This window comes from Thalassospira sp. Z349TD_5 (assembly GCF_056173045.1).
The window spans coordinates 115343-173013 of record NZ_CM149654.1 but is presented as its reverse complement, the minus strand read 5'-3'; the positions used below and the strand labels follow the sequence as shown (position 1 = coordinate 173013).

Sequence of the window (57671 nt, the reverse complement as noted above, 5' to 3'; positions counted from 1 at the left end):
CTGACCCAAACCGGTAACCGGATGCTGCGTGTTATCGGCATGCCGTCCATGGCCCCGACTTTCGAAATCGAGATCCTCGTTCATGAAAAAACCCTGACTGAGGCAATGCGCGATTTTGGCTGGCGGGTCATGGGATTGTCTTTGATGATTTCGTTCTTTACCGCCGGGCTGGTTTATTTTGCGCTTAATCGCATGATGGTTCTGCCCATGCGAACATTAACCCGCGACATGATCCGGTTTCGTGAAACGCCACAGGACAAAAGTGCTGTCATCGATCCGGGCCATCGGGATGATGAAATCGGTGTCGCCCGTCAGGAACTGGCGAGCATGCAGCAAGACCTGCAAGCCATGCTTAATCAACGAAGAAGACTCGCGGCACTTGGTACGGCAGCCACAAAGATCAGCCATGATCTGCGTAACGCATTGGCCACATCCATGTTGATGACCGAACAGCTTGCCAAAAGTCAGGATGACGAAGTCCGCGCGGTTGTACCACGCTTGTTGTCATCGATGGAAAGGGCGGTCTACATCAGCGAACAGACATTGTCCTTTGCGCGTGAAACTCCGCCACCGCGTGATTTGGTGAAATTCACACTTGTCGAACTGATCGAAGAAATCCGCGATCAGATTTTGCTGCAAAAATCCGACCCACTTTTGGACGGCGCAACAGAGAGTGAAACGAAACTGTCGCTGCCGTGCACGGCACAGGTTGACATTGACCTGCCCGACGATGTCATGCTTGAAGCAGATTATGACATGCTGTTTCGCGCCTTTAGCAATCTGATGCGCAACCCGCTAGAAGCTGGTGCCGACACTGTATGGGTGTCGGTCCAAAAGGTACACGGTAACAGTCAATCCATCCAAGACGGCCATTTCATTGAGGTTTTGATCTCTGATAATGGGCCGGGATTGGCCGAGAAGGCGATCAAGAACCTGTTCATCCCGTTTGCCGCCAGCGGTCGCCAAGGGGGCACTGGACTTGGTCTTGCCATCGCACGGGAATTGATCGCTGTTCACAATGGCGATCTTCGTCTTGCGGCAACAGGACCAGATGGCGCGATATTCTGTGTGAAACTGCCGGTTTCTTCCTGATTTTGTGGTGCGGCCAATCGTACCACACAGAATTAATAGCTTTAAACTATCATAATTTAAATAATATTCGATTTTACCTTTTACGGGCGATTCGTCATCTTGGCCTTAAGGCGATACCGGGCCAAAATCCCGATCCCCGATCCGCTCCTGACCCGAGGTCCGGTATCGCCTGACTTACTTTCCCTCAGCCATACCACCCAACGAAATCATCCCGGCACGCCATCAGACCGGACGCACAAACGAACACCGAATATCGTCGATTTCGGGTCGTAAAAAACACCCATCGGCATGATCATTGATCAGTCCCATGGCCTGCATGAAAGCAAAGACAGTGGTTGGGCCAACAAATTTCCATCCCCGCTTTTTTAAATCCTTGGACAAGGCAATGGATGTTGGGGACGTCAACATCGTTTGTGGAATGGCAACCTCATCGGCATCAGGTTCAAATCGCCAGAAATAGGCTGCCAGCGATCCTTCGCGTTCGATTATTTCACAGGCGCGTTTGGCATTATTGATGGCCGCTTCGATCTTGCCGCGATGTCGAATGATACCTGCATCTTGCAACAATCGTTCGACATCTTTGTCGTCAAACGTCGCAAGCTTGTGAAAATCAAAACCCTCAAAAGCCGCGCGAAAGTTCTCACGTTTGGTCAGGATCGTACGCCAGCTTAATCCCGACTGAAACCCTTCCAGACAGATTTTCTCAAACAGCCGACAATCATCTGTTACTGGAAAACCCCATTCCGTATCGTGATAAGCGTCGAATTCCGGCGCAAAATCGCACCATGCACAACGGCACTTTCCGTCCTTACCGATTGTTGTTTTGCTCATGGCTCACCCCATCAGAAAGTTAAGGCGTTCATCTGCCCGCGCCGGTGTGATCTCAAGAATTTCCGCCGTTACAATCTCTTCAACAACAAACGGATCATTCTTTACGCGGGCTTCAAGCGCATCGCGCGCTATCGCATGTGCAAGGATCGCACCCCCCATATTGGGCTGCAAACTTCCCACCATAAGAAACACCCCGTCATCAAACCCCTGCTTGATCCAGGCCTTATGTCCATCCATGAATTCGGGCGCCCTTGCTCGGTGCTCCGCAAACCTCAAAAAGACAGTGAACATGGTTTTCTCCCTGTTTTGATCATTAATATCAACGGAATGGCGGTGTGGTGTACAGTTAGGTCAATACTTTCCAACCGACGCTATCTGTTCATCAAGCCAGAGACACATCAGCTCCACTTCGCTGCGCAAGAAAGCATCATCGTTAAAGGCATTGGCGAGGGTTGCCACCCCCTGACTGCGACCAAGAATGTGCATCGCAAGAAAATCTGACCTTCCAGCAAATCCCAGCCGCTCGAATTGCCGACTGAGCCAGCTTCGAAACAGGGTAAAGAGCGATGCGGCATCGCTTTGTGCCGCATGATTCAGTTTCGCCAGCTCTGATGACAGCGTTCCAACCGGACACCCGAATTTTCGGATTTTCTCACCGTTGACGATCAGGATGTGGATGAAACTACGGATGCGATCCGCCGGGTCATCACCCTCAATCTCCCAACGATCAAGCATCTGTTCGGTATTGGCCAAACGATGGTTGATAACACCATCAAGGATGTCGTCCTTGGTTTTAAAATGATGGTAAAAATTTCCCCGCGAGATACCGACAGCCAATGCAATATCGGCAAACGAAGTCGCCTCAAACCCCTGTTGATAAAACAGAATATCCGCTGTTTCGATGATCCGGTCCCGGGTCGCGATAGCCATTCGAAAATTCCTAACCAACTCATACCTGCAATGAATGCCTGATACCATTAACTCACAGTCACCAGCATTACCCACCTAGGACAATCGCCCTAAACGCAAAATTAGGTCAAATGTCCTATTTTGTCAATTCCGCATAATGAAAGCCTCGTCAGGTAAACTATCTGACGAGGCTTTGGATTAATAAAGACATGATGTTTTAAGCTGAAGCGGTCCTAATCCCGCCAGAAAGCCGGGAACAGCAGCACGAGAACGGTAAAGACTTCTAATCGCCCGATCAGCATCCCGATCGACATCAACCATTTTGCACCATCGGGCAATGTCGCGAAGTTCCCTGACGGCCCAACAATCGGACCAAGCCCCGGCCCCACATTGGCAATCGCGGTCCCGGCACTGGAAACAGCCGTGATGAAATCAAGCCCCATTGCACCAAGCCCCGCCGCCAACACGATAAAGCAGAAGACAAACAGGAAAAAGAAGCTCAGGACAGATTCAGTAACGTCTTCGGACAGCGGTTTACGGTTATAATAGGCAATGAAAACGCCGTGCGGACGTAGCATGTGTGACAGCTGGATTTTGGCGATTTCATACAAAACCTGCAGACGGAAAATCTTCACCCCGCATGTGGTCGATCCCGCACAGCCACCGATAAACATAACAAAGAAAAATACTGTAACTGCAAACGGGCCCCAAAGCCCGTAATCGGTCGTCGCATACCCCGTTCCGGTCATGACGGACACAATGTTGAACGACGTATAGCGCAACGCGGTCAGGAATGGCACGGCATTGGTTTCCGAATGCCAAAAGGCAAGACCGAGAATGATCGAAGACGCGATGGTCACGAACCAACGCACCTGACTGTCACGAAACAGCGCTCTGCCGCGCCCACGCAACATCTGAAGATACAAAATGAACGGCAACGCCCCCGTCGCCATGCCAAGGGTGATGATGACATCAATCGCGGCACTATCGAAATGTCCAACCGATGCATCCTTGGTCGAAAACCCGCCAGTGGCGATGGTTGTCATCGCATGGGCAATCGCATCAAATTGCGACATTCCCGCCCACCAAAGCATGATGGCCCAAAGCGCGGTAAAACTGAGATATAGAACCGCAATGCCCATGGCAATCTGGGTAGCACGTGGAAAGGCCTTGTCGGATTTGTCGGAGTTTTCCATGCGGAAAAGCTGCATACCACCAACACGCAGCATCGGCATAACAGCAATCGCCATCACAATGATCCCGATCCCGCCAAGCCATTGCAAAAGTGCACGCCACAACAAAATCCCCTGCGGGGCAGTATCAAGACCGACAATCACCGTCGATCCCGTGGTTGAAATGCCTGACATCGCTTCAAAAAATGCATCGGTGTAGGACATATCAAGATCAGAAAAGGCAAATGGCAGGGCCGATGCCGCCGTGAGAACCAACCAACTTAACGTCGTCAGGATAAAGGCCTGACGCGAGTTGATTTTAAGGTTCTCCATCCGGTTCATCATGATCAGCGCGCCGCCCACGAACAGCGACACAAAGGATGCCGCCGAAAACACGAGCCAGTCCGACTGACCATAATAAAGATCAACCAGTGCAGGAACGAACATACCCACTGCCAGCGTACAAAGCAGAATGCCAATGATGAAAAGAATGGGACGGAAATCGATCAATGAAACGCCTCTTGGCATGTTTGCCGCGCTGTTCTACCTCGTGGGCAGGACAGCCTGATGTCTTTGCTGTTGTATCTTGCCAGAGCACTGCATACCCGAAATTGCGGCTGTGATGTACCCTCTTCATCACATGCTGCGGAATTCTTGGCACATGCGGGAAGAAAGTCCAGACCTTTAGTCATGTCTTTTGGGTCTGGCAGCACAACCATGCGCAGAAAACAGCCGTTTCTGGGTTGGCTTCACGTCTGATCACCGTTGTACTGACGATTGCCCGATCAAACATCCGGCAGGCGAAGACTATTGATCGCATCATGAAAGCAAAGCCATTATCTTCCGATACTGATCGCAATTAACCGCATATCATTTAAAATCGCGAGGATCTGAGCCCAATTGACTGACCCGGTAGTTTTTCGCATCCACATGTTCCACCCCAACGACAATCGAGAAGCCGAACCAATTCGGACGATGCAATCGTGTTTGATTTGCCCTACATTACAAACGTCAAATTTGCCGCAGAAAACAAATTAACGGCGGCACAAGCCATTGCTTTCTTTGGGGGCTTTCCATTTTGGGAAAGAAATTATACTTCGCAATTGTCCTGTGTCTCCTGCTGGCGACCGGTTTTCTGACGACAAGTTTTGTCAGTTTCCATGTTGCACGCGAATCTGTTGAAGAACAGATTTCCGAAACCACATTGCCCCTTACCAGCGACAACATTTATTCCGAAATACAGCGCGATCTTCTGCAGCCGATTTTCATTTCATCGCTGATGGCGCATGACACATTTGTCCGCGACTGGGCGTTGGCTGGTGAACAGGATAGCGGCAAGATCATCAAGTATCTGGGCGAAATCCAAAACCGCTACGATACGATTACGTCGTATTTCATCTCGGAAAAAACCCGTAATTATTACCATCCGAGCGGGGTCATCAAAAAAATCAGCGAAGAAGACCCAGCCGACGTTTGGTATTTTCAGGCGCGCGACGACATCAAACCCTATGAAGTCAATATCGACAGCGATACCGTCAACCGGTCCCGCCTGACCATTTTCGTCAATTATCAGGTGCGTGATTACGATGGGAATGTCATTGGCGTCACAGGCGTCGGATTGTCGCTGACAGCGGTCACAAACCTGATTGAAACCTATCAAAAGCGATATGGGCGCACGATCTATTTCGTAGACCGCGAAGGCAAAGTGACCCTTAACGGAAGTGGTTTTGGAACTGCTAATTCGCTCCATGAACGTCGTGGCATGCGCTACCACGCGACCCAAATTTTGACCGCACCCGGGTCATCGATTTCATATGAAGAAGACGGCGCAACTTACTTCGTCAACAGCCGCCTGGTGCCTGAATTTGGCTGGCTTCTGATCGTTGAACAAAACGATTTTGTCGCGAATGAGCGTATCCAGAACACGCTACTGATCAATATTGCCATTTCACTTCTGATTACACTTATCGTCGGGCTCGCCGCCTATCTGACAATCCGAAATTATCAGAACCGCCTCGAAGAACTGGCATCCCGCGACAAACTGACAGGCAGCTATAACCGGCAAGTGTTTGACATGCTTTTTGACACCACCCGGAAAAACTGCAAACGCCAGACAAAACCGCTGTCGGTGATGACTTTCGATCTTGATGACTTCAAGGGCATCAATGATGCTTATGGCCATCCGGGCGGGGATGCGGTCCTGCGTGAGGTCCTGACCAACATCCGAACCGCCGTGCGGGAGTCTGATATTGTTTGTCGCTGGGGTGGTGACGAGTTTGTTATTTTGTTCCCGGAGATGGATCGACAGGACGCGCTGACTAAGGCGCGCGATCTGGCTGATCACGTCCGCAATTCACCCATACGGTTCGGTCGTGAAGAAATCACCATGACCATCAGTGCCGGTGTCACCGAATATCGCGACGGCGAAGACATCGATACTCTGATGATGCGGGTCGACAATGCGCTTTACACGGCCAAGGCGACCGGCCCGGATCATATTTCGCTGGCATGATTTGCCTAATCCACCAGACGATCTAAATCGAAAAAACGGCCCCGAAATATCGGGGCCGTTTTGCATTCTCGTCCAAACCAGTTGGCTTAGTCCGCGATCGATGCTTCTGCGATCTGGACAGCATTCAAAGCCGCACCTTTAAGCAGCTGATCACCGGCCACAAACAGTTCCAGACCATGATCACCAAAGATCAGGTTCGTACGGATACGACCCACCTCGACGTCATACTGTTCTGTCGCGGTCAACGGCATCGGGTATTTGTTGTTGGCCGGATCATCAACAAGCTTCACACCCTTGGCTTTCGCCAAAACTTCACGCGCCGCATCCGGGGTGACAACCTTTTCGGTTTCAATCACGATAGACTCGGAATGGGTACGCTCGGTCGGGATACGCACTGCCGTGCATGAAATTGGCAGATCAGGCGTATCAAAGATTTTCCGGGTTTCCCAGGTTACCTTCATTTCTTCGCGCGTGTAGCCATTTTCCTGGAAGGTATCAATGTGCGGAATGACGTTGAAAGCCAGCGGCGAGGAGAAAACCTCTGCCGGAATTGGCTTGCCTGCCAAACCGGCAGCAAGCCCTTCACGCAGCTCGTTCATACCCGGCTGCCCGGACCCCGAAGCGGCCTGATAGGTTGAAACGATGACTTTCTTCAAGCCAAACGCCTGATGCAGCGGCCAAAGTGCCACGGCAGCAATCGCCGTGGTGCAATTTGGGTTCGCAATCAGCTTTGCGGTCTTGGCAAGATGACCATTGATTTCCGGCACGATCAGCGGAACATCGTCATTCAAACGGAATGCCGAGGAGTTATCAATCACCAACGCACCTTCGGCAATTTTCGGCCCATATTCCTTGGCAAAATCACCCGAAACAGCAAGGAAGACAATGTCACACTGTTTGGCTTCTTCGACAGAAAACAGCGCGACGGTTTTAGTGCCGAACTTAGTCTCCACGGTCTTGCCTGCGGAACGCTCGGACGCGAACAGGGTGAGTTCACCTACAGGGAAGTTACGATCAAACATAACGTTGATCAGCTCGACGCCAACCGCACCGGTTGCGCCGATTACACCGACATGGAGATTTTCGGCACTCATAATAATTGTCTAACCTCGTATAAAAATTGCTGTCATATTCGACCACCGCGATCCATCGCGGGCCGCGCATTATAGGGATTTATCAAGCGAAGGCAAATCTACCTTGCCGCATCGCACATATGCTGCGGTAATGTCTGCTATAGAACGTGATACTGATCGGATTGTTCCACGACATATTTAAGGTCAGACGGCGAAAACCGCCGGTTAAAACCTAGTCGCGCCAGAAGGACGGCATCAAAAGCACCAGCAGGGTTTCAAACTCCAACCGACCCAGGATCATCGCAACATCCAGAATCCATTTGGCCGAATCGGGCAGTGACTGGAAGTTACCTGCCGGTCCGATAATATTGCCAAGTCCCGGACCAACGTTGGCAAGTGCTGTTGCCGCCGCACTCATCGACGTGATCAGATCAAGCCCGGTCAAACCAAGGGCGACCGTTACCACCATATAGCTCAACGCCAAAAGACATACATACACCGTTACGGCATTGAAAATGTCCGAAGTGATCTCATGGCGATCAATACGACTGACCACGACCGCTGACGGGCTGCGCAACCGCATGAAATGCGCCTGAAGCCCGGTGAAAATCACATACAGACGGAACATCTTAAACCCGCCCGCTGTCGATCCCGAACATCCGCCAATAAAAGTTGCAAAGAAAAACAGCATCACCGCTGCCGGCCCCCACAACAGATAATCCCCCGATGCAAACCCCGTCGTTGTAATCACCGACACAAGATTAAAGGCCGCCATGGTCAGTGACCGGAAAATGCTGTCATCTGAAATCTGGGCCAGTCGGAACGTCAAAAGCAGGGTAAAGACCGTGATGATCAGGCCGAACAGCTTGATCTGCTGATTGCCAATGATCGCACCAATTTTGCGTTTACGGATCAAAACCGCATAGGCGGTAAAGGGCAAGGCCCCCGCACACATGAAAACAACCCCGACCCAATGCAGGGCCAGGTTGGAATCGAACTTTGCAAAAGACATATCCGACGTCGAATAGCCCCCCGTCGCAAGGGTCGTCATGCCGTGGTTGATGGCATCGAACCATGTCATGCCAAAGAACCGGTAAAGCAACATGCAGATGACGCTCAGCGAGACATAAATCAGCACAATCTGCATGCACATGTCGCGTATGCGCGGGCTGAGTTTTTCTGAACGGTCCGAACTTTCCATCTGGAAAAGCTGCATCCCACCAACACGCATCATCGGCAAAAGTGCTAATGCGGTAACAATGATCCCGATCCCGCCAAGCCATTGCATGATCGAACGCCACACCAGCAAACCCGGCGGCATTTGATCAAGCCCAGACAGAACCGTCGATCCGGTTGTCGTCAAACCGGAAACCGTTTCAAACACCGCGTCACAAAAGCTGATATCAAGCGATGAATACCACAGCGGTAATGCCCCGGTCAGACTGACCGCAATCCATGACACGACGGTCAGGACATAGCCCTGACGCGAAGTCACGCGAGGCCCGATATCGGATCGACAGGCAAGGCACGCCATTCCGCCCAAGCCGATGGTGGTCATCGAGGCTTGCGCAAAAATTCTCCAGTCGGGATTTCCGTAATACAAATCCACGGCCGCCGGCACCAGCATCGAAACACCGATGATAATGACCATGACCCCGACGACGAAAAAGATAGGTTGCAGACGAAACAAAGCCGCTTCCCTGACAGCTGGACCAAAATCCGCTTGTAGCGCCAAACGTCCGTAAATGCATCCGGTTATTGGATAAGCCCTGACGGAATGACATCGCATCAGTCCATCAAGGTCATTATTTCGCCGTTGTTTTTAGATGTTCTGTCGGTCTGTCTGATGTGCCATCCTTGCGATACTTGGGGTCTGACCCAATTGCCAACATACCGAGGTTTGCTTGAAACGCTTTTCCCACCTGATTGTCTTGATTGCCGTACCCGCATTGTTTGCGCTTGCCGTTTACCTGCACGATAAACCGGTTAACGCCGCCGGGGACAAAATTGCAAAGACCGGCGAGATCGCACTAAAGGCCGAAGGCCGGGACATACAGGTAATTGATGGCGATACGATCATGATCAACGGCAAGGTTGCCGACATCGCAGGAATGGATGCTCCTGAACTCGGCCAACAGTGCCGTCATAATGGCACCTTCCAGGATTGTGGCATGTCTTCAGCCATGCAATTGCGCAAATATTTCGCCATGGCGCCCTTCACCGTCCAATGCTGGCCGGGTGACCCGGAACGTTCAGAAAAACAGGGTGATTTCCCGATTGTTGAATGTGGCATTGGGGAACGCGACGTGGCCGCAGCCATGATCACTGACGGTGAAGCCCTGCCGATACCCGGTTATTCACACCGCTATGACAGCCTGTCTACCGAAGCGGACAATGCCAAAATCGGCATCCATGGGGGTGATATGATGGCACCCGCAGATTGGCGTGCAGGCAAACGTCTTGACGACGAAGACGGACGCTGCCTGTTCGTTGCCGATGGCAAAGGAAATTACCTGAGCACCCTTGATCCGCGCTTTGCCGATATGGACACGTCCGAGAACAGCAAAATCTGCAGCGACGAGGAGGCCCGTCAGAAGGGATATTCTTACACCGCCCCGTGATCATGCCTCACAGGTTTGTCCAACTGCCTTGCGTTGCAACGAAAAAATGCCAATCACCCAAAGCAATTTGATGATCAAGGTTACAAAAACCCAACCGATAATGAAAACTGCAACACCATCTGGCAGTTCCGCCATATGATATTGTCCATCAATCTTTCCGCCCACGCGGTGTAAATAGATCCAGACAATCGGCAAAGCCGATATCGGAACAAGTAACGCAACACAGGCGGCAAGATCGGCTTTCGGCCATCTGCTTTGTTTTCTCTTGCTTTGCTTTTGCACATAAAGCCACGCCCCGGAAAGCGACAATCCCGCCAATAGTACACCGAAAACAAACCACACAATCTTGCTTACAAGACCGGCAAAAGTCCCGAAATGCAGGATGTCGGCGGTTTCGGACCAACGCCAGTATGCGTTCAGGTCATCTGCATGCTGATTGAATGTGACCACACCGGTAAACGGGTTGAGGAACAATTTGTTTGCTCTGTCACGAACCAGAACATCATCAGATTGCCCAATAACGTAAAAATATCCCCGCCGATCAGGTTGAATCGTTGATATTCGCAAATCGGGGCGCTGGGATTGCGCAATATCTATCAGATCCGATACGGTCAGACGCTCTTGGCCCAATTCGGTAACGTCACGCAACTGACGAACAGCCAAAGGATAGGCATCGACCAGGGCAAACTTTTCATCGCCAAGTTTATATCGCGTTTCTTCGAACAGGTACCAGGCCCCCGTGGTCGTCATTACGACGACAAACCACAAGCTCCAAAGTCCCGCCAGCTTGTGTAAACCGCTCCAAAAGCTGATCGTTGTTTTGCCAAGCCGCAGGTCAAAAAAGCGCTGCCACCATCGCTTAAAGAAATAGAACGCTGAAAGCATCGATAGAAAAAGCGGGATGGCAAATAGACAGACAAGAAATTTTCCGATGCCATAAAGCCCGAAAAACGCTTCATGATATTCGCGAAAGAACCGTTGGACAGTAAAAATGGACTGGCTGCCCGTGATCTTTAGCGTTGTTTGATCAACATAGACAAATCGCCGCCCAACATCCGGCATTTTGACTGTGAACCTGGCCGCAGAAACCCTATCTGCAGGGGCTTCTGCCAATTCGATCTTGGCATCGGGATAGCTGTTTTCCACAACCTCGAAGGCCGCAGAAAAGTCGAATGGGTTTTCATGGACATTCGTTCGGGCCCCGGAAAATAACAGCCAATCGATTTCCGATGACAAGGAAGCAAAAGCACCGCTCCAACAGATCGAAAACAGCATCAAACCAAGATACACACCGATCCAGCTGTGCCAGTCAAACCCGATGGGTTTGACTGGCAGCTTCAACCATCGAACCATCAGAACTCGACTCTGACGCTTCCGAATACGGTCCGTGGATTACCAACACTGACGCGATAGGTCCCTCCGGATGCCACATAATAATCCTCGTCGGTGACGTTTTTCACCCCAAGGTCGAAACGGACACGCGATTCATTTCTAAGCGGCAGGTAATACCAAACGCCAAGGTCGTAGACGGTATAGTCTTCCAGTTCGAACGTGTGGTTATTGTTGCCGTAACGATCACCGACATGTGTCAGGCCACCGCCAAAACCAAGGCCTTTGAAGTCGCTGGCGGCATCCTGGAACTCATAGCTGGCCCAAAGGCTTGCGGTCATATCCGGCGTATTGGCCGGGCGGTTGCCGTTATTGTCATTGTCGCTGACAATTTCTGCGCGGAGAAAACCAACACTGCCGCGCAGGTTAAGCCCCTTAACTGGCGTCGCGGTAACGGAACTTTCGAAACCACGCGAACGAATACCGCCGGTCAATTGCGGTGTACCGTTTACTGTTTCCACCACGTTTTCCTGTTCGATATCGAACAGGGAAGCAGTCAGCAACAACCGATCCTTCAACCCGGACCATTTTGCCCCGATTTCGTACTGCCGCCCTTCCTCTGGCGCAAATACCGTCGTTGTTTCATTGCCGGTATAAATGTTTTGCGACTGGAAAGTCTCGGCAAAGGACCCATAAAGCGACAATTGGTCGACCGGCTTCCACAACAGGCCGGCAGACTTCGTCAATTTGCCGTCGCGTTTCGGGTCCGCACCCGACAAGGCACCGGTCAGTTTATTTTCGGCGTTGTATTCATTGTCAAATATCTCATAGCGCGCTCCAAGTGTCAGCGTGACGTCATCGGTAAGATGAAGGTCGCCCTGTGCGTAGGGTCCATACGAGATTTGCTCGACTTCAGTATATTGCCGGGAACGCGGATTTGAAGACGTATTATCGATCAGCGTAAAGGATGACGGGTTCGAAATTGTACCCCCGACCTGATCTTGACCGGAAAAATTGGTCCAGGTTTCGTATTGGTGGCGCAGCTCGACCCCGGAAACCAGGTCCACAGGCCGCCAAAGGTCTGCCTCACCACGAAGCTGCATACGCCCGAACGCCGTGCTGAGTTCGCGATCATCATTGCCCTGTACGCGGCGTGTCAGAACCCCCGTGCCCGAGACATTCGTCACCTCGTTGCGAAGCTCGTTAACCTGCTCGTAGGCATAGAAAAGTTTACTCTCAAGATACCAGTCGTCATCAAAAACCGGCACGGAGTTATCAAGTTCCCAGATATGGGTCGTCACATCACGGTTATTCAGATTGGCCTGATCAAATCGCGTATCAAGCGACACATTGGCAATCTCGCGACTGGTGCCGCTTCCGGGAACCGTAACCACGCCACGGTCAACGGGCCGCTCGTCATGGGTGTATTCATAACTGAAATCAACCAGTGAACCACCATCGGTCATCCACGATATTGAGCTGTTTAAAAACTGCCGTTCGATGGTCGCATCCCGGAAATTCTCACTATCCTCGGCAGAGGTCGTGACACGATATGCCAACGCATCACTCTGCCCAATCGGCCCGGTTACATCGGCCAGCACCTGTTTCTGACCATGCTCGTTAAAATTCGTAACAGCATAGGCCTGCTGTTCATATTCCGGCTTCTTGGTAATGACATTGACCAGTCCGCCTGGGGTCATCTGACCAATTTCGGCCACTGGTCCCTTGACGATCTGCACATTATCCACCGTTGACGGGTTGATGCGACCGTTGGTCTTAAGGCGCACCCCGTTGCGATAAATATCGTCACGACGACGGAAACCGCGAATAAGGAAATCCTCGCGGCTGCCACCATAGCCATCCATATTCACCACATTTGGCGACAAACGATACACTTCCTCAAGCTCTTGCGCATGCTGATCAAGCAGCAATTGCTCGGGGATGACTTCGACCGTGCGCGGGATGTCTGTCACATCCTTGGGGATCATCGTGCCGGTTTCGGCACGTCGGCTGTCATATCGCGACTGACGCGTACCAATAATCATGATCGTGTCGAGCGTAACCTCGCCCGCATCTCCATTGGACGTCTTCGGGCGCAACGTAATCGAGTTTTCTGATGTATAGATGAAATCGACATTGCTGCCCCAAAGCAACGCATCAAGCGCTTCATCTACTGTATATTTACCGGTCAGTGCAGGTACATCATGTCCGTAAATCGATTGTTCGGTATAAAGAATCTGGATCCCGGTAACGTCGGAAAATGCGGTCAAAGCCTGTGGCAATGGCTGCGCTGAAATATCGAATTGGAACAGTATCTGAGTTTGTGCCTGCTGATTGGCGTTTTGCGCGAAGGTACCTTGTGCAAATGCCGTTTGAAAGGCCAGAACCGATACCCCAATCATCAGTTGCCGCCCAAGTTTCATGTTTTTTAAGCTGACCACGTCAGTCCCCCAAGTCTTCAAATACAAGAATGCGAATAGGTCGCATTGTCGCCATACATATAAAGACGCAAGAGATAGACAAGTCCCCTAACGAAGCGGGAACATTTTTTTAATCGCTAAAACAACCCAATCAGACAGGACTGGCCGTATCGGAAATTATATCATCAATATCATATAGTTACCAAGCCTCACGACCTGAATAGACAATGTTCCTTCAATCGCTTCAATGACCTGATCGATATCATCTGTGCGAAACACACCACTGACTGACATCTCACTCAGCTTGGGGTTCACAGCCATGATATGTCCCTCATGATAGGTATTGAGGACATCGATCACATCTGAAAGCGGGGTCTGATAGAAAACCATTTTGCCCTTGCGCCATGCCGTGGTTGCCACGCGATCAAAATGCGTGCGCTTTCCGACACCACGGGATGAAAGCGTCGTGGCTTCACCCGCAAGCAAGGTCACATGCTTCTTGTTATTGCTACCAACCTCATCGGGCCCACCGGTGGACCAATCCACGGCGACCTTGCCTTCTTCCAGACTGACCGTCACCTGATCCTTGTCTGATGAAATGTTGAATACAGTGCCCAGTGCCGTCACATCACCAAATTTGGTATGGACAACAAACGGGCGCTGCGTGTCATGGGCAACTTCGAACCAGGCTTCCCCCGACACCAGATCAATGCTCCGCGTATCTGCGTCGAAATCAATAGACACCGCACTTTCTGCATTCAACTTGATCACACTGCCATCTGGAAGTGCATTGGTCAAAACAGAGTGCTGCGCGTAAATGAAGGTGTCATCAAACATTCCCTTCACAGCTGGGTAAGTTCCCGTTCCAAGCCCGACAAACAACAACAAACAAGCCGCTATCGCCGAAACGATGACCGGGCGCATGTATCCGCGCCGTCTGGGAGTAATTTGGTTTTTCGGTTTCTTGCGATCATCATTTGATTGCGCTTGCCGTGCTTGTTGCTTCACCGGCTCTTCCACCTTACCCCAAAGCAGCTCGACTTCGGCATAGGCGTGCACGTTCTTTGGTGATTGCTCCAGCCAATGTTCAAACTGCGCAAACAACGCGTCCCACTGATCAGAAGCGGCGTTTTTATTGGCTTCACGCAATCGGCTGTGCCAAATCACCGCTTCGTCAAACAGGTCCTCTGAAATCGGTTCATGCGACATGTTCTGACGATCCCTCATTCAATCGCCTCCAGATCATCAGAAAGCCCGAACCGCACCGCACGGGGATATAACGGACCAGACATAGGTCCGTTGAAACCTGACAAACTGGCCCGTCTGGACAATCGAAAATACACTTTCACTTACCCGAGTGTGCTTTTTGAAGACTACGACGACATTCCAACATCGCCCTGCGAATATGGTTTTCAACCGTTTTCACAGATACATCAAGTTTTTCAGAAATCTCGCGCATTGAAAGTTCTTCACCGCGATACATCAAGAAAACCTGACGACATTTTGTCGGAAGGGTCTCAACCGTTTGCGAAATGATTCGCAGCTCCTGATGGGCCGCTGCAACGTCTTCTTGTGATGGGCCCTGGTCAATTTCAATAATGCCAGGCCCGTTTTCTTCATCCGATGACCATGCCGGATGATAGAACAACCGCCCCGTTGGTTCTGGAGCATTGTGGCTTCGGCGATAATGATCGGTCAGCAGATTACGTGCGATACGAAAAACATACGCACGCGGGTTTTCCGGAATTCGCACAGGCGCGCTTTTGGCCCGGACCCAAGTCTCTTGCACAATTTCTTCGGCCACAGCTTCGGAATAGCAGCGTTTTCCTATAAACGTTAGCAATTCGTCATAATATTCCTCAACGACGGCTTCCAAGCTTGCTGAAACCTGCCCGGCTGATTCTGACACGATGATTCCCCGTTTGAGGCTGCCGATGGAAATTTCGTTTGCCCAACAGCTTCAAGCGCTCTCATACACGACTTTGATAATCATTCGCAAATACTTTATAGATACATGCGCTGCCGACACATATATCGGTCATGGTCTATTATGATTTTTAAGGAAGGCTTGGAGCGGGTGAAGGGAATCGAACCCTCGTATGCAGCTTGGGAAGCTGCCGTTCTACCATTGAACTACACCCGCTTGAGCGGGGCGTTTTATAGCCGTCTTTGTCGGGCGATGCAAGAACATCGCATCCAGCCCAATCAATTAATTTACGGGGCGTGGCGCCATGATTACCCTTCAGGCATCATTCGCCAGATCGCACCTGTATGATCGTCCGAGATCAGGATCGATCCGTCCACATAATGCTTCACATCCACCGGACGGCCGACAACTTCACCGTTGCTGCGTAAGAACCCACTTAAAAACGGATTCTCGACGCTTGGTTTGCCATTGCGAAACTCAACCCGAACGACCTTATACCCATCTGGAATGGTCCGGTTCCAAGAACCATGCAGCGCCACAAGCGCATCACCATCGTCAAACGCAAAGCCAAGTGGCGCATTATGGGCGTTAAAGGTAAATGCCGGAAAGGTAACCTCGTGCGGCACCGCCTCATCGTCAAATTGCGGGCTTCTTGTGTCACTGCCCGCATACCACGGATACCCAAAAAACTCCCCCGGCCCCTTAGCACGATTAAGCTCTTCTCGCGGGATGTCGTCCCCTAGCCGATCCCCACCATTATCGGTGAACCAAAGGTCACCTGTATCGGGATGGAACGTCAAACCAACCGAATTTCGAATGCCGCTTGCATAGACTTGCGGCGCACCACCATTCACTGGAATGGAAATAATTGTGCCTTCAAGGCCACTGACCTTGCAGATATTACAAGGTGCGCCAACCGCGACAAACAAACGATCCCCATCAGGTGACAGTGCGGCATAACGCCAACCGTGATGGCTTTTATCCGGAAGATTGGTAAATAAAAGACGCGGACGACTAAGCTTTTTGCCATCAAACCCACTGAGATCATAAGACACAATTCGGTGCTGATCGGCTACAAACAGAGTACCTGGCCAATAGGCAATGCCGTTGGCCTGTTTGAAATCATCCGCAATCAGATTGACCTCTTCACCAATCCCATCCTCATCTGCATCGCGCACGAAATACAGGTTGGAACCACGGGTGCCGACAAAAACACCTCCCAGTTCCGGTGCCACGGCCATTGTGCGCGCGTTACGCACTTCGGCAAACACCGACAATCGATATCCGGCCTCACCGGACAAAAGTGACTGTGTCCGGGCAACCCGTTCCGATACCTGCTGTGCGAATGATCCGGTGGTTGCAAGTCCCGCGATACCGAAGACCAGAACGCCAAAACACAAACGCCCGGCCCACCGGGCCGCAAGACGGGCATGACGATGGAAGACCGGGCGTAATTCTGTGCGCATCCTGTATTCTCCTTGTCTGGGCCAACCAGCTACAAGGTAATACGGATACCTTTCAAAAGCCGATTAGCGGGCGCGTTCGGAAATCGGGGCGTTAACCGACAATTCCATATCCCACGGGAAGTAAATCCACGTATCCTGGGATACTTCCGTCACAAAGCTGTCGACGACTTCACGGCCAAGCGGCTTGGCATAAACAGTTGCGAAATGCGCTTTGGGCAGTTTTTCGCGAACAGCTTTGGCGGTTTTGCCGGTATCGACAAGATCATCAATGATCAGCATATCGGTACCGTCACCGTCGATGCCCTTAAGCCATTCCAGATCACCGCGGCTCTTGTCAGAGTAACTGCGAATACAAACGGTATCAATCAAGCGAATATCAAGTTCGCGTGCGATAATCGCGGCGGGTACCAGACCACCACGGGTAATCGCAATAATGCCCTTATACGGGCCCTGTTCCAAAAGACGCCACGCCAAGGCACGTGCGTCTCTATGCATCTGTTCCCAGGAAACCGGGAAACCTTTGTTATAAGCTTCGCTCACAAGAATTCTCCTGCGCCAGATCTGTTGGCCAAAACGGGTTTATTCAGATCGTAATCGATGACACACCATTAAGGTCTGCTATCTACAAAATTAAGGCGCTTACCTACGCTTTGTCTGCGATGTTGGCAAGGGGCGCGGCAACGCAATGCGATTTTCGCGTTACTCCACCAACATCATGCTTTCAGCGAACAATCAAACTATATCTTGCTTTTCAATACGTTGATCCGTCTTCTCTGTTTGGGGAACCTGGAGTTAGAAGCTAGGCTTCATCGGCAAACAATGAACGCACGAAAGGTATGTAACTCAACATCCCAAGACCAATGACGGCCATCCAGTTTACCGGCGCAATCGCAAGAACCCAAAACTCGATAACAATTGCACCAAAAGTGACAATCACAACGCTTACAATCAAGTCGAGCACGCAAATCCCAAACATGAACCAGTTTCGTGCCAGTTGTCTGCTTTCACGATCAAAGCCGGTTGAACTTGAATTATTACCGGTCCACCAAACACAAACAGCCCCCGGTATGCTGGGAAGAAACCGTACCATCCGTATCAGAGCCGCGAACTTGCTTGCGCACATGCCAACAACATACTCGCACAATCCGCATTCCTTCTCCGTCACCGGCTTTGCGTGGGGAATAGCAGGAAAACTCTTTCGCGCAATCCACCCCAAACCAAAGCGCAGCGTAAGAATGACAACCAAGGTGGCAATTTCAATTAGATCGGCGTTCAACCAGTTGCTGAACGTTGAACGGTCGGAAAGATAACCTTCCCCGTTACTCAAAAGGTTTTCCAGCGCCATGGCATGAATGAAGACACCGGGAATATCCACATCGATTGTCGGAGGCCTTACAATATCTTGAAATCCTTGCAGGTTCTGCCCATACATGACGATTTGATCTTTGAAATTATCAACCCATCGCCCTGCACTTGGCGTTTCGCGGAAAACCTGCTCCGCAGAAATTGTCTGAAACGGTGCGCACTTTACTTCGGGCTGCTGGGTTATCCCAAACAACGCCAACAGATTGCGTATGCTGCGCATAACAGCACTTTGCTCAGTATCCTGCGAACACTCATAAGGTCGAACAACATTGCCGTGCTGGTCATATGCCTTGGTCCAGCTTGTATAATCGGCCTGCTTGTCCGGCCATGACAGCCACATCGGCCGTCCCCTCACGTCCTGTTTCCAGGTTAGCCATTCCGCCTTGTCATCCTTGGAGGGCATAAGAAGGCTCTCATCGCATGTCCAACCGCGTTCAAGTGACCCGGCGCGCTCGGCCTTTGAACAGAGGTGTTGATAAATTGTTGGTGCGGCTGCGGTGATTTCGGCGACATCGCACCCGCGTAAATTCCCGTTACCGGTGCTGCGCATCCGTGCATCATCGCAAAGGGGTAAATTGGCAACATCGGATGCCCCATAAGAATCATCGGCATTACGCAATTCTGGAAACATCGGATATGTCAAAGCACGAATATCTGCACGCCCGCGTGCATCCCCCCACCCCGCCACCAGCGTTACATAAGGTGCCAGTTCGGACAAAACTGCGTGATGTTGATAAAAATTAAGGGCTCCGGCCTGAAGATATACCGGAATTCCCATCATCTGATACATCTGCAACGTATTGACCAGCATCATCAAGCTGTCATCACGCACGTAACGTTCCGGCAACCATTCACCTGGCTCACCGCCGGTTGGGGGTGCCTCTGTACGCCGGTCACGAAATGTAAAATCGATGAAGACCGCTTTTGGCGCCGCTGTCAGCAACTTGCGCAAAACTTCTGCGTGCAAGCCGTAAACTGCAGGCCAGCTTGATTTCAGCCCCGCCAGCGATTCATCATCCAGCAAGACAACACCGATATCATCTGTACTCTTGCCGCGATAAATCGGCCCGCCGACTGTCTTGCCAAATACCGCATAACTGTAATCGTCAACCGCATTGGCGATCGAGTCCGGTTCAACACACAGGACAGCAACGGCAATCAGGACGTTGATAACACCCCACCAGAATGGTCTCAGTCGTAAAACTTTTACCGCCCTCTCTTCGGCGGCACCGGGATCCGATTCCTCTACCATTTACATGCTGGACATTTGTATTGTGGATTCTTGTCCCGCACACAAGGCACGCTGCTGCGGATAGCGCGCAACACAGCCGATCAGAAGCTCGTTCTCACGCGTTTTATTGCCACTGGCTTTAACAATCGGATACAGGAAACGGTATGCCTCAAGTGGCCACTCATAGTAAGTAGCGACCTGTTCAACGCGCTGATACGCCGATTTCACATCGCCAAGCGATTTCATGATCTCTGCCCGTTTCATTTCAACCGGCAATGCCAGCACGTCATCTTCGCCATCAATCAAGTCGATATTCTGAAGAGCTTTTTTCAGATTCCCTTGGCGTTCCCTTACCTTGGCGAAGGCCCAGCGTGTATAGGGGTGATTTTCCGTATCTCCGCCAACCGCTTTCCTAGCCTCAGCCTCCAGTGCACGGAAATCAATCTCACGATCATCTTGCTGCAAAGTTTGAATGATCTCGCTCGCAATACGGTAATTGTCCAGCGCCGTTTTGTTTTGTTCAATAACACTATCAAATGGTTCCTTGTGAATCATCCGGCTGGTACGTTCGGGCATATATTCGCGCATTCCATAAGCAAAAATCTCTTCGGCCCTTTCTGAGGCGTCATCGTGTTTTGCTGACAGTTGCTGCTGAACTGTGCTTACGGCTTCGCCAAACTCTGACAAAAACTGGTTCAGAAGCACATTGTCCTGCCCCTTGGGCTGGAACTGTGCTTGAAGAAAAAGCTCAAGCTGGTTTCTTGTAAGCTGATAACGCGTGTCAAAGTTTTCTTCGGCTTCTTGCGCAACTTCGAAGTAACCCGAAGCACCTTTTGGCTGGTATCCAGCCCTTACCATCAGATCAAGCCCAAGATAATCCGCTTCACGTTCCTGGCTACGATCCCAGTTTGGCAGGAGCAAATCACGCAGGATCAAATCACTGCCATACATCTGACCTGCTTTGCGCAGGAGGTCACTCTGGCTACCTGAATTTCCCAGTGCAACATCCGCGGCCGTCAAAAGATAGGGGCGCAGCACCGAAAACAGGTTTTCCGGCGTATGCTGTAACAATACGTGGCTGTATTCATGCGCAACCAGAAAGGCGAGTTCATCTTCACTCCGCAAATAGTCAAATGCGGAGTGGTACAGGAACAAAACTCCCTCTCGTGCGGCACGCGCACCCGGCCCTGAATTGCCGATAAGCATGATTTCGGCTTTTGGCGAACCCGCCGGTGCAACTGCAACAATCCTGTCAAGAACCTCTTGGGCATAGTCCTGCAAGTCGGTAATCGGTGCCGTGCCGATTGATTGGCGCATCACTTCGGATTTTGCAGCATGAATTTCATCTGCCGTGTAAATACGTGTTTTGGCAAACTCTACCTGATCAATAAACTTCCCGTTCTCTGGTACCGAAGTTGTAACAAACGGTATGTCCTTGACACACCCCGCCAACATCAAGGCACCAACCAGCACGATAAAACCAAATTTTTTCACAATCAATTCCCCTTAGCCGCAATGCAGTCAGCGCCTGCACCACGTGTCCCCTTACCGCCAAGTGCGCCTATTTCTCCACCGCAAACAACCGGCCTGCGTGCAATTTCCTTACCCTCAACCACAATCATATCGTCAGGAATCCAGTACACGTCCTGCTCATCCAGAAAGCGGATTTGGTAGGCCCCGAAATTTTTATCATCATGGGAATAAAAAACGATCTGATCAGGGAAATCTTTCCCCATGACCATGCGCTCACACGTGCGACCTTCACCGCCGGAATCACACATTGCGACCGGGAAATCAGGATGCACAACCTTTACACCACGAATTTCCAAACCCTGCGCCGCAAGTTGTTCCCCCCCAAACACCGACAAGAACGCGACAAGAAGGCTTAGTTTGAATGCATTCCCCAACCCCGAAATTCCCTAATTAGCATTCCAAGATAGTTATACTACTTAAGGCATCATGCATTTTCGAAAACCATTATGTAACTACTCAATAGAGTAAACAACCTAACCTTTCAGGTAGTTACAGCATTCAAAGTAGTGGGAAATCGCCTGTGCCCGCACGGCAATCAGATAACATCAGTCTTGCTGATCAACCTTCGTGCTGCCAAGACGCGCCTGCAATAACGTGGAAAAATCAGCTGACAATTTTTCCACTGGCGTAGACCAATCTGCGGGCTTTTGTTGGCGATAAATGCGCATGGACGGGTACCAAGGGCTATCGGCACGATCAACCATCCACCGCCAATCCGTTGTGTAAAGTTGCAACATCCAGACCGGAATCCCCATCGCCCCCGCCAAATGGGCCGGTGAACTGTCGATACTGATGATCAGGTCCATCGCCTGCATCAAGGCAGCACTGTCGCCGAAATCATGGATGTGATCGCCAAGGTCAGTGACAAAGGCCGTGACGCCGATTTTTTCAATATCCGCGCGGCGATCATCGACTTGAAAACTGTAAAACGCGGCACCTTTGGCCGACAGGATAGGAAGCAGCGTATCAAGCGGGCAGGAACGGTCACGCGGATTAAGCTTGCCCGCCCAAATCAACCCGACCTTAAGCACCGTGCTCGTCGGGGGGGCCAAACGCACTTTCTTTCCTTTGGGCGGAGACAGATACGGATCAGCAGAAATCTTTTTCAGGTCGGCTTCGCCAATGCCCAAAACATGTGGGAGGCTCAGCAGTGGCACATGCAGATCAAATTCCGGTAATGCACGCCCCTTTTCAACCACGGCTCCAACCCCTGATACGGTGCGCATGATCGGCATCAGTTCCTTACGGCACTCGACAATGATATGCGCCGCCCGTTTGGCAACCAACGGAATGAACCGGGCAAACTGGATCATGTCACCAAACCCCTGCTCGGCACGCAGCAACAACCGCTTACCCCGCAAATCGCCTTTGCCATCCCATTCTGGCGCACTGTCGAGCGGACGGATAGGATTGTCGGCAAGTTGGCGGCGGGTTTCATACCCCGCCCATCCCTTGGCGTAATCCCCCAACGCCAGATGTGCGAGCGCACTGTCCCAATTGGCATCGACATACTCCGGGTCCATCGCCAATGCACGGTTGAAGTAGCCAAGTGCTTCTGAAAACTTGTTCAAATCACGATATACAAGACCAGTATTAAACGTATGCGACTTGATTGTATCATCAAGCTCAATCGCCTTTTTATGGGCGGCGAGTGCTTCGTCAAAGCGCATCATTTCACGCAGGCAGTTGCCCATATTCGACCATAGCCCGGCATTTTCCGGACGCAGGTCCGCCGCCCGGCGATAAGCAATCAGGGCCGCTGCAAACCGTTTGCTCCGTCGCAGGGCCACACCAAGGTTATTCCAAACGTCCGGCTGGTCGGGGTTCTGACGCAAGGCTGCGCTGTAAAGACGGATGGCATCATCAATTTGACCAGCCTGATGCGCCGCAAGCCCACGTTGGAACAGATCATTCACAACACGACGCTTTTGTACCAACGCCGTTTCAGGGTCGGTCTTCTTGCCGTCTTGCACCGCCTTTTGCACGGTCTGAACATCGGGGACCGGTGACAGCGTGGTCTGAACCAACGCGATTTCTTCTGATACTGTTTTTTTCGGTTGTGCCGGTTTCCGACTGGTCGGGCTTTTCGACGTTTTCTTAGTCGCCCGTTTCTTTGTGGTTGTACTGGTTTTAGCCATCTACGTTCCCCCGCCCCAGATCATGACCAATCTGGACCCATTGCTTTTGCACAAGCAAGCCTCGCTTAAGGTGCCGCCAATTCACATCAAACCGAGTTGACAGCCCCGTACATATGAGCACCCTAGTATATTTTACCAAAAAATACCGCCTGATTGAGTGGATTTATCCAATTGAATTCCCCCAAACCGAATTATCGCCAAAACCATCGATTATTGTTTCGATAATGTGATCCTTTGGAGTAGCTTTTTCATTAAGAACAACCGTTGCACGAGAACGTGTGACGCCTTCCTGCCCCGCGGCAGGCAACAAAAAAGTCGATTGGTTCAGTGGGTGCAAGCCTGAACAACAATTGGCCACAAAACCGATCAGCAAGAACAGTCGTCACCGGAAACGACACAGCTGACCGGGTATTTGGGGAAACTGGGTGTAAATGGCTTCAAAGGACGGGAGACCTTAAATGGCCGAACTAAAAAGATCCGGCACATCTGTCGGACGTAAAGTTATTCTCGTTATTGTTGCATTGCTGGTCGTCGGATTTGGCGCAATGATGACCATTCAGACCGTGTCACAGCGCAATGCCATGATTGAGATCATGTACAATGAATCGGTCGAAAAAACCGAAATGCTGTCGACCGCCGTTCAGCCCGGATTTATCGCGATGGATGGGGCATCCGTCGAAAAAGAATTTCGCAAGATCACCGATAAGGAAGGTTCACAGCTGGCAACACTGTCTGCGATCAATCCCAATGGCGATGCAATCGGTAGCTACCAGTCCGAAACCCTTCCCAAACATGACCTGACTGCTTTGATCGAACCTTATCTTGAGCAAATCGAGAACAAGGAAGTCATCAGCTTTATTTCTGACGACGCTGTCATCGTCGCATCCCCGATCACAAAATATTCCAAACGTCGCGACGCTGACATGTATCGTGGCATGCTGGTCACGGCCTGGAACCTTGATCGCGTCAATGCCGAGGTCAAACAGGCCGTCATTGTCCAACTGGCCCTTGCCACCGCCATCCTGATTGTCCTTCTGGGCGTCACATGGTTCGTTTTGCGCCAACAGATTTTGATCCCGATGGTGAAGATCAATGGCGCGATGGCGGCCCTTGCCGACGGCAACCTTGATATCAATGTTCCGGGCAGTCGCCGAAACGATGAAATCGGTCAGATGGCCTCATCTGTCGAAATCTTTAAGGAAAATGCCAAACGCGTTGCCCAACTTGATCATGAGCGCGAAGAAGAACGTGCCAAATCAGAAGCCAACCGTCGGGACGCCATGGCGGGCCTTGCCGGACGGTTCGAACAAACCGTCATGGGGGTTGTTGACGGTGTTTCGGGTGCTTCGGGTGAAATGCAACAAGTTGCTCAAACCATGGTTGCGGCCGTTCAACAAAACGAAGCCGGATCACAGGCCGTTGTTGCCGCGGTTGAACAAGCCAATCACAGCGTTGAAACTGTGGCCAGTGCGGCCGAACAACTTGCGATGTCCATTCGCGACATCAGCGCACGGGTGAATGAAACATCCAACATCACGGCAAACGCCAGCACCGAAGCCAACCGCGTGAACCAAATGGTGCAGGGACTTGATGTTTCGGCACAGAAAGTCGGTGAAGTCGTCCAAATCATTCAGGCCATCGCCGAACAAACCAACCTTCTGGCCCTGAATGCAACGATTGAAGCCGCACGTGCCGGTGATGCTGGCAAGGGCTTTGCTGTGGTCGCCAACGAAGTCAAAAACCTTGCCAACCAGACTGCGCGCGCGACCGAGGATATCTCGGCACAGATTTCCGGCATTCAGGGATCAACACAGGACGCCGTCGGTGCCATTGATGGCATCACCAGCATCATTTCCAACTTAAACGAAATCGCAACCGAAGTTGCGGCGGCTGTGCAAGAACAAGGTCAGGCAACCACCGAGATTTCAAACTCGGTTCAGCAGGCTGTTCAAAGCACGCAGGAAGTCACCAACCATATCCACGAGATGCAAGCTGCCGCCCGTCAAACCGGGGAGGCAGCACATCAGGTGCTTGGCGCGTCTGATAAGCTCAACACCCAATCGGGCACACTGCGCGACGAAGTTGGCAACTTCCTTGCCGAGGTTCGCGAAAGCTAACCAAATATCTGCATTAAAAAGAAACCGCCGCCCGGCTTGTCCGTGGCGGCGGTTTCTTTTGTGTTCTGCGTATTCTTGGGGCTGATGACATTCCAGCCAAGCCATTCCTGTCCGCCCCTGCTATCGCAGGGGTTTTCGGCTTTTAGCCCCTTCATCAACCCGCATCATCATAAGGTCATCAAGGTCTTCATACCCATGCTGTCGATACAACGGCTGCATATCATGGGTCGCCAGAAGCCAACGTTTGACCCGCGCCAAATCAGGGTGCGCATGCAAGGCATCAATCATCTTTGCCGCAATGCCCCGCCGACGGTAATCGGGATCAACAAAAACGTCCGCGACATAGGCAATCGCGATCAAATCACTGACCACACGGGCAAAACCGACCTGTTTACCGTCGCAATAAGCTCCAACCGGCACCGACATCTCAACGGATTTATTAAACTCGCCGCGTGTGCGTCCACCTCCCCAATAGGAATTGGCGATCACGTCATAGCAATAAGCATGGTCAATACGCGCACGGTCCGTGCTGATTTCCACCGCGCTGTCTTGCTCAGCCATCAGATACGTCCCTGCATTTTGTATTATTTCAGGAAAACTGCCGCACCCAATACGGCAATCGCCACCCAAAGAATTAAGGTATGGCGGGAAAACCCGGTGCTTTTGCCCTGACCATTTGACGCTTTGCCACGCATGGCGGCAATCGTATCAGGATGCAGGCGAAGCCCCTGATCGGTAAAGACCGAAGACGCCTGTTCTGCGGCTTCCAGCACGCGCGGCAATCGACGCAACATCGAGCCTGCCTGTAGGGTCGCTTCCTTGATCTTGGCCTCCGGGCCAAGATTTTCGCGCATCCATTCCTCGATCAATGGCCTCGACAATTCCCACATATTCTCATTCGGGCTAAGAATACGCGAAAGCCCCTCGGCAACGATCATGGTTTTCTGCAGCATCAACAACTGTGGCTGGGTTTCCATGCCAAACTGTTCGGTAACCTGAAACAGTTGCCCCAACAAACGCCCAACCGAAATATCGGCCAGTTCCTTGCCCAAAATCGGCTCACCAATCGAACGACAGGCCTGCTGGAAATTTTCAAGCGACTGGTTGCGCGGAACGTAACCAGCTTCAAAATGGACTTCCGCCACACGATGATAATCGCGAGTCAAAAAGCCCAACAGCATCTCGGCCAGATACAGGCGTGTCTGTTTATCAACCCGACCCATAATGCCGAAATCAACGACGCTGACCTGTCCGGTTTCATCAACAAACAAATTACCCGGATGCATGTCGGCATGGAAGAAACCGTCACGGAATACTTGCTGGAAAAAGGCACCCGCAGCCTTTGCCAACAGGGCCGAACGATCAACGCCCATACGGTCAAGGGCTTCGACATTATCGATCCGAACCCCTTTGACCCGTTCCATGGTCATGACATGTTCGGCGGTCCGTTCCCAATCAATCTGGGGAATGTAATAAGTCGGATCACTGTCGAAATTATCACGAAATTCCGAGGCGGCCGCCGCTTCAAAACGCAGATCCATTTCAAGATGGACGCTGTCTTCCAGCGCCTTGACTGTCTCGATCGGTTTGAGACGACGCAAACGCGGCTGGGTAAGCTCGACAATCTCTGCAACCCAGTAAAACAGATCAAGATCACGGGCAAAGCGCACCTTGATATCCGGGCGCAGAACCTTAACCGCCACTTCGCGCCCATCGGGCGTGGTAGCAAAATGCACCTGCGCAATTGATGCCGCTGCAACCGGCTCATCATCAAACTGATCGAACAAAACATCGAACGGTTCGGCCAGTTGTTCGGTGATGATGCGCTTGGCAATTTTTACTGAAAATGGTGGCAAACGGTCCTGCAAGGAAGATAGATCCGCAGCCACATCATCCCCGATCAGATCGGATCGGGTAGCAAGCGTTTGACCAAGCTTGATAAAGGCCGGACCAAGTTCTTCAAGTGCACGCGCAAGACGGCGTCCCGGCGGCAAATCTGATCGGCGCGAAAAGGGTGCTGTCAGGCGGGCAAAAAAGGCAAGTAGTTTGCCACCCGGGACAAGGGCCAACGGAAACAGCGCATCATGGCGCGCCAAGGTCCGTGCCATGCCAAGCAGGCGAAAACTGTTCCGAACAAACCGGATCATTCGTTACTGTTCCTCAAACCCGCCAGCCGGAATGGATTGCAGCAATCCCGCCCGACAAATTGCGATATTTCACCCGCTCAAACCCGGCATCACGGATCATCGACGCAAAAGTTTCCTGATCGGGGAATTGGCGAATACTTTCGGCAAGATACTGATATGCCTCGCGGTTGCCCGCAATCATCCGACCAATTTCTGGCAGAAGCTTGAACGAGTAGGTATCATAAAGCTTATCAAAGCCCGGCACGACAACCTTGGAAAACTCAAGACACTGAAACTTCCCACCCGGACGCAATACCCGGTAGGCTTCTGAAAGAGCCTCGGTAATGCGGGTCACGTTGCGAATGCCAAAGGCAATTGTATAGGCATCAACCGACTGATCGGGGAGCGGCAATTTTTGCGCGTCACCAACGGTCCAGTTGATGTTCTGCAAGATGCCGTGATCCGCCGCACGGTCGCGTCCGACATGCAACATTTCGTAGTTGATATCACAGACCGTAACCGCCCCGCCGCCGTTTTTAAGGAACCGAAACGCGATATCACCCGTCCCACCGGCCACGTCGAGCAATTTCATGCCCGGACGCGGCTTTAGCTCGTTAATGAATGAATCTTTCCACAGACGGTGAACGCCGCCGCTCATCAGATCGTTCATAAGGTCATATTTGGACGCGACAGTGTCGAAAACCTCGCGCACCATGGATGCCTTCTGGTTTTCAGGAACATCCCGGAAACCAAAGTGGGTTGTGTTTTCGCCGTTTTCGCCCGCGGCAGGGTCTGTATTCTTGCTCATGGGCGGAAAATAGCGCAGCGAAGGCATTCCTGCCAGTGCAAAGCCACGTAAAATTGTAAATATCCTGTTGGACTGCGGTGCTTTCTGCTAATGGAAAGCATGGGTGCCACGATGCCCCCTTATGATTTGCGTGACGACAAGACAGGATGCCCCAATGAGCTGCATGGTGAAAATCTGTGGGATCAACAGCGAAGACGCCCTGATTGCGGCCATGAGTGCCGGGGCAGATGCCTTAGGTTATGTCTTTTTCCCACCAAGCCCGCGGCACATATCGCTCAAAGGGGCCACCACCCTGACCAAACAGGTCCCCAACAGCATCCTCAAAGTCGGTCTGTTTGTTGAAGCCGGTGACGAAGCCCTGCAAACCGCGATTGAGGCCGGCAATCTTGACGTCATTCAACTGCACGGCAAAGAAAGCCCGGAACGCGTGACCGAAGTCAAACAGCGCTTTGGCCTGAAAGTCATGAAGGCAATCTCGGTCAGCACCGCAGACGACATCGACAAAGCCCAGTCTGACTATGACGGCATTGCTGATTTCCTGTTGTTTGACGCCAAACCACCCAAGGACAGCGTCCTTCCGGGCGGCAATGCGGTGTCTTTTGACTGGACGTTGTTAACCGGACGCCATTTCAAAAGCGACTGGATGCTGGCCGGTGGCCTTAACCCCGATAATGTTGCCGAGGCCATCAAAATTTCCGGCGCACCATGGGCGGATGTTTCATCAGGTGTCGAAAAGACAAAGGGTGTGAAGGATGCACGTAAGATTGCTGACTTCATTCATGCGGCCAAGGGCTACTAACCCCTTGGGGTCTATGCTTAACCTTTTCTGAAACGATTGGCGCGAAGATCACCGGGCACGATCATCAAGAGTTGCCAGTTGGATACGCGCCGATGAAAAAGACATTCCGATCACAGGTACAGACATTGCTTCACGGTGTAGACCGGAAGTCCCGTCTCTCCTTGATTGTCCATCTGGTTCTGGCCAGTGCGATCATCATCAACGTTGTGTCGGTGATTTTTGACTCGGTCGAACGAGTTTGCTGATCGCTATTTCATCGCATTTGCCGTCATCGAAGGCGTGTGCACCCTGATCTTTACCATCGAATACGCCTTGCGCGTTTGGTCCGCCCCCGACGACCCCCGCTTTTCCGGCGCTTGGGCGCGTTTACAATACATGCTGACGCCGATGGCGCTGATCGACCTGATTGCCATTCTGCCAATTATCCTGTGGGTATTTACATCTATTGATCTGCGCTTCGTCCGTATCGTGCGCTTGTTACGGCTGTTGAAATTCACCCGTTATTCCACCGGGCTGGAATTGATGTTGCTGGTATTTCGTCAGCAAGCAGGCATCTTTGGCGCCGCCAGTGCCGCCCTTGCCTGTATGCTGGTGTTCAGTGCCGGGGCGATTTACATTGCCGAACACCAGGCCCAGCCCGATGCGTTCGGCAACCTGATTGATGCGCTTTACTGGAGCGTGATTACCCTTGCCACTGTCGGGTATGGCGACGTCGTTCCGATCACGCCGTTTGGTAAATTCCTTGCCAGTATCATTTCGCTGACCGGGATTGGTATTGTTGCTGTTCCGGCCGGTATATTGGCATCGGCCTTTAACAGTGAATTACGCCGACGTGAAACCGCCTATCGCCATCAGGCCACCCGTCAATTACTGGGAAAACGCCTGACCGACCGAGTACGCAACAAGCTAAAATCCCATCAAGAAGACCTTGGCATCAGCGATGAGCAGGCCCAATCAATTGTCGAAGACATTCGCGATGTCCATCGCACCGAAAGCGACGAAATTCTGACCTGTCCACATTGTCATCACCCCCTGCAACTTGAACTAAAAGACGCGGAATCAAACCCTCCGGCGTAAAAGTCTTGACGCCCGAATTTTTTGCGCCCATGTTTTGTGTCATGAAAACACACGGCATGAACCCGATCCTTATTGCAAATCGTTGGTGGTGGCTCGCATAAGCGGGTGGCCAAAAAACATGCCCTAAAACAATCGGCCGCCTCATTCTTGCAGGCGGCTTTGTGTTTTCAGACCTCTTTTCTTTTTCTGATGATCACGATCCTCCTGCGGCGAAGGCCAACACAGGAGTAAACAACGTGACCACCCCGATCTCGGAAACAGAAAACAGCAGCGAATACCGCTACACCACCGATGGCGGCATCTCTGTCATTCGTCGGATGACCACCATTACCTATGAAAACGCCACCGAAGGCCTGATTGACGCGCTGGATCAGATCAAAGGCGTTTTGCTGTCTTCAAGTTATGAGTTCCCGGGGCGCTATTCACGTTGGGACATGGGGTTCGATGCACCACCGCTTGAAATCACCGGGCGCGAACGTGGCTTTGCCATCCGGGCCCTCAATGACCGTGGCCGGGTTCTCCTTGATATCATTTCCAACACCTTGGGCAATCACCCGCACATTGAGGGTGTGACCGATGGTGACGACGGGCTTTATGGCTACGTCAAAACCCCGGCATCCTGGTTCCCCGAAGAACAGCGCAGCCAACAACCAAGCCTGTTTTCCGTGGTGCGTGCGTTGCGTGATCTCTTTGCGCATAAGGGGGATGAACGCCTTGGCCTATACGGTGCATTTGGCTATGACATCGCGCTTCATTTCGAACAGATCAATCTTACGCAGGATCGCCCCGCAGATCACAAAGACATCCATCTGTTCCTGCCTGACCGCTTGATCACAGTCGATCATGCATCGCGTGTGGCCACCAAAATCGAATATGAATTCATCACCCCGGATGGTCACAGCACCGTCGGGCTGGAACGTGTTTCACAGTCCCACCCGCCGTCACGCGGCAATAATGCCGTTGTTGAAAACGACATGAAACCCGGCGAATACGCCGCCATTGTCGATGAAACGAAACCACGCTTTGCCCGCGGTGAATTATTTGAAGTCGTCCCGAGCCGCGTTTTCAGAACTCCTTGTGCCACCGCACCATCTGAAATCTTCCGCCGTCTGAAACGCCGCAATCCCGCCCCGTATGGGTTTTTGATCAATCTGGGCGACGGGGAACATCTGATTGGTGCGTCGCCGGAAATGTATGTCCGGGTCAATGGTCAACGTATTGAAACCTGTCCGATATCAGGCACGATTGCGCGCGGTCGCGATGCGATTGAGGATGCCGAAAACATCCGTACGCTGCTCAACTCGACCAAGGATGAGTCGGAACTCACCATGTGCACTGACGTTGACCGCAATGATAAGGCCCGTGTCTGCAAACCGGGCAGCATCCGCATTCTTGGTCGGCGTCAGATCGAAATGTATTCGCGCCTGATCCATACGGTCGATCATGTCGAGGGCCGTCTGCGCGACGGGTTTGATGCCCTTGATGCGTTTCTGACCCATTGCTGGGCGGTAACTGTGACCGGGGCACCCAAACGTGCCGCCATGAAACATATCGAGGCGGTCGAACGCAGTTCGCGGGCGTGGTACGGCGGGGCCATTGGGGCTGTTTTGTGCAATGGCGACCTTAATACGGGTCTTACATTGCGCACTGTGCGCCTGAAACAGGGTGTCGCCGAAGTCCGCGCCGGCGCGACCTTGCTTTACGACAGCGTGGCCGAGGCCGAAGAAGACGAAACCGTCCTAAAAGCATCGGCCATGATTGATGCCGTCACGCGCGACGCCAAGGATGATGTCGCCATCGATCCGGCGGTATCGGGCATTGGCAAACGGGTCTTGCTGATTGATCACGAAGACAGCTTTGTCCAAAACCTTGCAAGCTATATCCGCGCCACCGGGGCAGAGACGTTGACCCTGCGCCCCGGCTTCCCGGACGAAGCATTTGATGATTTCAAACCTGATCTGGTGTTCCTGTCGCCCGGTCCGGGCCGCCCCGATGATTATCATCTGCGCGACAGCATTGAGCGTGCCTTGGCCGCAGGTCTTCCGGTCTTTGGCGTTTGTCTTGGTCTACAGGGGATTGTTGAATTTTTCGGCGGATCATTGGGTCAACTTGTCACACCGATGCATGGCAAACCGTCAAAGGTGAAACTCGATACAACCGATCCGCTGTTTGAAGGATTACCAGATGACATCGTGGTCGGGCGGTATCACTCGCTCTTTGCCAATGCAGATGAACTGCCCGGCGATCTTCGGGTAACCGCTCAAAGTGACGATGGCGTCATCATGGGGGTGCGCCATAAAGTCCTGCCGATCAGTGCGGTGCAATTTCATCCCGAAAGCCTGCTGACCCTGCAGGGTGATGTCGGGATGCGCATGATTGCCAACCTTCTGCGCAATCCACACGGCCATTTGCCCGATGAGGATGACGAGAATATTGACGAAGCCGACGACAACAGCACACCCAAAACATCAGACGTAAAGGCCGCCTAACAGACAAAATGCATCAACACCCACGCACCTGACCTGTGCGGCGTCAAAGCCCCCCTGCTAAATGACGCATCAAACCACAGGTCAGATACAGCAACGGCCGTGCCCCTCCCTCACGGTCGTTGCTTTTTTATCAAAGCCGAAATCGGCGGCTTATGCCTCGTCTTCGTCGTCAAGTTCCCCATCGATCACACTGTAATCGGGCGGTGGGGCCTTGCGGAATTGTTCAGGATTGCCTTTGCGTTTTTCGCGCGTGCGCGAAATCCAGCCGCCATATTGACCTTCGGGCTTGGGTTCGGTCGGCGCACCGGCACGCACCGGACGCGGGGCAAAACGGCCAAGGCTGATCAAACGGTCATACATCACGATATTGGCGGCAATCGCGACATTCACACAAAAGCTCATCGGGATTTTGATGATGAAATCACATTTGTCCTGCATACCCTGCGACAAATTGCCGCGTTCCGGGCCCAGGATATAGGCCGCCTGCGATGGATGCTTGAAACTGGGTAGCTCAATCGCATCAGGGGTCAGTTCGATCCCGACCATTCGGCATCCGGTCGGCAGGAAGAAATTATCGTGATTGGGGAAATGATAATATGGCATCTGTTCGCCGGACTTCGACGTATCGGTGATGTTTGAACGTTCCTTACGAAAGTCCGCATCCACCGTAAAGGCAAAGCTCGCACCAAATGCGTGGGCGGAACGAAACAGGGTGCCCACATTCAAAGGCTTGCTTGCCCCTTCAATTCCAATCCCGAAATAGCCGCGCATATCTTCCTCCGTGCCGCACGCTGGTCCCGTGCGATAACAACTCCGATAAAAACAATGGAACGGGCTATACCCCCATGGGCAAAATAAGGCAAGCAACCCGCCCGAAACGACAATCTGTCAGGTCGTCATACCCAATGGTTTCTGGAACATGTCCTCCGTCCAGCCGTTTTAGTTTGTAGAAGGTGAAAACACCAAAGGCACTTGAAGGCCTTAAACACTGGCAAACTCACGAACAACGCAGGAGATACCAAATGAATTGGGATCAAATCGCCGGACGCTGGAAACAAGTCAAAGGCAACGTCAAAAGCGAATGGGGCCGCCTAACCGACGACGATGTTGACCAGGTCGATGGTCAGCAGGACAAATTGATCGGTCGTGTTCAGGAAAGATACGGCGTTGAACGCGAAGAAGCAGAACGCCAAGTCAGCAAATGGTTTGATCGCCTCTGATACCTGTCCTGACAGAAACCCCACCCGACCAAAACGCCCCCATTGATCGCTTCATGCTTGATCGATGGGGGCGAAACTGTTTTTTATTGCCGGTCCGTTAAGTATCGACCGCAGCAATCAGGAAATCCATGCCCGTCAAATCCCCCTGCACCGGAGTCTGTGTGCTTGATGCCAAAACCGGTTATTGTGCCGGCTGTTTCCGTACGGGCGAAGAAATCGGGTCGTGGATGGGATTGAGTGATGGCGGTAAAAAACGCATCATTTCCCAAATCACAAAACGACGAACCAACAGCAATCCCGCCAGCGCAAAAAGCACTTCCAACACCCCAGACACTGCCCAATACTGAAGAACACCCTTCGGGTTGTTTGATGCCCTCGTTGGACGTGGTCGCACGGGAAATTCTATCTTTACTCAAGGATTCAGACGATGGCAGATGATGGGACCAAACAAATCGCGTCGGCATCTGATCTGCGCCGAATGTGCCGATATTCCCGCTCTGCGGTCCTTGCCACCAGCGCCGTTGGGCATAAGCAAGTAGATGATGGCTGGCCAGTGGCATCCATGGTGGTGCCGGCAATTGATATTGATGGCACCCCGATCCTGTTGATTTCCGACCTTGCGGATCACACCCGTCACTTAAAGTCCGATAACAGGCTGTCATTGCTTTTCACGGGTTCTCGCGCCACCGATGACCATTCAATCGCGATTAAAACCGACAATCCCCGTCTGACCCTGTTTGGCCGCGCTGTACCAGACCGGGCGGAACAAACACGCGCACGCTACCTACTTGCCCACCCGGACGCGGCGCAATACGCCGATTTTGGTGATTTTGGATTTTATCGGATCACGGTTGAATCAGCCTATTGGGTGGGTGGCTTTGGTAAACAGCGTCGATTGTCTGGTGCGCAATTCATCATTGATGACTGCTCTGCACTCATAACCGGTCATAACAGCATTATCGACCATATGAATGCCGACCACCTTGATGCCCTTGCCGATATTGTCGGCCATTACACAGACCACCCCAAAAATCTGGGCTGGAAGATGGTTGCAATTGACTGCGATGGCATGGATTTGGCAACCGAACACCCCGAGTCTCCTAATATCAGAATCGAATTCCCCAACACCATCCGTACCCCCAGTGACGCGCGCGAGATTTTGGTCGAAATGTGCAAGAAATCGCGCGACTTGAAGGCATGATTTGGTTTGTGAAGATTTAATCATCAGGTCTGAACAAAGAATTTTCATAAACGCAAAAACACCTACGTTTTCCTTGGTATTGGGCAAAAGGACCGGTTGCTTTTAAGACACCTTTGTAACAATATGTCTCGATGCAAAGAGTTACCCACAGTTCTTTGTGTAGAATTGAAATTTAACCCCCAAATTCAATTTCCCACCAGGAGAGATTCGTGCTGCAATCAGGACCCGTTGTCAGCCGCGTAGGCCTTGAAACCAATGGCCTCAAGAACCTTGGCGCCGTTCACTGGAACCTCGACGCTTCCGGCCTTTACGAACACGCGATCCGTCGCAACGAAGGCAAAATCGCCAAGGGTGGCGCGTTTGTCGCACTTACCGGCGAACATACCGGCCGTTCCCCACTGGACCGCTTTGTCGTCGAAGAAGACAGCACCAAGGCCGACATTGATTGGGGCGATGTCAATCGCCCGGTCAGCCCGGAAATATTCGAGCGCCTCTATCAGAAAGTGCGCGCTTATTTTCAGGGCACCGAACTTTTCGTACAGGATTGCTTTGCCGGTTCCGATCCGCGCTTCCGCCTGCCGGTGCGCGTAATCAACGAAAACGCATGGCACAACCTTTTTGCGCGCAACATGTTTATCCAGCCGCAAAAAGAAGAGCTGCGTGACTTCGCACCGGAATTCACCATCCTGCATGCACCGGGCCTTCAGGCGGACCCGGAAGTTGACGGCACCCGTTCCGACGTCTTCGTCATGGTCAGCTTTGAACGCAAAATGGTCATCATCGGCGGCACCTGGTATGCCGGCGAAATGAAGAAATCGATCTTCTCGGTTCTCAATCATATCCTTCCGGCCAAAGGCGTCTTGCCGATGCATTGTTCGGCCAACATGGGCAAAGACGGCGATACCGCCATCTTCTTTGGCCTGTCGGGCACGGGTAAAACCACCCTGTCGGCCGACGCATCGCGTACTCTGATCGGGGATGACGAACATGGCTGGGGCGAAGACGGCGTCTTTAACTTTGAAGGCGGCTGCTATGCCAAGGTGATCAAGCTTTCCAAAGAAGCTGAACCAGAAATCCATGCCACCACCGAGCGTTTCGGGACGGTTCTTGAAAACGTTGTGATGAACAAGCAATCGCGCGAGCTTGATCTCGACGATGCACGTCACACCGAAAACACCCGATCCTCCTATCCGATCGACTTCATTCCGAACGCTTCGGAAAACGGTCGCGGGGAACACCCGAAAAACATCATCATGCTGACCTGCGATGCATTTGGTGTTCTGCCCCCAATTGCAAAACTGTCCTCGGCACAGGCGATGTATCACTTCCTGTCGGGCTACACTGCAAAGGTTGCCGGCACTGAAAAAGGTGTCAAGGAACCGACTGCTGCATTCTCTGCCTGCTTTGGTGCGCCGTTCATGCCGCGTCATCCATCGGTCTATGCCAAATTGCTTGGCGAACTGATGGAAAAACATGGTGCAAACTGCTGGCTGGTTAATACCGGCTGGTCGGGTGGTGCCTATGGCGTTGGTTCACGCATGAAGATCGGCTATACCCGCGGCCTTTTGAATGCGGCGCTCAACGGTGATCTGGAAAATGCCGAGTTTGCAACCGATCCCTATTTCGGCCTGGCATATCCGACCACCTGTGGCGATATCCCGGCAGAAGTGCTTAATCCGCGTGACAGCTGGAAAGACAAGGCCGCCTATGACAAGGCCGCTGCGAACCTGACCGGCCTGTTTGAAAAGAACTTCACCAAGTTCGAAGAACATGTCACCAACGATGTCCGCGAAGCTTCGATCCGCAACAGCGCAGAAGTCAAAGCCGCTGAATAATTGCTGATCTGACCAACACAGAAAAACCGGCGCATTTTGTGCCGGTTTTTTTTGCTCTCCCCGCGCGAACAATCAAGCTGGGCTATTGATTGTCATCTAAGCGCACCTGATATGTAATGGTCATCTGCTTGTACCAATCAATTTCTGGAATGAGCTTGCCGTGGCCCTGGACCAGAAGACATCACAACACACCACAGCCCGTCGTATTTTCCGCCTCTTTGTAGCGGTATCCGTCGCAGGTTTGGCGACAGCTGCGATGCCAGCATTTGCCACAGACAACGTTACGGATAAACTCGACCGCGAAGTCACCCTTGCCTGCAATGTTTTTCCACCATCGAAAATCGCAAACCGCAAAAGTGAACCCGGTTTTGACGTCGAAATCCTGCGCGCTGCTTTCGCGGCCAGTGGCGTTCGTCTGAACACCCCCTTTTACCCTTGGAAACGTGCGCACCTTTTGGCCGAACAGGGATTAGTCGAACGGACTTTGTTCGTGTAGCTACCTTCCTGAACGCGAAGCCATTTTTGAATTTTCAGCCCCAATCGGGCTTCAGCATGTCGGTTTTTTTGTCCTAGACCCGGATGTGATTGCAGGGATTGAAACACTTGATCAGGCTTTAGGGCTGACCATCGGTGTCGTTGCTGGTTACAATCTTGAAAAATTTGTCCGGGAAGCCAGTCTCGATACGATCAGCGCAAACTCTGAAAAAGGACTGTTTGCCCTACTCCGCGGTGGCAGGATTGATGCAATATATGCGTTCCATGAAACGATGACGACAATGGTCAAAAACCATAACCGTGAAACCAACGAAAACCTGACAACATTTTATCGCGAAACAGCTGCATATCCGTATTTCTCGTGCCTGTCCAAAAAGGCTGGAAATGCAGCGATGATTGCAGATCTTTTAAATTCCGGATTGGAAAAAATCAAAACGACAGGACATTACAACAGCATTCTTGAACGTTACGGCGTTCTGACAAATTCTACGTTACAGCCAAAATCAAACGACTTTTAGAGTCGCGCAAACAACTTCCCTCATAAACTGGCTGCAGCGGAAAACGTTTAACGAAGAACTTCTGCCCCTAGACCATAGGAGCACTTCGTCTTGGCAGTTGGCATGCTAACATCGCATCTCTACTCAACACTTAATGCCCCTCGAATTCAGGATCAGAGCATATTGTGACCGCTCATTTACCTGCACATATTTTGCGCCTGGCTTTTCGCACTGGTGTTCTGGGCTGTTTGCTTGTCTTGCATCACCTGACACCGGCAATGGCGCAAAACTCGCTCATCTCGCCCCCCGGTGATCAAACGACGGTCACACTGGCGTGCAACCATTTCCCACCCGCGAAGATCGCCGACGACACCGCCAGCCCCGGCTATGACGTTGAAATCCTGCGTTCTGCATTCGCAACCCGGAATTTGACGCTAATAACGCCGTTTTATCCTTGGAAACGGGCTTATTTCCTTGCCGAGGCTGGTTTGGTCGATGGTTTATGTTCGTGTAGCTACCTAAAAGAGCGCGAAACCGACTTTTTGTTTTCCAATCCACTTGGCCAAGAAGAGATCGCACTTTTTACCACCCGGTCGGAAATTCTCGACACCATCACAACGCTTGAAGATGCCCGCAACATGACCATCGGCGTGGTCAGTGGGTACAGTACGGAAGTCACCGCACGCACCGCAAAACTGGATGTCATCACCGCACACGACGAAGAAACCCTGCTTAATTTGATGCTTTCACGCCGACTGGATGCTGTCTTATCCTTCAAGCCACCGGTTGAATACGCCCTACATGACTTGCAGAAAAGACGCCCGGAAACCATCGACATCAAATCAAAAGTCATTTCAACAAGCCCGTATTATTCCTGCATCACACGCCACACCCAAAATGCCGACGACCTTCTTGAACAGCTCAACATTGGTCTGAAGATCATTCAGGAAAACGGCATTTATGACAAAATTTTGGGGAAATACGGGATTTCATCCGGTGCGAAGCCGGATGGGCCAACATTTAACCGGTAAAGCATGATTTGACCCTTCGACCAGACCGCCCGCAAGTTACTTGCTGTCAGACGAACAATTACCTTGTATGCCATCAAAGATGAAGTGCTGGCATGGCAACCTCAGGGGCGAAAACCATGCCTGCCCCATATTATTGCCGCGGTGTTTTGGCATCGCGCCAATACAGGCTGATATCGGCTTCGGGTTTGCCAAACAAATAACCTTGTGCAAAATCAAAACCAGCCTTGGTGATCAATTCACGCATCTCATCGGTTTCAATCATCTCGCCCACGACTTCAACATCGATCGAGTGACACAAATCGACCAAAGAGCGCATAAAGGCCTGCCCCTTGCCCGACTTCATCGATTGGCGAATAGACTCACCGTCAATCTTGACATAATCGACCTCAAGCGCGCTGAGATACCGGAAATTGGATGCCCCGGTCCCAAAATCATCCAGACAAATTTCAATCCCGAATTCGCGGAACCGGCTGATCCATTTGGCAGCACCATCAATGTCGGTGATTTCCGATGTTTCGGTAATCTCGATCATCAGCTGACCGAGCGCATCGCGATTGCGTTCAAAAAGCGCAATGGCCGACCGGCAAAAATCGGGGTTTTCCAACGAATGGCCAGAAACATTCACCGCAACCCGCACAGTTAACCCGAGATCAAGCTGCGTTCTGATCCATTTTATGGTTCGACGCATCATCGCCAAGTCAAGACGATGGACCATATTAACCTGTTCGGCGAACGTAATCAGTTGCTGGGTCGGGATCAATTTCCCGTCGTCGTTATAGAACCGGACCAGAACTTCGAAATGATGAATTTCGGCCGACGGCAGGCGCACAATAGGCTGATACGCCGCGTCAAATTTCAATCGATCGACCCGCGCGCCAAAATCATGCATCGCAGCAAAGGTGTCATTGACCAGATTGTTGGCCTGCCCCATGAGCCGCGAAAACGTGAACCCGTGCTCCTGACGGTCACAAAACCGGCGGATGGAATATAAAACGCCGCGCGCCAAGTCGCCTGGCGGGATCAGTTCAGCCGTGAAATCCGTCACCGATGAGCTGACTTCAATTCCGACACCTTTGGGGTCGGCGTCCCGCGCACAATCGGCAATGCGTTGCTCAAGTTCGCCAATCCGCACGTCCGGACGATGAAGCATGCCAAACTGGTTGCTGGCAAGTCGGCCTGCGGTATCACCAGCGACAGAATGCGCCCGTAAAAAAGCCCCTACACTTGCCAGAAGTTCATCGCGTTCAATCTGTTCCATGCGTTTGCACAACGGATCAAACGCGTTCAGGGTCATCAGGGTAAATTTATGTTCGGTTCCGGTTTCGCGTTGCGCGACAAGGCGCTCGGTCACCACTTTTGACAGGCTTTCTTCGTCCAAAAGGCCCGTTGCATGATCGCGTTTGATCGACCGGGCGACATCGGCCGGCAATGCATTGATCGCAACCCGAAGTGCGACAAAGAAATGATCCCCAAGATCGGGCAGGAAATAGCCACTCATGGAAACCGGGGGGCTGAGTTGTTCGTCAGGATGCACAAACCGGACCTGAATATTGTCCATGCGCCCACGTCTGCGCGCAACCTGAAGCATTTCAGTCACCAGCGGCTGAAACTGCTTGGCCAATAAGCTGTGGAAAAGATGACCCGACAATTGTTGCGGCCGACGCCCCAGAATGCCGTCAGAAGCACCGGATGCAAAAACGATCCGAAAATCGCCATCCAGTTCCAGAAGGATGTCACCCCAGACGAACGCAAGTGCTGCAAAGCGATTGCGTTCATTTCGAAGTTCGGCGGTACGAGCCTTTATAAGCTTATCCAAAGCGTCCTCTTACGCTGCTCAGAAATACCGACATTTCCCATCCCCCGAATTCGAAAACATCGCCCGCGTCAAAACGGCTTTCACTGATGATCTTCCCATTGGTGTTAACAAGGGTTTTACATCGGCGAGATTTCCCATTCTAACGGGTATTAAGTGTAGAATTTTCCCACAAGTAAGAAACAAAGGCCCGTTAATGCACCGGCACCTTTGCGATAAACATTCCATATATCTTTGGTCTCGCGGTGGGTTTTAAACCCCTGAGCCCGTTAATTCGAGCCATAAATGGTTGCACATTTCGCATATCTACAATGTCTGATTGCATTCGACGGTGTGATGGTTTGCAAGATCGGGCTGATCGCTTAAAAGAAACCACACGCTATTTGCAATCACACCATATGCCATGAGGCCCGCTGATAATGACGTCGCCCCTGAAACCCCGCTCGGACCTGCCACGCATGGATGCGGGATCGGTTTTGATCTTTGATCTCGACAACACGCTTTACCCGGCGGCCTGCAACCTGTTCGCACAGGTTTCTACCTTGATCGGACATTATGTCCGCGACACGCTGTCACTCGAACCTGATGAGGCATACCGGGTACAGAAGGACTATTTCCATCGCTATGGCACGACATTGCGCGGACTTATGACTGAACATGAAATTGACCCGGCGGATTACCTAAGCAAAGTTCATGACATCGATGTTTCGGTTGTCGCACCCGCACCTGATCTGGCGGCCGCACTTGATGATTTGCCCGGGCGCAAACTTATTTTCACCAATGCATCGCGCGGTCACGCCGAGCGGGTGATGGAACGCCTTGGCATCGCCGACCGGTTTGAAACCATCTTTGATATTGTCGATGCCGATTATATTCCCAAGCCCGAACAACAGCCCTATGACCTGCTTCTCGCACGCGATGGCATTGATCCGGGCAAGGCTGTCTATTTTGAAGACATGGCAAAAAACCTGCTGCCTGCCAAGGACATGGGCATGACAACCGTTTGGGTTCATACCGACCTTGAATGGGCGCAAGCCGGTCGTGACGACCCCCGGATTGATCATCAGACCGACAATCTTGTTGGCTTCCTGCGTACCCTTGCCAACGGGTCCTGATCCCCGTTTCGTCACCGTAATCGCCCATTATTGCCCGCCATACAGTACAAGTGCGACAAAGCACATGATTTGTAACCGTTACAACGTTGAGATTCGCCCCGTCTTCGTTTATTGCTTTTTGCTGTACGGATCAGGATCGGAACGCGGCCCGAAACAGGCCCTTCTACGTAAACTGGCGGAGTTGACTTCAAGGCCTGCTTTGACCATTCTCCGCCCGACAGATTTAAGGCTGACCGCAAGGACCTTCGAAAAATGAACAGAACTGAACTTGAAGGCGTGATTAACGTCGCTTGGGAAAACCGCGACGAAATCAGCTCCGCCACACAGGGCGAAATCCGCAAAGCCGTTGACCAGACGCTGGGTGCTATGGATCGCGGTGAACTGCGTGTTGCCGAAAAGGTTGACGGAAAATGGGTCGTCAATCAGTGGGCGAAAAAGGCGGTTCTGCTGTCTTTCCGTCTCAATGACATGACCACCATCGCAGGTGGTCCGGGCGAAAACACCAACTGGTGGGACAAAGTCCCGTCGAAATTTGACGGTTGGGGCGAAGCCGAATTTAAAGAAGCCGGGTTCCGCGCCGTTCCAGGCAGCATCGTGCGCCGATCGGCCTATGTCGCACCGGGAACCGTTCTGATGCCAAGCTTTGTGAACCTTGGTGCCTATGTTGATACCGGTGTTATGGTTGATACTTGGGCCACCGTTGGTTCGTGCGCACAGATCGGTAAAAACGTTCACCTTTCGGGTGGTGCAGGCATCGGCGGTGTTCTTGAACCGCTCCAGGCCGGTCCGGTCATCATCGAAGACAACGCCTTTATCGGCGCACGTTCGGAAATCGTCGAAGGTGTTATCGTCGAAGAAGGTGCTGTCATTTCGATGGGGGTCTTCATCGGCGCATCCACCAAAATCATCGACCGCACCACCGGCGAAACCTTTGTCGGGCGTGTTCCGGCCTATTCGGTTGTGGTTCCAGGCAGCGTTGCTGGCAAACCGCTTCCTGATGGCACGCCAGGTCCGAGCCTCTATTGTGCGGTGATCATCAAACGCGTTGATGAAAAAACCCGTTCGAAAACCTCGATCAACGAACTGCTCCGTGACTGATTTCTGTCACCACAAGATCGTATGATTTATAAGAGGCAGAACAATTGATGTGTTCTGCCTCTTTTTGTTCGCGAAATGTTCCACGTGAAACAATGCATTGTTTCACTGATAACCAAGAGAAGACCAGATGTCCGTCGCCCTTGAACTTGCCCAGTCCCTGATCCGTTGCCCGTCTGTCACCCCGGCTGATGCCGGTGCGCTAGATGTTCTGCAAAAGGCGCTTGAAGCCCGTGGGTTTGACTGTAAACGCAAGGTGTTTGACGGCAATGGCAGTGATGCGATTGACAACCTATATGCCCGTCTGGGCACCAAGGGCCGCAATTTCTGTTTTGCCGGGCACACCGATGTTGTGCCAGCAGGCGACCGTCACGCATGGACCGTCGATCCGTTTGGCGGCGAGGTCAAAGACGGCCGTCTGTTTGGGCGTGGTGCGGTTGACATGAAAACCGGCATTGCCTGTTTTGTTGGCGGGGTGGATGCGTTTTTGGCCGCACATCCGGATTTCGACGAATCCATTAGTTTTCTGATCACCGGCGACGAAGAAGCCGATGCTTTCAATGGAACAGTCAGACTGATCGAATGGTGCGACCAGCAGGGCGAAAAGTTCGATACCTGTCTGGTGGGGGAACCGACCAACCCGAAATATCTCGGCGAAATGATGAAAATTGGCCGTCGCGGATCAATTACCGGCTGGCTGACAATTTATGGCGCACAGGGTCACGTGGCTTATCCGCATCTGGCCGACAACCCCGTACCGCGCATGATCAAGGTTCTTGATGTTCTTAATGCCCGCGCGCTTGATCAGGGCACCGACCATTTCCAGCCCAGCAACCTTGAAGTCACCACCATTGATGCCGGCAACAGTGCCACCAACGTTGTCCCGGCCAAAGTTTCTGCCGCCTTTAACATCCGTTTCAACGACCTGCACACCGGTGTCGATCTTGAAAAATGGATCGAGGATGTCTGCGCCGAGCATGCTGGCACGCATGAGCTAAGGGTCAAAATCTCTGGCGACGCATTCCTATCTACCCCCGGCAAGCTCGCCAACCTGATTGCCGATGCCGCGCAAAAAGTAACAGGCAAACGCCCAGAAATGAGCACCACCGGCGGCACATCCGATGCCCGCTTCATTCAGAAATATTGCGAAGTCGCAGAGTTTGGCCTTGTCGGTCAAAGCATGCACAAAGTTGATGAGCATGCCATGGTCGATGACATTGAAAATCTTGTCACCATCTACGGCGAGATTCTTGACGGCTTCTTTGACTGATTGCTGGACCTGATGAATGGGCTAAAACGACTGAGCGACGGCAACCGAATCTTTTCCTGACTCGACGTTTTCTGCGCCGTCCGTCTCATCCGTTTTATGACGAAAGTTCGGGATGCTGTCGCGGGTTGCGGCCAAAACCTTATCAGCGGTTTCATCATCCACGGCACGGCTCAGAACAACAGCCCCAACCATCATCGCCAGCATCGCGATGGCGTCCTGTTCATAGCGATCGGGGACGTTGCCCAGTTTTTGATCTGACTCAAGGTTGATGTGGCTATCAATGCCCGGCACATCGTCTTCTTTTGCCAATTTCCAGGCCAGCTTTTCACTCGCCTGATTGATCATTTTGGAAAACGCCTCTTGGGCGCGTGGACCTGAGCGGGATACTTCGGCTGACAGGGTTGGCAAGGCACAACCCATTTCCGGGTTTTCAACGTGAAACCGGGAAAGATAAATCTCGGCAAAGGATGTCACCCAATCGTTCCCCGCCCGTTCGGCCTTACGCAGCTTTGCCAAAACGGGTGACGCCAGAAGCGACATGCCGTTTTCAACGCAGGCAACAAACAGGTCTTCCTTGTTTTTGAAATGCGCATAAAACCCACCGCGTGTTAGCCCCGCCTCGGCCATGACCTGATCAATTGTCACGTTCTCAAACCCTTTCTTTTTAAACAGGGCCGTTGCCGCATTCAGGATGCGAATACGGGTTTTGGGTTTATGGGCGGGACTGTAGGGCATTTGTCAGATCCGTTTGAACGTGGTTGTGGGGCCGATCCAAAAACAATGACACATCCTGATAATATGTTCTTGAACATATTATGTCCTCGTTAATCCTGTCTGCAAGTTCCCTTCACCCGACATTGCACGAACGGCAATGGGAACCCTCGCAGCAAAGGAAGACAGCATGTCTGAATTGATGATCATCGGAATGCCCCGCAGCAGCTTGACGCGTACGGTTCGCATCGCCTGTATCGAAAAAGAAATCCCGTTTGAGTTCAGCGCTCGAAATGTGCAGCTCCCCGGGCAGCGCGCAACGCCGGAGGTTTCCAATCGCAATCCGTTTGGCAAAGTACCTGTCCTGGTTCATGGAAAGTTGGTTTTATATGAAACAGCGGCCATCTGCCGGTATATAGACGACACATTTTCAGGCCCACTTTTACGCCCGGTTCATACAGAAAAAATCGCCCTAATGAACCAGTGGATGAGTCTCGCCATGACCCGGCTGGATCAAAACATTATCCGGAATTTTGTTATCCCAATGGTTTTTGCCGACACCAAACAGCGCCACGATCCGGGCTTCGCCGTGCGCATGAACCAGATGGGCAATCTTATTGCCCACGACCTTGGGGTTCTGGATGATGCTTACGTCGATGGCTGGCTTTTTGGCGACCGCTTTACGATCCCCGACATAATGATCATGCCGATGCTCCATTACCTCAATGCCATGCCCGGCGGGCCAGAGATGATTGCGAACGCTCCGAATGTGAAAGCCGCCTTTAAGCGTTTCAAGGCCCGAAGCTCCGCCGCCCAAACCGACCCGTTGTTGCCAGATCAGATTTTGAAATCCGCCTAACCTTTTTCACCGCCGCCCTTGTGTCTCCCTTAATCACACAAGGGCTTTTCAGCCGCCGCAGACACACATTCCTCCAAGCATGTTGGCCCCTGCGTCTGTGGCGGCTGCTTTTTATCGGCGACCTATGGCGTCCAGGTGATGGGGACGTACCCCGGCAAAGCTTCTATGCGGTCAAGCCATGCCCGAATGCCCGGATACCCCGAAAGGCTGACTTTTCCGAGCTCTGCGCGATGGGTATAGGCATAGAGCGAGATGTCAGCGATGCTCAGAGCATCTCCCACCAGCCAGTTATGGCTTGAAAGACGTTTTTCCATCAGATCAAGTGCACGTTTGGCCCCGGCCTGCTTCATTGGCGCCAAAATATCGGCATTTTCGGGCACCCCCTTGATCTCATACCAGGAAATCAGCACCGCAATATTGGGTTCATGGTCGTACTGTTCAAAGAACAACCACCCCATCATTTCCGCACGCTCAAAACGGTCATCTGGCACGAAGTTCGTTCCCTCAGCCAGATAGGTGAGAATCGCGTTGCTTTCAGTCAAAACCCGACCGTCATCCAGAACAAGCGCCGGGATCTTACCGTTTGGATTGATCTTTTCCAGGTATTCTGGTGTCCGGGTTTCCCCTTTCATGATGTCGCGTTCGACATAGTCAAACGCCGTTCCCATCATCGACAGCAGCAAACGAACCTTGTATCCGTTCCCCGAAAGTAAATAATCGTTCAAAATCATTGTAAACGTCCTTGTGGCACATGCGTGAAAAGCATTGGCCGGCCGGGTTTGATATTTGCGGCTGGATGATTGGCAAACAATCGAATAGTTTTGACTCAACTGTTCAATTTCATTGATCAATCATTCTGATCATAGAGGCCATTATGGATTCTGACCTACTGCGCAGCTTTGTCGCCTTTGCCGAATCAGGCAGCTTTAACCGGGCGGCTGACCGGATTGGCCGCACGCCATCGGCCTTTTCCATGCAGATGAAACGGCTTGAAGAACTGGTCGATAACAAACTGTTTGAACGGGACGGCCGGAATGTTCTTTTAACCCCGGATGGCATCACCTTTGTCGGATATGCCCGGCGTATTTTGTCGCTTCAGGATGAAGCCATGGGCAAATTGCGAACACAGGATGCATCACGTCCAATCCGCATTGGCTGCCCGGATGACTATGCGCAGAAAATCCTGCCGCTGGTCCTGCGCGGCATCCAGAAAGCCCACCCCGCCGCAAAATTCTTTGTTTCGGTCAACCCGACAATCCTTCTGCGCCGGATGCTGGATCAAGGGGAATTGGACCTGTCGATCATTAGCCGGTCTGAAACCGGCGAAGAAGGATACTTCCTGCGTCATGAACCGGGGGTCTGGGTCACATCCCCCATCCACAAACAGCATGAACTTGATCCCTTGCCACTGGTTTTACCGGCCGAGGATTGCAAGTTTCATGCGTGGGCGCTTGATGCCATTTCAAAAGCCGATCGGCCCTATACCCTGTTTGCCACATCCCGACAGGCCGCGTCCCTGTTGCATCTGGTACGCGACGGACTTGGTGTCGCAACACTTGCCGCGGCCAGTGTTTCCGATGAATTTCAGGTTCTTGAGGCGCGTGATGGTTTTCCGCCCCTTCCGGCAGTCGGGGTTGCCTTGATGCTTGCCGAAGCATCCCATCCGTTGGTTGACCGGCAACTTGCCATCGTGATACAGGATTATCTCAACCGAAATCTGGATGATGACTTGACCAGACAGGCCGCAAGCTGATTGGATGCCGCGCCATCACGCCCCTACATTAATCAACAAAGATTGCCCCAATGACCGCCAAACCACGCCTGAACATCTGTGTCACCTGTACCTTTTCCGCCGCCGACGGCCAAAGTGATCCCCGCGACGGCAAGGTTCTGTTTGAACGGGTAAAAACCGCCTGTGCCGAACGTGATGTGCCCTTTGACCTGCACCCGGCGGAATGTCTGACCAACTGCAAGTCTGGCTGTTCGGTTGCCTTTAGCGGTGCTGCGAAATGGGGATATGTTTATGGCAATGTTGATCCCGATACGATGATCGAGGATTTATGCGATCTTGCGACCCAATATAGCGAAAGTGACAATGGCATTGTCGCATGGCGTGAACGCCCCGACAGCCTGCGCCGCAATGTCATCGCCCGCATTCCGCCGCTGGATTAAATGTTGTGTGATTACGCAGGCGGACAGTGCCAAAGCACGGAAATTTTGTCGGACTTAACCCGACGTGTTGGCATGAAGTTCCTGCCAAAGGCGCTGCACCTCAGCGGTTTCCTGCAATTTTTCAATCATTTGATTAAAGTCAGCAACTGAAATGACCGATTGATCCGCAATGACCGACACAAGGTCATACATGGCATCGGGTTGCGGGCCAACGGCAATAAGGTCCCCCAGTCCCGGCGTTGCCGCCAATTCACGGGCAAGAAAACCTGCTGAAACAATGCCAATTGGCGCTTCGCGGGCCAAAACACCGTTCAGGACTTCCTTTTCGTTATAGCGCAGCAACACGTCATACGATTGTTTCAGGAATTCCGGATCAGAGTTGAACTTGGCAAAACCATAATGGAACCCCAGCACGCACAGGATCGACTGATTGGTGACATCGGCAAACGGATCATCTGTTTTCGCCGTGCTGCTTTGGGTTACATAAACGTCTTTCTCTGTGACGATCTTGTCAGAAAATCGCACGGCGTAGTCCTGCCAGTCCCATTGCGCACTTTCGAGCAACAGAAGATCAACATCCCCATCCACCAGAGCCTTATAGCGTCTGCGTGACGACGTTTCGACAAGCTGAAACTCATAGTCGTCCTGCAACCCGTTCAGAAGCCCGATTAGCAATGGAACCATGCCGTTTGGTTTGCCATTTTCGAAATAATAAACAACACCGTATTCATACGCACCGACTTTAACCGTAACTGGCTCCGCCGCCTTTGCCGCTGCACCGCCATCGGTAAAAAACGCCGCCAGAAGTGCTGCAAGCATGATGCAAAAATGTCGAATTATTCGAAAAGCTGCCACTACATCTTTCCCGCTATTCTCGGATCAATGAACCGTACGCCCCCGGCGACCCAACCATTTGGCCACCGCGCAGGCGCGTAATGCGTCCCTTTTATATACGGCGGTCCTGCCAGTTTTCCAGAAGGTAGCGAGCAATAGAAATTGGACGCGGCAAATTTATGCCCTTTTCTGGCAGGTTCGGCACCTCATCGCGATGCACCCACATGGCAAATTCGATTTCATCCTGATCAATGGTGATATCTGTGGTTTCCGCCTCTGCTACAAACCCCAACATCAATGATCCGGGAAACGGCCAAGGCTGGGATGCGACATATTTCGGACGTTTGACGCGAATGCCAACCTCTTCATAAACCTCACGCGCCACCGCCTGCTCAAGCGTTTCACCGGGTTCGACAAACCCAGCCAAAACCGAAACCATATTGGGCAGAAATTGCGGCGACCGGGCCAAAAGAACGTGATCTTCGTGATGGATCAGCATGATGACAGCTGGATCCGTACGCGGGAAATGCGATTTTCCACAATCAGGATTGCTACATTCAAGACGATACCCGGCTTCGGCAACACGGTTCGCATGGCCACATGCCCCACAGAACTGATGCCCGCGATGCCAGTTAAAAAGGGCGCGCGCCTGTGCGGCAAGGGCGGCCTCGTCACTTGAAAGAGCCGCCATACGGGTGCGCATATCGCCAAACCCGCCACCAAGGCGGCGCACGGCTTCCTTCCGATCCGAAATGACCGACGCAATATCCACGGCCATCACGGGGCCATTGCCATCGCGTCCAAGATAAATCCATTGGGCGGCCTCAAGATCGACATCCAGATGCCGGATTGCCAAACCACCAATCACCACAAGCTCATGCGCATCCATGTCTTCGGGCCAGGCAAAAAGCGGATCACCGTCATAGCAGATCAAAATACGCAACGAGTCTTCGACCAGCAGACTCTGGCGCCAGTTTACTGACTTTCGCAGCACCGCATCACGATCAAGATCAACGGATTCGTAAAACAGCCTGTCCATAAGATCGCGTATCCTTAAATTCCATTTACCGACCAACATCGCAGGCAAGCTGCTGTCCGGGCGGTATTTTCCGGGGCAACGGTGCCCGACATTAGCGCGCTGGCAGCCCGGTAAAAAGCCACGATTGCGCGAGGATCGAAAAAATCCAAGCCAACACTTGCGTTTTACTGTCTGCTGCGCGATATAGGGGGCGAGAGGCTGGCTGCGGACGGACCGCTCGCCAACCCGGTCAGGACCGGAAGGTAGCAGCCGTAACGAGTTTTTCCGGGTCGCGGTTCAGTCTCTCACCCTTTTATCTCTCCCCTTTGAATGTCGCCGATCCTCCATGCAACTGACCCCGTCAGGCATGATGTGGTTTTGTGTGGGAAATTTCCCACTTGGCCTTTCCCATGCGGGACTGAAACTGCTAAAACCAATCCAGTTTACAATATGTCGGACCGGATGAATGACGGATCAGATCGAGACCGCCAGCCAAGATACACCCGAAGGTGAAGCCCCTGCACCGGACGCAGCGACATCCCCGAGTGATGCCGCACCGGCAGCCAGTGCAACCAAGGCCGTGGCCCCGAAAAGCGAATATCAGGTTCTGGCGCTTAAATACCGCCCGAAAACCTTTGATGAGCTGATCGGTCATGGCCCGATGGTCAAGACGCTTTCAAACGCCCTTGAAAGTGGACGTCTTGCCCATGCATTTGTTCTGACCGGGGTGCGCGGGATTGGTAAAACCACCACCGCACGTATCATTGCGCGCGCGCTGAACTGCATTGGACCAGATGGCAACGGTGGTCCGACCATCGAACCATGCGGTGTCTGCGAACATTGCCGGGCGATTGCCGAAGACCGCCATGTCGATGTTTTGGAAATGGATGCGGCGTCACGTACCGGTGTTGATGACATTCGCGAACTGATCGAAGGTGTTCGATATCGGCCAACCTCGGCACGTTACAAGATATACATCATCGATGAAGTGCACATGCTGTCGAAAAGTGCGTTCAACGCGCTTCTCAAAACGCTCGAAGAGCCGCCAGAGCATGTGAAATTCATCTTTGCCACCACCGAAATTCGCAAAATTCCGATCACGGTCCTGTCACGCTGTCAGCGGTTTGATCTGCGCCGGGTTCAGATTGATGAACTGAGCGCGCATTACACCCGCATTGCCGGGCTGGAACATGCCGACATCGAAGAAGAAGCCGTCGCCCTGATTGCGCGTGCAGCAGATGGTTCTGTGCGTGATGGCATGAGCCTTCTTGATCAGGCGATTTCGCACGGGGCAGGCAAAGTCACCACCCAGCAAGTGCGTGATATGCTGGGTCTTTCGGACCGGTCACGTATTTTCGATCTGTTTGACTTCACCATGAAGGGTGAAATCAACGAAGCACTTGAACTGTTAAGCGCGCAATACGCCCTTGGCGGTGATCCCGCAGTAATGTTGCAAGACATGCTCGACCTGACCCATTGGTTGACCCGTGTAAAACTGTCGCCCGATGCTGCCAATGATCCCGGCGTGTCACAGATCGAGCGCGAACGCGGTAAGGAAATTGCCGCCAAGCTTGCCATGCCGCAATTGACCCGCGCGTGGCAGATGCTGCTTAAGGGGCTTGAAGAAACGCGAATTGCACCGTCGCCCATTCAGGCGGCTGAAATGATCCTGATCAGGCTGGCCTATGCTGCGGAAATGCCATCGCCCGGTGATCTGATCAAAAAACTGCGCAGCGACATGGCCAATACCGGTGCGAACGCACCACAAGGTGGTGGTAATGGCGGCGGCGGTAACGGCGGTGGCCCCGGTCCGCGTATGCAGGTTGTTAATGGCGGCGGCGGCAGTGCCGCTGCGGTGGCGCAAAGTCGCCCCGACCCGCTTGGCGCCCCTGAACAGGTTGAACAGCCGGTTTACGCCAAAATGCCCGAAAGCTTTGTCGAGGTCGCCGACCTTCTGGCAAAGGACCGGGAAACGACCGGCATCGCCATGCAGGTCAAAAACTATATGCATCTGGTGAAGTTTGAGCCGGGCCGGATCGAATTTCGCCCGGCACGCGGTGCGCGTTCAGACCTGTCAACGCAACTGATCAAGGCGATGAATAGCCTTACGGGGCAGCGGTGGCTTGTCAGTGTTTCGGAACGCGAAGAAGGTGCACCGACCTTAAAGGAACAGGAACTCGAAGCCCTTGAGCAGCGCAAGGCAGATGCCTCGCACGACCCGCTGGTCAAGGCGATCATTGAAGGTTTACCCAAAGCCAAAATCGTTGCCGTCCACCTACCACCCGGCCAAGAAGAAACCGCCGGTGAAGAGGACGAAAGCGGTTCAGTATATGACGATGCGTTTTATCTCGAAGGAGACGACGAGCTATGAAGAATCTTGCAGGGATGCTCAAACAGGCCCAGCAAATGCAGTCCAAAATGCAGGACATGCAGGAAGGTCTGGTTGAACTTGAAATCGAAGGTCAGTCCGGTGCGGGCATGGTCAAGGTAATGCTGAATGGCAAAGGCGAAATGCGCGGCCTTTCGCTTGATAAAAGCATTGTCAACCCAAACGACACCGAAGTTCTCGAAGACCTGATTGTGGCTGCCTATAACGATGCCAAGGTCAAGGTTGAGGCCGCGGTTCAGGAAAGAATGAAAGACGTTACCGGTGGCATGAACCTGCCCGAAGGTTTCAAACTTCCGTTCTGATATCCCATCGGATCATTTAAAAATTTCGCGCATTCATCGCGCAAAATGAAGGGTGGCATTGCGCCGCCCTTTGTTTTTGATACAAGCTAAAGCATGTTGCATTAAGAACGGGGTCACGATGACCGGACGGGAAATCGAAAATCTGATCAAACTTCTGTCGCGTCTGCCGGGCCTTGGGCCGCGATCTGCCCGCCGGGCGGTGTTACAGATGCTTAAAAAACCCGAAATGTTGATGCTCCCGCTTGCCGATTCCCTGCGTGCGACGGCAGAGGCCATGACCACATGCAACAATTGCGGCAATATCGATGTCACCGACCCCTGCCACATCTGTGCCGATTATAACCGGGGGCCAGACATCATTTGCGTCGTCGAGGAAGTCCAGGACCTTTGGGCGCTGGAACGCGGTGCATCTTTCAAGGGGCAATACCACGTTCTTGGCGGGACGTTATCGCCACTTGACGGGATTGGTCCAGACGATCTGAAGATTGATCAATTGATCAACCGGGCGCGCGCAGATGCAGTAACCGAAGTCATCCTTGCCACCAATGCCACGGTTGATGGCCAAACCACAGCACATTACATCACCGAACGCCTGATCGAAACCGGGGTCAAGGTCACCCGTCTTGCCCATGGCGTGCCGGTTGGAGGCGAGCTTGACTATCTTGATGATGGCACGCTGGCCGCAGCCCTTCGATCACGCAGCGTGGTTTAACCGCCCCACCCTGGCGACATTGCAATAAAAAAGGCAGCACCCCATGCTGCCTTTCGAATTCTATTCGGTCTGGGCGCGATTATCCAAATCAGTTATGCCCTCAAATCCAGATAAAATTATGATTTTGCCGCCGATGTTTTTTCCGCCGCCAAACGGGTGGCCAGTTCATAGCCATAGGCCCCTGCCCCGGCCATCACCGCATCGGCAACCGAGCTGATCCAGCTTTTATGACGGAATTCTTCGCGCGCATGCGGATTGGAAATATGCAGTTCGATGATATAGCCATCGAAGGTTTTTAGCGCATCGTGAATGGCCGCCGACGTATGGGTATAAGCCCCGGCATTGATAATGATTGCGGCTGATTTTTCCCGGGCTTCATGGATCAGATCAATGATCGCACCTTCGTGGTTCGACTGACCAAACCGCACAGTGACATTCAAATCCTTGGCCAGGGCCGCACATTTTGTTTCGATGGTTTGCAGCGTGTCATAGCCATAAATCTCGGGCTGGCGTTGCCCAAGCAGGTTCAGGTTCGGTCCATTGATGACAAGAATTTCCGGCACGTTCATGTGTATTCCCCTGAATCCAATTTTTATTTCGCACCGTCGCTGCGACGGTTCATCCGTGTCTGTGACGCCAGTCTGATCGGTGCATTGGCCGCCCCGAAACCACGATACGCCCGACGCTCTACCAGTTCAAAGAAGAAACGGTTGGCAAAGGTCGTGGTATAGGCCTGATAATATTCACCTTCATCGTCACGGTCATACAGAATATTACCCGCGCGCAACCGGTCAAGCAGTTGTGGCTCAAGCCCGAAACGCGCTTCGATGTCGTCATAATAGTTTTCAGGGATCGGTAAAATTTCAACACCGCTCTTCTGACAAAAAGCAACGGTTTCGAAAATATCGTCGCTTGAAAATGCCAGATGCTGAACCCCACTCCCAAAGAACTCGTTTAAAAACTGGGAATGCTGGGTATTGGGGCTTTGCGACCCATTGAGGATCAAACGCAACGCATCGCTTTGCACCACCTGACTTTGCACAAGCCCGCCGGGATCCGGAATATCAAGAGTTGGCATTTTCCCCAGATCGAAGATCGAGGTGAAATACAGAACCCAGGCCAACATTTCCTCATACTGCATCGAATAGGAAACATGATCGACGGTGTGCAGTTTTGCTTTTGCACCGTCTTTCGTCGCTGGTTGGGCAGAATCAAATTCGACATCCCAGATACGCGAAAGTTCGCTATGGTCATCAAGGAAATAGACCAGACTGCCGCCAACACCGCGGATGGCAGGCATTTCAATTTCGCCCTCGCCAACCGCCTGACTAAACGGTGCCGCCAGCAAGGATTGCGCCCGATCAAGGGTTGCCTTGGCATCATTAACCTTAAGCCCCACCGCACAGACCGACGGGCCATGCACGATATTATAGGAATGCGCGAACCCGTCCTTGTCGCAGTTGATCACAAGGTTGATATCGCCCTGCTTCCACCAACTAACCGCCTTTGATTTGTGGCTGCCGCGTTTTTCAAATCCGAGCCCGACAAACAGATTTGCCAGCTTTTCTGCGGTATCTTCCTCAACGGCGAACTCGACAAAGGCGACTTCCTTGGCATGCGCCTTGGGCGGCAGGATGGCGGCCTTTTCACCGACCTTAACGCCTTCAACCCCATCGCCAAGATAGATCAACGACCGCAAGCCATCCTTCGCGACAGTCTTGGTCGAACTGGACCGGAATTGATCATTAAAGATTTCAAGGGATAAAGGGCCGTCATATCCCGTCATCGCAAGATTGCGCATAAATTCACCCAGCGGGAAGTCCCCCTGCCCCGGGAAGCATCGGAAATGGCGGCTCCACGATAGCGGATCCATTTCAAGGATCGGGGCATCAGCCACTTGAACCAGAAAAATCTTGTCGCCGGGGATCGATGAAATCGCATCAAGCGGCACCTTGCGCGCAATGATGTGGAAGGTATCAAGCACCAGACCGACATTGGGGTGATTGGCGCGGCGCACGACTTCCCAACTATCGCGATAGTCACTGATATGCTTGCCCCATGACAAGGCCTCAAATGCGATGCGAAGTCCACGCTTGGCAGCCCGGTCGCCAAGTTCCGCCAAATCCTTGGCCGCGCGATCAAGGCCGCCCAGCGATTGTGGCGAGACGTTCGAACAGACCATCAAAAGGTCGGTACCGAGTTCTTCCATAAGATCGAACTTACGCTCGGCGCGTTCAAATGCGCGGGTGCGCTGAGGCTCAGGCATACCTTCAAAATCGCGGAACGGCTGAAAGGTCACCAGTTTCAGTCCCAGATCGCGAATTGTCTTTCCAACATCGGCGGGCGATCCATCAAAGGACAGAAGATCATTTTCAAAAATCTCGACACCATCAAAGCCGGCTGCAGCAATGGCATCAAGTTTTTCCTGAAGATCACCAGACAACGAAACTGTTGCGATCGAGGTCAGCATATTATCCCTCCGGGATGCACGTGTGAGGCACCGGGTCATTCACCGCAAGGATTTAAAACGTGATGCGGCGTGACGACGCACTGCCAGTTTAATCCTGCGGACGACGCCGATAGGTTTCAATATGGTCGGTCAGCTTTGCAATCGCGCCATCAAGGTCACGCGCCAGCGCGAGGTCATAAATCGCGCGATGCTCGTCGATAATGTCATGGGCGCGAAAGCCGTGTGTCTTAAGCTCGATCACCACATAACGACGGAACTGATCGAAAATTTCTCGGTGCAGCCGCATGTGCAAATCTGATCCGCACGCCGATATCAACGCCTGATGAAATTCGCGGTCATACTGGCTCCAGCGGACCGTAAGCTCGCGGCTTTCTTCGGAAAGCATCTGCTTTTCAATCGAGGACAGTTTGTGATGGGCACCGGCAACGCGGGCTTCCCACTCGACATCTCCCTGCTTGATCGAGGCGGCCAGACCTTCGCATTCAAGCAGCAGCCGCATCGACGTCAATTCCTTGAAATTGGACGGCGATGTCTCGACAACACGAAACCCCTTCTGACCTTCGACAAAGACAAATCCCGATGCGACAAGGCGGTTTAGCACTTCGCGCAGCGTATTGACCCCGGCGTTATAACGTTCGCGCAGGGCATCAAGCTTAAGCTTCACGCCAGGCTGCAACTCGCCATACAGAATGTCATCGCGAATTTCGTTATAGACCGTTTCGGCAACTGTGCTGGTGCTCATCGTGTTCCCCTAACCCGTCAATGCCTCGGGATAGGCATTGAAGTAATCCTGTCTTGCAGCATCGGCATCAATTTCCGCCCCGCTGAAAACCTCGAATGCTTCAATACCCTGAAAGAAGAAGAGTTCAAAGCCGGTCATGACTTCAATCCCCGATTTCGTTGCTATACGCAGGAACGACGTTTCAACCGGGGTATAAACCGCATCGAACGCCCATCTCTGACCGCCCAGCAAGTCAACATCAAACGGACAGCCCGGATACTGGTTCATCCCGACTGGCGTACAATTGATCAGGCCGTCGGCACTGCGCACCGCATCCGACAGATTTTCTGCGCTGACAAATTCGGCCTGCGCATCCGCCGCCGTTAACGTTGCGACCAGTTCTTCGCCCCACGTGATGTCCTTGTCATGGACCAGGATTTTATCAACCCCCAGCCCGCGTAAACCAAACGCGGTTGCAAGGCCAACACCCCCCGCACCAAGCTGCAAAACCGTTCCCGGCTTTGCATCCCCGAACTGCTTTTTATAGCCGCGCATAAAGCCAACAAAATCGGTGTTATCCCCGCGCCAGCCATCTTCGCAAAACACAACCGTATTCACAGCACCAAGGGCTGCTGGCAGACGTTTACGCGGTGTGATCAGCTTGCGGGCACTGGTTTTATACGGATGGGTGACATTGACCCCCGCATAGCCGGATTCCGTGCATGTGGTCAGCTGTTTGATCAGATCGAAATCCTCAATCTGATCGCTGTCGAGATAGTCGTAACTAACATCCATCCCGCACATACGGCCGAGCAACACATGCAGTCGGGCCGACTGGCTGCGTGAAATGCCTTTACCGATAAGACCGAGTTTCAA

Annotated in this window: 53 protein-coding genes, 1 tRNA gene and 1 other RNA gene (2 of these 55 running past the window's edge); 25 read left to right on the top strand and 30 right to left on the bottom strand. The window is 52.4% G+C overall.

All coding sequences use genetic code 11. The features are described 5' to 3' along the window. Positions 1 to 1092 carry the 3' portion of an ATP-binding protein gene (locus tag AC0VXT_RS00775; protein ID WP_475547107.1) on the top strand. Its footprint begins 381 nt before the window's first position, so 1092 of the gene's 1473 nt are visible here — the last part of the coding sequence; the start codon falls outside the window, past its left edge; its stop codon occupies positions 1090 to 1092. A 222-nt stretch (positions 1093 to 1314) separates the two neighbouring features. On the opposite strand, the gene AC0VXT_RS00770 is transcribed toward AC0VXT_RS00775, so the two are convergent. The 4 genes from AC0VXT_RS00770 to AC0VXT_RS00755 all read right to left on the bottom strand — a co-directional run bounded on the left by AC0VXT_RS00770 (position 1315) and on the right by AC0VXT_RS00755 (position 4514). Beyond that, positions 1315 to 1923, bottom strand: a complete 609-nt coding sequence (locus tag AC0VXT_RS00770; RefSeq protein ID WP_475547106.1) for a DNA-3-methyladenine glycosylase I — start codon at positions 1921 to 1923, stop codon at positions 1315 to 1317. A gap of 3 nt (positions 1924 to 1926) precedes the next feature. Next, positions 1927 to 2160 carry a YciI family protein gene (locus AC0VXT_RS00765; RefSeq protein ID WP_475547105.1) on the bottom strand — a complete coding sequence of 78 codons (234 nt, stop codon included), beginning with the start codon at positions 2158 to 2160 and terminating at the stop codon, positions 1927 to 1929. A 114-nt stretch (positions 2161 to 2274) separates the two neighbouring features. Next, positions 2275 to 2853: a TetR/AcrR family transcriptional regulator gene (locus AC0VXT_RS00760; protein ID WP_475547104.1), complete on the bottom strand. Its 579-nt coding sequence runs from the start codon at positions 2851 to 2853 to the stop codon at positions 2275 to 2277. A gap of 212 nt (positions 2854 to 3065) precedes the next feature. Then, positions 3066 to 4514 (bottom strand): TrkH family potassium uptake protein, encoded by a 1449-nt coding sequence (locus AC0VXT_RS00755; RefSeq protein ID WP_475547103.1) that lies wholly within the window; start codon positions 4512 to 4514, stop codon positions 3066 to 3068. Positions 4515 to 5082: 568 nt separating this feature from the next. Here AC0VXT_RS00755 and AC0VXT_RS00750 point away from each other — a divergent pair. Beyond that, positions 5083 to 6516, top strand: coding sequence for a sensor domain-containing diguanylate cyclase (locus AC0VXT_RS00750; protein ID WP_475547102.1), 1434 nt, complete (start codon positions 5083 to 5085; stop codon positions 6514 to 6516). Positions 6517 to 6602: 86 nt separating this feature from the next. Here AC0VXT_RS00750 and AC0VXT_RS00745 read toward each other — a convergent pair whose 3' ends face one another. Together AC0VXT_RS00745 and AC0VXT_RS00740 are read right to left on the bottom strand one after the other, a co-directional pair. Further along, entirely contained in the window at positions 6603 to 7610 is a 1008-nt protein-coding gene (locus AC0VXT_RS00745; RefSeq protein ID WP_475547101.1) for an aspartate-semialdehyde dehydrogenase, read from the bottom strand. A gap of 211 nt (positions 7611 to 7821) precedes the next feature. Beyond that, on the bottom strand, positions 7822 to 9279 hold the full coding sequence (locus AC0VXT_RS00740; protein WP_240626353.1) for a TrkH family potassium uptake protein: 1458 nt from the start codon (positions 9277 to 9279) through the stop codon (positions 7822 to 7824). A gap of 214 nt (positions 9280 to 9493) precedes the next feature. Between AC0VXT_RS00740 and AC0VXT_RS00735 the strand changes: the two genes are divergently transcribed. After that, entirely contained in the window at positions 9494 to 10210 is a 717-nt protein-coding gene (locus tag AC0VXT_RS00735; RefSeq protein WP_475547100.1) for a thermonuclease family protein, read from the top strand. Here the strand turns inward: AC0VXT_RS00735 and AC0VXT_RS00730 are convergent, their stop codons facing one another. The 11 genes from AC0VXT_RS00730 to AC0VXT_RS00680 form a co-directional block, all read right to left on the bottom strand. Then, positions 10211 to 11563 (bottom strand): PepSY-associated TM helix domain-containing protein, encoded by a 1353-nt coding sequence (locus AC0VXT_RS00730; protein WP_475547099.1) that lies wholly within the window; start codon positions 11561 to 11563, stop codon positions 10211 to 10213. Next, complete coding sequence (locus AC0VXT_RS00725) at positions 11563 to 13980, bottom strand: TonB-dependent siderophore receptor (protein WP_475547098.1); 2418 nt, start codon at positions 13978 to 13980, stop codon at positions 11563 to 11565. Before AC0VXT_RS00725 ends, AC0VXT_RS00730 begins: the two co-directional genes overlap by 1 nt. Positions 13981 to 14136: 156 nt before the next feature. After that, complete coding sequence (locus tag AC0VXT_RS00720; protein WP_475547097.1) at positions 14137 to 15186, bottom strand: FecR family protein; 1050 nt, start codon at positions 15184 to 15186, stop codon at positions 14137 to 14139. Positions 15187 to 15304: 118 nt separating this feature from the next. Continuing rightward, positions 15305 to 15868: an RNA polymerase sigma factor gene (locus AC0VXT_RS00715; RefSeq protein WP_475547096.1), complete on the bottom strand. Its 564-nt coding sequence runs from the start codon at positions 15866 to 15868 to the stop codon at positions 15305 to 15307. Positions 15869 to 16028: 160 nt separating this feature from the next. Continuing rightward, positions 16029 to 16102, bottom strand: a tRNA-Gly gene (locus AC0VXT_RS00710). Between the two features lie 92 nt (positions 16103 to 16194). Next, positions 16195 to 17352 (bottom strand): PQQ-dependent sugar dehydrogenase, encoded by a 1158-nt coding sequence (locus AC0VXT_RS00705; protein ID WP_475547095.1) that lies wholly within the window; start codon positions 17350 to 17352, stop codon positions 16195 to 16197. A 63-nt stretch (positions 17353 to 17415) separates the two neighbouring features. After that, the gene (gpt, locus tag AC0VXT_RS00700) at positions 17416 to 17847 is read right to left on the bottom strand and encodes a xanthine phosphoribosyltransferase (protein WP_051146046.1); all 432 of its coding nucleotides are present in this window, start codon (positions 17845 to 17847) and stop codon (positions 17416 to 17418) included. Positions 17848 to 18151: 304 nt separating this feature from the next. Then, positions 18152 to 19969: a CHASE2 domain-containing protein gene (locus tag AC0VXT_RS00695; RefSeq protein WP_475547094.1), complete on the bottom strand. Its 1818-nt coding sequence runs from the start codon at positions 19967 to 19969 to the stop codon at positions 18152 to 18154. Continuing rightward, positions 19970 to 21442: a M48 family metalloprotease gene (locus tag AC0VXT_RS00690; RefSeq protein WP_475547093.1), complete on the bottom strand. Its 1473-nt coding sequence runs from the start codon at positions 21440 to 21442 to the stop codon at positions 19970 to 19972. A gap of 2 nt (positions 21443 to 21444) precedes the next feature. Next, positions 21445 to 21855, bottom strand: coding sequence for a hypothetical protein (locus AC0VXT_RS00685; protein WP_475547092.1), 411 nt, complete (start codon positions 21853 to 21855; stop codon positions 21445 to 21447). A gap of 171 nt (positions 21856 to 22026) precedes the next feature. Next, on the bottom strand, positions 22027 to 23619 hold the full coding sequence (locus tag AC0VXT_RS00680) for a tetratricopeptide repeat protein (protein ID WP_475547091.1): 1593 nt from the start codon (positions 23617 to 23619) through the stop codon (positions 22027 to 22029). Positions 23620 to 24077: 458 nt separating this feature from the next. Between AC0VXT_RS00680 and AC0VXT_RS00675 the strand changes: the two genes are divergently transcribed. Continuing rightward, a complete protein-coding gene (locus AC0VXT_RS00675) occupies positions 24078 to 25736 on the top strand; it encodes a methyl-accepting chemotaxis protein (protein WP_475547090.1) in 1659 nt (552 codons plus the stop codon). Positions 25737 to 25856: 120 nt separating this feature from the next. Here AC0VXT_RS00675 and AC0VXT_RS00670 read toward each other — a convergent pair whose 3' ends face one another. The 3 genes from AC0VXT_RS00670 to ubiE are packed head-to-tail and all read right to left on the bottom strand — an operon-like array spanning position 25857 to position 28670. Then, a complete protein-coding gene (locus AC0VXT_RS00670) occupies positions 25857 to 26297 on the bottom strand; it encodes a GNAT family N-acetyltransferase (protein WP_475547089.1) in 441 nt (146 codons plus the stop codon). 23 nt (positions 26298 to 26320) lie between these two features. Beyond that, positions 26321 to 27883: a 2-polyprenylphenol 6-hydroxylase gene (ubiB, locus tag AC0VXT_RS00665; RefSeq protein ID WP_475547088.1), complete on the bottom strand. Its 1563-nt coding sequence runs from the start codon at positions 27881 to 27883 to the stop codon at positions 26321 to 26323. A gap of 13 nt (positions 27884 to 27896) precedes the next feature. Beyond that, entirely contained in the window at positions 27897 to 28670 is a 774-nt protein-coding gene (gene ubiE, locus AC0VXT_RS00660) for a bifunctional demethylmenaquinone methyltransferase/2-methoxy-6-polyprenyl-1,4-benzoquinol methylase UbiE (RefSeq protein ID WP_101301703.1), read from the bottom strand. A gap of 154 nt (positions 28671 to 28824) precedes the next feature. Here ubiE and AC0VXT_RS00655 point away from each other — a divergent pair, with 154 nt between their 5' ends. From AC0VXT_RS00655 to AC0VXT_RS00640, 4 genes are all read left to right on the top strand, one after another. Next, positions 28825 to 29469 (top strand): phosphoribosylanthranilate isomerase, encoded by a 645-nt coding sequence (locus tag AC0VXT_RS00655; protein WP_102784533.1) that lies wholly within the window; start codon positions 28825 to 28827, stop codon positions 29467 to 29469. Positions 29470 to 29561: 92 nt separating this feature from the next. Next, entirely contained in the window at positions 29562 to 29714 is a 153-nt protein-coding gene (locus AC0VXT_RS00650; protein WP_475547087.1) for a hypothetical protein, read from the top strand. Continuing rightward, positions 29689 to 30546, top strand: coding sequence for an ion transporter (locus tag AC0VXT_RS00645; protein WP_475547086.1), 858 nt, complete (start codon positions 29689 to 29691; stop codon positions 30544 to 30546). The genes AC0VXT_RS00650 and AC0VXT_RS00645 overlap by 26 nt, the downstream gene beginning before the upstream one ends. 236 nt (positions 30547 to 30782) lie before the next feature. Then, a complete protein-coding gene (locus AC0VXT_RS00640; RefSeq protein ID WP_475547085.1) occupies positions 30783 to 33035 on the top strand; it encodes an anthranilate synthase component I in 2253 nt (750 codons plus the stop codon). A gap of 150 nt (positions 33036 to 33185) precedes the next feature. On the opposite strand, the gene AC0VXT_RS00635 is transcribed toward AC0VXT_RS00640, so the two are convergent. After that, positions 33186 to 33806 (bottom strand): RNA methyltransferase, encoded by a 621-nt coding sequence (locus AC0VXT_RS00635; protein ID WP_475547084.1) that lies wholly within the window; start codon positions 33804 to 33806, stop codon positions 33186 to 33188. A gap of 251 nt (positions 33807 to 34057) precedes the next feature. Here AC0VXT_RS00635 and AC0VXT_RS00630 point away from each other — a divergent pair, with 251 nt between their 5' ends. The 7 genes from AC0VXT_RS00630 (at position 34058) to AC0VXT_RS00600 (ending at position 39314) form a co-directional block, all read left to right on the top strand. Beyond that, complete coding sequence (locus AC0VXT_RS00630; protein WP_475547083.1) at positions 34058 to 34255, top strand: CsbD family protein; 198 nt, start codon at positions 34058 to 34060, stop codon at positions 34253 to 34255. A gap of 128 nt (positions 34256 to 34383) precedes the next feature. Continuing rightward, positions 34384 to 34602, top strand: a complete 219-nt coding sequence (locus tag AC0VXT_RS00625; protein ID WP_475547082.1) for a DUF1289 domain-containing protein — start codon at positions 34384 to 34386, stop codon at positions 34600 to 34602. Between the two features lie 80 nt (positions 34603 to 34682). Further along, positions 34683 to 35456, top strand: coding sequence for a HugZ family pyridoxamine 5'-phosphate oxidase (locus tag AC0VXT_RS00620; protein WP_475547081.1), 774 nt, complete (start codon positions 34683 to 34685; stop codon positions 35454 to 35456). Between the two features lie 209 nt (positions 35457 to 35665). Further along, positions 35666 to 37291: a phosphoenolpyruvate carboxykinase gene (locus AC0VXT_RS00615; protein WP_475547080.1), complete on the top strand. Its 1626-nt coding sequence runs from the start codon at positions 35666 to 35668 to the stop codon at positions 37289 to 37291. 160 nt (positions 37292 to 37451) lie between these two features. Next, positions 37452 to 37787, top strand: coding sequence for a hypothetical protein (locus tag AC0VXT_RS00610; protein WP_475547079.1), 336 nt, complete (start codon positions 37452 to 37454; stop codon positions 37785 to 37787). Between the two features lie 85 nt (positions 37788 to 37872). After that, entirely contained in the window at positions 37873 to 38304 is a 432-nt protein-coding gene (locus tag AC0VXT_RS00605; protein ID WP_475547078.1) for a hypothetical protein, read from the top strand. Positions 38305 to 38468: 164 nt separating this feature from the next. Then, positions 38469 to 39314: a substrate-binding periplasmic protein gene (locus tag AC0VXT_RS00600; RefSeq protein WP_475547077.1), complete on the top strand. Its 846-nt coding sequence runs from the start codon at positions 38469 to 38471 to the stop codon at positions 39312 to 39314. 130 nt (positions 39315 to 39444) lie between these two features. Here the strand turns inward: AC0VXT_RS00600 and AC0VXT_RS00595 are convergent, their stop codons facing one another. Next, on the bottom strand, positions 39445 to 41130 hold the full coding sequence (locus AC0VXT_RS00595) for an EAL domain-containing protein (protein ID WP_475547076.1): 1686 nt from the start codon (positions 41128 to 41130) through the stop codon (positions 39445 to 39447). Positions 41131 to 41546: 416 nt separating this feature from the next. Here AC0VXT_RS00595 and AC0VXT_RS00590 point away from each other — a divergent pair, with 416 nt between their 5' ends. The 3 genes from AC0VXT_RS00590 (at position 41547) to dapE (ending at position 44607) form a co-directional block, all read left to right on the top strand. Further along, positions 41547 to 42242 carry a pyrimidine 5'-nucleotidase gene (locus AC0VXT_RS00590; protein ID WP_475547075.1) on the top strand — a complete coding sequence of 232 codons (696 nt, stop codon included), beginning with the start codon at positions 41547 to 41549 and terminating at the stop codon, positions 42240 to 42242. Between the two features lie 252 nt (positions 42243 to 42494). Continuing rightward, positions 42495 to 43340: a 2,3,4,5-tetrahydropyridine-2,6-dicarboxylate N-succinyltransferase gene (gene dapD / locus AC0VXT_RS00585; protein WP_475547074.1), complete on the top strand. Its 846-nt coding sequence runs from the start codon at positions 42495 to 42497 to the stop codon at positions 43338 to 43340. Positions 43341 to 43467: 127 nt separating this feature from the next. Further along, entirely contained in the window at positions 43468 to 44607 is a 1140-nt protein-coding gene (gene dapE / locus AC0VXT_RS00580; RefSeq protein WP_475547073.1) for a succinyl-diaminopimelate desuccinylase, read from the top strand. A gap of 21 nt (positions 44608 to 44628) precedes the next feature. Here the strand turns inward: dapE and AC0VXT_RS00575 are convergent, their stop codons facing one another. Then, complete coding sequence (locus AC0VXT_RS00575) at positions 44629 to 45342, bottom strand: TetR/AcrR family transcriptional regulator (protein WP_475547072.1); 714 nt, start codon at positions 45340 to 45342, stop codon at positions 44629 to 44631. Between the two features lie 166 nt (positions 45343 to 45508). Here AC0VXT_RS00575 and AC0VXT_RS00570 point away from each other — a divergent pair, with 166 nt between their 5' ends. Then, entirely contained in the window at positions 45509 to 46177 is a 669-nt protein-coding gene (locus tag AC0VXT_RS00570; RefSeq protein ID WP_475547071.1) for a glutathione S-transferase family protein, read from the top strand. A 122-nt stretch (positions 46178 to 46299) separates the two neighbouring features. On the opposite strand, the gene AC0VXT_RS00565 is transcribed toward AC0VXT_RS00570, so the two are convergent. Then, the gene (locus AC0VXT_RS00565) at positions 46300 to 46908 is read right to left on the bottom strand and encodes a glutathione S-transferase family protein (RefSeq protein WP_475547070.1); all 609 of its coding nucleotides are present in this window, start codon (positions 46906 to 46908) and stop codon (positions 46300 to 46302) included. A gap of 143 nt (positions 46909 to 47051) precedes the next feature. Here AC0VXT_RS00565 and AC0VXT_RS00560 point away from each other — a divergent pair, with 143 nt between their 5' ends. Together AC0VXT_RS00560 and AC0VXT_RS00555 are read left to right on the top strand one after the other, a co-directional pair. Further along, a complete protein-coding gene (locus tag AC0VXT_RS00560; RefSeq protein WP_475547069.1) occupies positions 47052 to 47930 on the top strand; it encodes a LysR substrate-binding domain-containing protein in 879 nt (292 codons plus the stop codon). A gap of 50 nt (positions 47931 to 47980) precedes the next feature. Continuing rightward, a complete protein-coding gene (locus AC0VXT_RS00555) occupies positions 47981 to 48349 on the top strand; it encodes a DUF1636 family protein (protein WP_475547068.1) in 369 nt (122 codons plus the stop codon). A gap of 54 nt (positions 48350 to 48403) precedes the next feature. On the opposite strand, the gene AC0VXT_RS00550 is transcribed toward AC0VXT_RS00555, so the two are convergent. Together AC0VXT_RS00550 and nudC are read right to left on the bottom strand one after the other, a co-directional pair. Next, on the bottom strand, positions 48404 to 49168 hold the full coding sequence (locus AC0VXT_RS00550) for a hypothetical protein (RefSeq protein ID WP_475547067.1): 765 nt from the start codon (positions 49166 to 49168) through the stop codon (positions 48404 to 48406). 127 nt (positions 49169 to 49295) lie between these two features. After that, complete coding sequence (gene nudC, locus AC0VXT_RS00545) at positions 49296 to 50222, bottom strand: NAD(+) diphosphatase (protein WP_475547066.1); 927 nt, start codon at positions 50220 to 50222, stop codon at positions 49296 to 49298. Positions 50223 to 50415: 193 nt separating this feature from the next. Here nudC and ffs point away from each other — a divergent pair. The 4 genes from ffs (at position 50416) to recR (ending at position 53604) form a co-directional block, all read left to right on the top strand. Further along, positions 50416 to 50510: signal recognition particle sRNA small type (gene ffs, locus AC0VXT_RS00540), an RNA gene on the top strand. 157 nt (positions 50511 to 50667) lie between these two features. Then, positions 50668 to 52572: a DNA polymerase III subunit gamma/tau gene (locus AC0VXT_RS00535; RefSeq protein WP_022733875.1), complete on the top strand. Its 1905-nt coding sequence runs from the start codon at positions 50668 to 50670 to the stop codon at positions 52570 to 52572. Beyond that, positions 52569 to 52892 (top strand): YbaB/EbfC family nucleoid-associated protein, encoded by a 324-nt coding sequence (locus tag AC0VXT_RS00530; RefSeq protein WP_475547065.1) that lies wholly within the window; start codon positions 52569 to 52571, stop codon positions 52890 to 52892. The genes AC0VXT_RS00535 and AC0VXT_RS00530 overlap by 4 nt, the downstream gene beginning before the upstream one ends. Positions 52893 to 53010: 118 nt before the next feature. Continuing rightward, a complete protein-coding gene (gene recR / locus AC0VXT_RS00525) occupies positions 53011 to 53604 on the top strand; it encodes a recombination mediator RecR (RefSeq protein ID WP_475547064.1) in 594 nt (197 codons plus the stop codon). Between the two features lie 116 nt (positions 53605 to 53720). Here recR and aroQ read toward each other — a convergent pair whose 3' ends face one another. The 4 genes from aroQ to AC0VXT_RS00505 form a co-directional block, all read right to left on the bottom strand. Beyond that, a complete protein-coding gene (gene aroQ, locus AC0VXT_RS00520; protein ID WP_475547063.1) occupies positions 53721 to 54173 on the bottom strand; it encodes a type II 3-dehydroquinate dehydratase in 453 nt (150 codons plus the stop codon). Between the two features lie 23 nt (positions 54174 to 54196). Then, positions 54197 to 56074, bottom strand: a complete 1878-nt coding sequence (locus AC0VXT_RS00515; RefSeq protein WP_475547062.1) for a bifunctional sugar phosphate isomerase/epimerase/4-hydroxyphenylpyruvate dioxygenase family protein — start codon at positions 56072 to 56074, stop codon at positions 54197 to 54199. Positions 56075 to 56162: 88 nt separating this feature from the next. Further along, positions 56163 to 56816, bottom strand: coding sequence for a GntR family transcriptional regulator (locus AC0VXT_RS00510; protein ID WP_475547061.1), 654 nt, complete (start codon positions 56814 to 56816; stop codon positions 56163 to 56165). Between the two features lie 9 nt (positions 56817 to 56825). Beyond that, positions 56826 to 57671 carry the 3' portion of a shikimate dehydrogenase family protein gene (locus AC0VXT_RS00505; protein ID WP_475547060.1) on the bottom strand. It continues 3 nt past the right edge of the window, so the window shows 846 of its 849 coding nt (coding positions 4-849); the start codon falls outside the window, past its right edge; its stop codon occupies positions 56826 to 56828.

Coding starts and splice junctions, on each gene's coding strand:
- AC0VXT_RS00655 (WP_102784533.1), top strand. CDS start 28,825: ATGAGCTGCATGGTGAAAATCTGTGGGATCAACAGCGAAGACGCCCTG.
- nudC (WP_475547066.1), bottom strand. CDS start 50,222: ATGGACAGGCTGTTTTACGAATCCGTTGATCTTGATCGTGATGCGGTG.
- AC0VXT_RS00515 (WP_475547062.1), bottom strand. CDS start 56,074: ATGCTGACCTCGATCGCAACAGTTTCGTTGTCTGGTGATCTTCAGGAA.
- AC0VXT_RS00535 (WP_022733875.1), top strand. CDS start 50,668: ATGACGGATCAGATCGAGACCGCCAGCCAAGATACACCCGAAGGTGAA.
- AC0VXT_RS00670 (WP_475547089.1), bottom strand. CDS start 26,297: ATGGCTGAGCAAGACAGCGCGGTGGAAATCAGCACGGACCGTGCGCGT.
- AC0VXT_RS00770 (WP_475547106.1), bottom strand. CDS start 1,923: ATGAGCAAAACAACAATCGGTAAGGACGGAAAGTGCCGTTGTGCATGG.
- ubiE (WP_101301703.1), bottom strand. CDS start 28,670: ATGAGCAAGAATACAGACCCTGCCGCGGGCGAAAACGGCGAAAACACA.
- aroQ (WP_475547063.1), bottom strand. CDS start 54,173: ATGAACGTGCCGGAAATTCTTGTCATCAATGGACCGAACCTGAACCTG.
- AC0VXT_RS00570 (WP_475547071.1), top strand. CDS start 45,509: ATGTCTGAATTGATGATCATCGGAATGCCCCGCAGCAGCTTGACGCGT.
- AC0VXT_RS00620 (WP_475547081.1), top strand. CDS start 34,683: ATGGCAGATGATGGGACCAAACAAATCGCGTCGGCATCTGATCTGCGC.
- AC0VXT_RS00675 (WP_475547090.1), top strand. CDS start 24,078: ATGGCCGAACTAAAAAGATCCGGCACATCTGTCGGACGTAAAGTTATT.
- AC0VXT_RS00575 (WP_475547072.1), bottom strand. CDS start 45,342: ATGCCCTACAGTCCCGCCCATAAACCCAAAACCCGTATTCGCATCCTG.
- AC0VXT_RS00530 (WP_475547065.1), top strand. CDS start 52,569: ATGAAGAATCTTGCAGGGATGCTCAAACAGGCCCAGCAAATGCAGTCC.
- ubiB (WP_475547088.1), bottom strand. CDS start 27,883: ATGATCCGGTTTGTTCGGAACAGTTTTCGCCTGCTTGGCATGGCACGG.
- AC0VXT_RS00510 (WP_475547061.1), bottom strand. CDS start 56,816: ATGAGCACCAGCACAGTTGCCGAAACGGTCTATAACGAAATTCGCGAT.
- AC0VXT_RS00730 (WP_475547099.1), bottom strand. CDS start 11,563: ATGGTTCGATGGTTGAAGCTGCCAGTCAAACCCATCGGGTTTGACTGG.
- AC0VXT_RS00650 (WP_475547087.1), top strand. CDS start 29,562: ATGAAAAAGACATTCCGATCACAGGTACAGACATTGCTTCACGGTGTA.
- dapD (WP_475547074.1), top strand. CDS start 42,495: ATGAACAGAACTGAACTTGAAGGCGTGATTAACGTCGCTTGGGAAAAC.
- gpt (WP_051146046.1), bottom strand. CDS start 17,847: ATGCATAGAGACGCACGTGCCTTGGCGTGGCGTCTTTTGGAACAGGGC.
- AC0VXT_RS00760 (WP_475547104.1), bottom strand. CDS start 2,853: ATGGCTATCGCGACCCGGGACCGGATCATCGAAACAGCGGATATTCTG.
- AC0VXT_RS00680 (WP_475547091.1), bottom strand. CDS start 23,619: ATGGCTAAAACCAGTACAACCACAAAGAAACGGGCGACTAAGAAAACG.
- AC0VXT_RS00705 (WP_475547095.1), bottom strand. CDS start 17,352: ATGCGCACAGAATTACGCCCGGTCTTCCATCGTCATGCCCGTCTTGCG.
- AC0VXT_RS00560 (WP_475547069.1), top strand. CDS start 47,052: ATGGATTCTGACCTACTGCGCAGCTTTGTCGCCTTTGCCGAATCAGGC.
- AC0VXT_RS00765 (WP_475547105.1), bottom strand. CDS start 2,160: ATGGATGGACATAAGGCCTGGATCAAGCAGGGGTTTGATGACGGGGTG.
- AC0VXT_RS00550 (WP_475547067.1), bottom strand. CDS start 49,168: ATGCTTGCAGCACTTCTGGCGGCGTTTTTTACCGATGGCGGTGCAGCG.
- AC0VXT_RS00695 (WP_475547094.1), bottom strand. CDS start 19,969: ATGGTAGAGGAATCGGATCCCGGTGCCGCCGAAGAGAGGGCGGTAAAA.
- AC0VXT_RS00590 (WP_475547075.1), top strand. CDS start 41,547: ATGACGTCGCCCCTGAAACCCCGCTCGGACCTGCCACGCATGGATGCG.
- dapE (WP_475547073.1), top strand. CDS start 43,468: ATGTCCGTCGCCCTTGAACTTGCCCAGTCCCTGATCCGTTGCCCGTCT.
- AC0VXT_RS00630 (WP_475547083.1), top strand. CDS start 34,058: ATGAATTGGGATCAAATCGCCGGACGCTGGAAACAAGTCAAAGGCAAC.
- AC0VXT_RS00745 (WP_475547101.1), bottom strand. CDS start 7,610: ATGAGTGCCGAAAATCTCCATGTCGGTGTAATCGGCGCAACCGGTGCG.
- AC0VXT_RS00720 (WP_475547097.1), bottom strand. CDS start 15,186: ATGAGGGATCGTCAGAACATGTCGCATGAACCGATTTCAGAGGACCTG.
- recR (WP_475547064.1), top strand. CDS start 53,011: ATGACCGGACGGGAAATCGAAAATCTGATCAAACTTCTGTCGCGTCTG.
- AC0VXT_RS00635 (WP_475547084.1), bottom strand. CDS start 33,806: ATGCGCGGCTATTTCGGGATTGGAATTGAAGGGGCAAGCAAGCCTTTG.
- AC0VXT_RS00555 (WP_475547068.1), top strand. CDS start 47,981: ATGACCGCCAAACCACGCCTGAACATCTGTGTCACCTGTACCTTTTCC.
- AC0VXT_RS00565 (WP_475547070.1), bottom strand. CDS start 46,908: ATGATTTTGAACGATTATTTACTTTCGGGGAACGGATACAAGGTTCGT.
- AC0VXT_RS00625 (WP_475547082.1), top strand. CDS start 34,384: ATGCCCGTCAAATCCCCCTGCACCGGAGTCTGTGTGCTTGATGCCAAA.